The organism is Sphaerisporangium sp. NPDC049457 (assembly GCF_055586705.1).
Genome location: NZ_JBVJHR010000014.1, coordinates 197,350 through 255,020, shown reverse-complemented (window position 1 = coordinate 255,020; position 57,671 = coordinate 197,350). Strand labels below are relative to the sequence as shown.

37 protein-coding genes (1 of these 37 running past the window's edge) are annotated in these 57,671 nt (G+C 72.3%); 15 read left to right on the top strand and 22 right to left on the bottom strand.

Features of this window, described 5'->3' with window-relative positions; translation table 11 throughout:
* From ACZ6QO_RS23050 to ACZ6QO_RS23035, 4 genes are all read right to left on the bottom strand, one after another.
* Nucleotides 1–864, bottom strand: the 5' portion of a protein-coding gene (locus tag ACZ6QO_RS23050) for an exo-beta-N-acetylmuramidase NamZ family protein (RefSeq protein WP_465853640.1). The gene continues 411 nt to the left of window position 1, outside the view; 864 of the gene's 1,275 nt are visible here — the first part of the coding sequence; the start codon lies at nucleotides 862–864; its stop codon lies off the left edge, out of view.
* Nucleotides 865–889: 25 nt separating this feature from the next.
* Nucleotides 890–2,722, bottom strand: coding sequence for a glycoside hydrolase family 3 protein (locus tag ACZ6QO_RS23045; protein WP_465853639.1), 1,833 nt, complete (start codon nucleotides 2,720–2,722; stop codon nucleotides 890–892).
* Nucleotides 2,723–2,939: 217 nt separating this feature from the next.
* On the bottom strand, nucleotides 2,940–4,046 hold the full coding sequence (locus tag ACZ6QO_RS23040) for a Gfo/Idh/MocA family protein (RefSeq protein ID WP_465853638.1): 1,107 nt from the start codon (nucleotides 4,044–4,046) through the stop codon (nucleotides 2,940–2,942).
* Nucleotides 4,031–4,735 carry a ThuA domain-containing protein gene (locus ACZ6QO_RS23035; RefSeq protein WP_465853637.1) on the bottom strand — a complete coding sequence of 235 codons (705 nt, stop codon included), beginning with the start codon at nucleotides 4,733–4,735 and terminating at the stop codon, nucleotides 4,031–4,033. The genes ACZ6QO_RS23040 and ACZ6QO_RS23035 overlap by 16 nt, the downstream gene beginning before the upstream one ends.
* Before the next feature lie 228 nt (nucleotides 4,736–4,963).
* On the opposite strand from ACZ6QO_RS23035, the gene ACZ6QO_RS23030 reads away from it, so the two are divergent.
* A complete protein-coding gene (locus ACZ6QO_RS23030; protein ID WP_465853636.1) occupies nucleotides 4,964–8,137 on the top strand; it encodes an amidohydrolase family protein in 3,174 nt (1,057 codons plus the stop codon).
* A gap of 49 nt (nucleotides 8,138–8,186) precedes the next feature.
* Here the strand turns inward: ACZ6QO_RS23030 and ACZ6QO_RS23025 are convergent, their stop codons facing one another.
* Entirely contained in the window at nucleotides 8,187–8,663 is a 477-nt protein-coding gene (locus tag ACZ6QO_RS23025; RefSeq protein ID WP_465853635.1) for a DUF5709 domain-containing protein, read from the bottom strand.
* Between the two features lie 169 nt (nucleotides 8,664–8,832).
* On the bottom strand, nucleotides 8,833–10,743 hold the full coding sequence (locus ACZ6QO_RS23020) for a Xaa-Pro dipeptidyl-peptidase (RefSeq protein WP_465853665.1): 1,911 nt from the start codon (nucleotides 10,741–10,743) through the stop codon (nucleotides 8,833–8,835).
* A 668-nt stretch (nucleotides 10,744–11,411) separates the two neighbouring features.
* Between ACZ6QO_RS23020 and ACZ6QO_RS23015 the strand changes: the two genes are divergently transcribed.
* Entirely contained in the window at nucleotides 11,412–12,089 is a 678-nt protein-coding gene (locus ACZ6QO_RS23015; RefSeq protein ID WP_465853634.1) for an AAA family ATPase, read from the top strand.
* Nucleotides 12,090–12,125: 36 nt separating this feature from the next.
* On the opposite strand, the gene ACZ6QO_RS23010 is transcribed toward ACZ6QO_RS23015, so the two are convergent.
* Entirely contained in the window at nucleotides 12,126–12,908 is a 783-nt protein-coding gene (locus ACZ6QO_RS23010; RefSeq protein ID WP_465853633.1) for an SDR family oxidoreductase, read from the bottom strand.
* Nucleotides 12,909–13,003: 95 nt separating this feature from the next.
* Entirely contained in the window at nucleotides 13,004–13,732 is a 729-nt protein-coding gene (locus tag ACZ6QO_RS23005; RefSeq protein WP_465853632.1) for a TetR/AcrR family transcriptional regulator, read from the bottom strand.
* Nucleotides 13,733–13,843: 111 nt separating this feature from the next.
* Between ACZ6QO_RS23005 and ACZ6QO_RS23000 the strand changes: the two genes are divergently transcribed.
* Complete coding sequence (locus ACZ6QO_RS23000; RefSeq protein WP_465853631.1) at nucleotides 13,844–14,185, top strand: nuclear transport factor 2 family protein; 342 nt, start codon at nucleotides 13,844–13,846, stop codon at nucleotides 14,183–14,185.
* A gap of 7 nt (nucleotides 14,186–14,192) precedes the next feature.
* On the opposite strand, the gene ACZ6QO_RS22995 is transcribed toward ACZ6QO_RS23000, so the two are convergent.
* The 3 genes from ACZ6QO_RS22995 to ACZ6QO_RS22985 form a co-directional block, all read right to left on the bottom strand.
* Nucleotides 14,193–15,443, bottom strand: a complete 1,251-nt coding sequence (locus tag ACZ6QO_RS22995; RefSeq protein ID WP_465853630.1) for a hypothetical protein — start codon at nucleotides 15,441–15,443, stop codon at nucleotides 14,193–14,195.
* A 770-nt stretch (nucleotides 15,444–16,213) separates the two neighbouring features.
* Nucleotides 16,214–16,750, bottom strand: coding sequence for a hypothetical protein (locus ACZ6QO_RS22990; RefSeq protein WP_465853629.1), 537 nt, complete (start codon nucleotides 16,748–16,750; stop codon nucleotides 16,214–16,216).
* Nucleotides 16,751–17,056: 306 nt separating this feature from the next.
* Complete coding sequence (locus tag ACZ6QO_RS22985) at nucleotides 17,057–20,581, bottom strand: S8 family serine peptidase (RefSeq protein WP_465853628.1); 3,525 nt, start codon at nucleotides 20,579–20,581, stop codon at nucleotides 17,057–17,059.
* A 448-nt stretch (nucleotides 20,582–21,029) separates the two neighbouring features.
* On the opposite strand from ACZ6QO_RS22985, the gene ACZ6QO_RS22980 reads away from it, so the two are divergent.
* Nucleotides 21,030–21,455, top strand: coding sequence for a YchJ family protein (locus ACZ6QO_RS22980; protein ID WP_465853627.1), 426 nt, complete (start codon nucleotides 21,030–21,032; stop codon nucleotides 21,453–21,455).
* A gap of 102 nt (nucleotides 21,456–21,557) precedes the next feature.
* Here the strand turns inward: ACZ6QO_RS22980 and ACZ6QO_RS22975 are convergent, their stop codons facing one another.
* The gene (locus ACZ6QO_RS22975) at nucleotides 21,558–22,028 is read right to left on the bottom strand and encodes a MarR family winged helix-turn-helix transcriptional regulator (protein ID WP_465853626.1); all 471 of its coding nucleotides are present in this window, start codon (nucleotides 22,026–22,028) and stop codon (nucleotides 21,558–21,560) included.
* Nucleotides 22,029–22,110: 82 nt separating this feature from the next.
* Here ACZ6QO_RS22975 and ACZ6QO_RS22970 point away from each other — a divergent pair, with 82 nt between their 5' ends.
* Nucleotides 22,111–22,758, top strand: coding sequence for an FMN-dependent NADH-azoreductase (locus tag ACZ6QO_RS22970; RefSeq protein ID WP_465853625.1), 648 nt, complete (start codon nucleotides 22,111–22,113; stop codon nucleotides 22,756–22,758).
* Nucleotides 22,759–22,939: 181 nt separating this feature from the next.
* On the opposite strand, the gene ACZ6QO_RS22965 is transcribed toward ACZ6QO_RS22970, so the two are convergent.
* Nucleotides 22,940–24,271 (bottom strand): 6-phospho-beta-glucosidase, encoded by a 1,332-nt coding sequence (locus tag ACZ6QO_RS22965; RefSeq protein ID WP_465853624.1) that lies wholly within the window; start codon nucleotides 24,269–24,271, stop codon nucleotides 22,940–22,942.
* Nucleotides 24,272–24,483: 212 nt separating this feature from the next.
* On the opposite strand from ACZ6QO_RS22965, the gene ACZ6QO_RS22960 reads away from it, so the two are divergent.
* Nucleotides 24,484–25,587: a Gfo/Idh/MocA family protein gene (locus tag ACZ6QO_RS22960; RefSeq protein WP_465853623.1), complete on the top strand. Its 1,104-nt coding sequence runs from the start codon at nucleotides 24,484–24,486 to the stop codon at nucleotides 25,585–25,587.
* Nucleotides 25,588–26,455: 868 nt separating this feature from the next.
* Here ACZ6QO_RS22960 and ACZ6QO_RS22955 read toward each other — a convergent pair.
* Nucleotides 26,456–27,919: a S1 family peptidase gene (locus ACZ6QO_RS22955; protein WP_465853622.1), complete on the bottom strand. Its 1,464-nt coding sequence runs from the start codon at nucleotides 27,917–27,919 to the stop codon at nucleotides 26,456–26,458.
* A 369-nt stretch (nucleotides 27,920–28,288) separates the two neighbouring features.
* Between ACZ6QO_RS22955 and ACZ6QO_RS22950 the strand changes: the two genes are divergently transcribed.
* From ACZ6QO_RS22950 to ACZ6QO_RS22935, 4 genes are all read left to right on the top strand, one after another.
* Entirely contained in the window at nucleotides 28,289–29,350 is a 1,062-nt protein-coding gene (locus ACZ6QO_RS22950; RefSeq protein WP_465853621.1) for a Dyp-type peroxidase, read from the top strand.
* Nucleotides 29,350–30,165 carry a family 1 encapsulin nanocompartment shell protein gene (locus ACZ6QO_RS22945; protein ID WP_465853620.1) on the top strand — a complete coding sequence of 272 codons (816 nt, stop codon included), beginning with the start codon at nucleotides 29,350–29,352 and terminating at the stop codon, nucleotides 30,163–30,165. Before ACZ6QO_RS22950 ends, ACZ6QO_RS22945 begins: the two co-directional genes overlap by 1 nt.
* A 674-nt stretch (nucleotides 30,166–30,839) precedes the next feature.
* Nucleotides 30,840–31,241, top strand: coding sequence for a peptidase inhibitor family I36 protein (locus tag ACZ6QO_RS22940; RefSeq protein ID WP_465853619.1), 402 nt, complete (start codon nucleotides 30,840–30,842; stop codon nucleotides 31,239–31,241).
* A 186-nt stretch (nucleotides 31,242–31,427) separates the two neighbouring features.
* Entirely contained in the window at nucleotides 31,428–31,886 is a 459-nt protein-coding gene (locus tag ACZ6QO_RS22935) for an ester cyclase (protein ID WP_465853618.1), read from the top strand.
* A gap of 57 nt (nucleotides 31,887–31,943) precedes the next feature.
* Here the strand turns inward: ACZ6QO_RS22935 and ACZ6QO_RS22930 are convergent, their stop codons facing one another.
* The 5 genes from ACZ6QO_RS22930 to ACZ6QO_RS22910 are packed head-to-tail and all read right to left on the bottom strand — an operon-like array spanning nucleotide 31,944 to nucleotide 37,392.
* Nucleotides 31,944–32,819 (bottom strand): Gfo/Idh/MocA family protein, encoded by an 876-nt coding sequence (locus ACZ6QO_RS22930; RefSeq protein WP_465853617.1) that lies wholly within the window; start codon nucleotides 32,817–32,819, stop codon nucleotides 31,944–31,946.
* A gap of 22 nt (nucleotides 32,820–32,841) precedes the next feature.
* Nucleotides 32,842–34,062, bottom strand: coding sequence for an ROK family protein (locus ACZ6QO_RS22925; RefSeq protein WP_465853616.1), 1,221 nt, complete (start codon nucleotides 34,060–34,062; stop codon nucleotides 32,842–32,844).
* A gap of 20 nt (nucleotides 34,063–34,082) precedes the next feature.
* The gene (locus ACZ6QO_RS22920; protein WP_465853615.1) at nucleotides 34,083–34,949 is read right to left on the bottom strand and encodes a carbohydrate ABC transporter permease; all 867 of its coding nucleotides are present in this window, start codon (nucleotides 34,947–34,949) and stop codon (nucleotides 34,083–34,085) included.
* Nucleotides 34,946–35,962 (bottom strand): carbohydrate ABC transporter permease, encoded by a 1,017-nt coding sequence (locus ACZ6QO_RS22915; RefSeq protein WP_465853614.1) that lies wholly within the window; start codon nucleotides 35,960–35,962, stop codon nucleotides 34,946–34,948. Before ACZ6QO_RS22915 ends, ACZ6QO_RS22920 begins: the two co-directional genes overlap by 4 nt.
* Nucleotides 35,963–35,997: 35 nt before the next feature.
* Nucleotides 35,998–37,392: an ABC transporter substrate-binding protein gene (locus ACZ6QO_RS22910; protein WP_465853613.1), complete on the bottom strand. Its 1,395-nt coding sequence runs from the start codon at nucleotides 37,390–37,392 to the stop codon at nucleotides 35,998–36,000.
* A 156-nt stretch (nucleotides 37,393–37,548) separates the two neighbouring features.
* On the opposite strand from ACZ6QO_RS22910, the gene ACZ6QO_RS22905 reads away from it, so the two are divergent.
* From ACZ6QO_RS22905 to ACZ6QO_RS22890, 4 genes are read left to right on the top strand one after another with little or no spacing between them, the layout of a single operon-like run.
* Complete coding sequence (locus tag ACZ6QO_RS22905) at nucleotides 37,549–38,595, top strand: zinc-dependent alcohol dehydrogenase (RefSeq protein WP_465853612.1); 1,047 nt, start codon at nucleotides 37,549–37,551, stop codon at nucleotides 38,593–38,595.
* A 7-nt stretch (nucleotides 38,596–38,602) separates the two neighbouring features.
* Complete coding sequence (locus ACZ6QO_RS22900) at nucleotides 38,603–39,418, top strand: TIM barrel protein (RefSeq protein WP_465853611.1); 816 nt, start codon at nucleotides 38,603–38,605, stop codon at nucleotides 39,416–39,418.
* Nucleotides 39,415–40,779, top strand: coding sequence for an MGH1-like glycoside hydrolase domain-containing protein (locus ACZ6QO_RS22895; protein ID WP_465853610.1), 1,365 nt, complete (start codon nucleotides 39,415–39,417; stop codon nucleotides 40,777–40,779). Before ACZ6QO_RS22900 ends, ACZ6QO_RS22895 begins: the two co-directional genes overlap by 4 nt.
* Nucleotides 40,780–40,837: 58 nt before the next feature.
* On the top strand, nucleotides 40,838–42,811 hold the full coding sequence (locus ACZ6QO_RS22890) for an amylo-alpha-1,6-glucosidase (RefSeq protein ID WP_465853609.1): 1,974 nt from the start codon (nucleotides 40,838–40,840) through the stop codon (nucleotides 42,809–42,811).
* 118 nt (nucleotides 42,812–42,929) lie between these two features.
* Here the strand turns inward: ACZ6QO_RS22890 and ACZ6QO_RS22885 are convergent, their stop codons facing one another.
* A complete protein-coding gene (locus tag ACZ6QO_RS22885; protein ID WP_465853608.1) occupies nucleotides 42,930–46,667 on the bottom strand; it encodes a S8 family serine peptidase in 3,738 nt (1,245 codons plus the stop codon).
* A 195-nt stretch (nucleotides 46,668–46,862) separates the two neighbouring features.
* Between ACZ6QO_RS22885 and ACZ6QO_RS22880 the strand changes: the two genes are divergently transcribed.
* On the top strand, nucleotides 46,863–47,870 hold the full coding sequence (locus tag ACZ6QO_RS22880) for a MaoC family dehydratase (RefSeq protein WP_465853607.1): 1,008 nt from the start codon (nucleotides 46,863–46,865) through the stop codon (nucleotides 47,868–47,870).
* Between the two features lie 291 nt (nucleotides 47,871–48,161).
* Here the strand turns inward: ACZ6QO_RS22880 and ACZ6QO_RS22875 are convergent, their stop codons facing one another.
* Nucleotides 48,162–54,593, bottom strand: a complete 6,432-nt coding sequence (locus tag ACZ6QO_RS22875; RefSeq protein ID WP_465853606.1) for an RHS repeat domain-containing protein — start codon at nucleotides 54,591–54,593, stop codon at nucleotides 48,162–48,164.
* Between the two features lie 106 nt (nucleotides 54,594–54,699).
* Nucleotides 54,700–57,671, bottom strand: a 2,972-nt coding sequence (locus tag ACZ6QO_RS22870; protein ID WP_465853605.1) for a LamG-like jellyroll fold domain-containing protein, incomplete at its 5' end; no start/stop codon positions are given.

Below are 57,671 nucleotides of genomic sequence, written 5' to 3'. Positions count from 1 at the left end.
GAAGGGCCGGGTGGTGCCGCGCCCCTCCGACAGATCCGTGCCCTCGAACATGCAGGTGCCCGGGTAGGCGAACGCGGTGTCGACGGTCGGCATGTTCGGCGACGGCAGGACCCAGGGCAGCCCGGTCTCCTCGTAGGCCATGTCGCGCCGCCAGCCGCGCATCCGCACGACCGCGAGATCGACCGGCCGGTCCAGGAACTCGGCGTTGAACAGCCCGGCCAGCTCGCCGACGGTCATGCCGTGCGCCTGCGAGATCGCCTCCCGGCCGACGAACGTGGCGAACTCCGGCGTCATGACCGGCCCGCGGGCCCGGCGGCCGGTGATCGGGTTGGGCCGGTCGAGGACGACGAACCGCTTGCCGGCCAGCGCCGCGGCCTCCATCGAGTCGAACAGCGTCCAGATGTAGGTGTAGAAGCGGGCGCCGGCGTCCTGGACGTCGAACATGACGGTGTCCACGCCCGACCTGGTGAAGACGTCCGCCAGCGCCTGGCCGGTCTTGAGGTAGGTGTCGTAGACCGGCAGCCCGGTCTGCTCGTCCACGTAGAAGCCCTCCGAGCCGCCGGCCTGGGCCGTGCCGCGGAACCCGTGCTCGGGGCCGAACACCGCGACGAGGTCGGCCTTGTCGCCGGCGGCCATCACGTCGACCTCGTGGCGGAGGTCCGGCAGGATGCCGGTGGGGTTGGTCACGATGCCGGCCTTCTGGCCACGCACGAGCTCGTAGTCGTCGGCCATCAGCACCTGGACGCCCGTCCGGAGCCCGCCGGGCCGCGGACGCCGGCCGGGCGAACCGACGCCCATGCCCGTCCCGGCCATGGTGACGGCCGCGGTGGACAGCAGGGCGCGCCGGGAGAGGTGGTGACCCATCAGGTGTCGCTCCGTTCTGGAGGGGTCAGTAGCGCAGGCCGTGCCCGTAGGGGTACAGGACGGAGCCGTCGGCGGCCGGGATCGTCACCGGCAGCCTGCCCGTGGGAGCGCTGCGGCCGAACAGCACCCGCGCGGCGGCCTCCATCGCCGGCTTCTCCCACGAGTACGTCGCGAGGAACGCCGGAGCGCCGGGGAAGTCCGCGATGTCGTACGGGTTCCGGACGGCGACGACGATGACGGGTTTGCCGGTGGCCAGCAGCGCGCCGACCAGGTCGCGCTGGGCGGCCGAGGTCCTGGAGTTCACCGTGGTGACGACGACGGCGTCGCTGTCACCGGCTCTGGCGGCCGCCGCCTCGACGGTGGCCCGGTTCGGCGCCGCGCCCGTCTCGAACAGCTCGGTGGTGACCCCGAGATCGCCGATCGCCTCGGCGAGCCGCTCGGCCGGCGGGATCTTGACGGACGGCGGCGTGACGTTGCGGTAGCCGGTCACCAGCACCCGCCGCCCGGCCTTCGCCAGCGGCAGCAGGCGGCCGTCGTTGCGCACGAGCGTCACGCTGTGGCCGGCGACCGACCGGGCGAGCGCCTTGTGCGCCGGGGTGCCGAGGCGGCCGAGCACCTTGCCCTCGTCGACCTGCCGATCACTTGTGAAGTAGCCGCGCCGCTTCTTCAAGCGTAGGACGCGGTAGACGGACTCGTCGATGCGCGCCTCGGTCAGCTCGCCCGAGCGGACCGCGTTCAGCACGGCGTCGTAGGCGACGTCGAGGGAGACCGTGCTCGACGGGTCGTCGACGATCATGAGCATGTCGACTCCGGCCTTGAGCGCGAGCACCGGGACGCGGTCGTCGCCGTACTTGTCGCGCACGCCCTGCATGGACAGCGAGTCGGTGACCACGACGCCGTCGTAGCCGAGCTCGCCGCGCAGCAGCCCGGTCATGATCTCGGGGTCGAGCGTCGCGGGGTCGCAGCCCTGCTGCGTCGCCACGTCGCAGTCGCTCTGCAGGTACGGCATGACGACGTGCGCCGTCATGATCATGTCGGCGCCCGCGGCGATGCCGGCCCGGAAGGGCGGCGCGTCGATCCGCCGCCACTGCTCCTTGGTGTGGAAGATCCACGGCACGCTGTTGTGGCTGTCGTTGACCGTGTCGCCGTGGCCGGGGAAGTGCTTCAGGGTCGCCGAGACGCCGCCCTGCTGCAGGCCGAGGACGGAGGCCGCCGTGAGTTTCGACACCAGCCCGGTGTCCTCGCCGAACGAGCGGACGCCGATCACCGGGTTTCCCGGGTTCACGTTGACGTCGGCGACGGGCGCGTAGTCCTGGCCGATGCCCAGTGCGGCCAGCTCACGGCCGGTGGCCAGCCCCGCGGCGAGCGCCTCGCCGGCGCTGCGGGTCGCGCCGAGCGCCATCTGCCCGGGGAAGGCGGTGAACGGCTCGTCCAGCCGGTAGACGGCGCCGTGCTCCTGGTCGGTGGCGATCAGCAGCGGGATCTTCGCGGGCTGCGCCAGCGCCGCCCGCTGCAGGTCGTTGGACAGCCCCGCCGTCCTGACCGGGTCGTCCAGGTTGCCCGCCCACCGGAAGTAGAGGATCGCGCCGAGCTTGTACCTGGCGATGAGGTCGTCGCCGTTGCTGACGTCCGGGCCGTACATCGCCTGGTTCGCCGCCACGGCGGCCGGGTCGGCGGTGTCCCCGCTCTGCCCGTAGACGTCCGCCACGAAGAGCTGGCCGACCTTCTCCTCAAGGGTCATCCCCGCGATCTTGCCGAGGATCCAGGAGTCCTTCCCGCGGTCGGCGTGGGCGGCCGGCGCCGCCCCCGCTCCGAGGACCATCGCCGCCGTCAGAGCCAGTAACCGCAGGCACCGCATCCGTCCTCCATCCCTCGCATGTAGGTAAATTTCATGCAAGGTCGCTTTGCCGGGAAGTTTCTTACGTCCACGCTGGATGGTCAACGCCTTCCGCGCGGAAACTTCCGGGCCGCGAGCGGCCCCCGTGACGGCGCGCGTGTCGCGAAGGATCGCGCGAGGCGCCGCCACGGGGGCTTTCCCGGTCTACGGATGCCGGCGCCGCCCGCGCCGGGGGCGGCTACCGGGGCACGCCGTCGGCCTCCGGCCGGTGCGACGCCACGGCGGGGGGCCGTTCACAGGTGCTGGCGACGGTCACCGCCGTCCCCGACTGCGCCGAGGACAGCAGCGACTCCATGACGTCGAGCACGTGGTAGCCCAGCTCCCCGCTCGCGCGGGACTGGCGGCCCGCCGGGGTCGTGGCGAGGTCCGCCAGGCCCACGCCGCGCCCGGCCTCGGCGTAGCCGGCCGTGTCGGTGACCGTCTCCCAGCCGTCCCCGCCCACCTTGGCCAGCAGGACGGGGCCGTCGAAGTGGTTGGGGTCCGGGACGACGAGCGAGCCCCGTTCGCCGTGCACCTCGATCCTCGGCGTGGTGGTGGCCGCGCCCTCGAAGCTCATCACCAGCGTGGACAGCGCCCCCGAATCGTGGACCAGCACGCCGGTGACGTGGGTGTCGACGGTGACCGGGATCTCCTCGCCGGCGCGGGGGCCCGAGCCGATGGTCCGCTTGGCCCGCGTGCGGCTCGCGGCGCCGATGACCGTCGTCACCGGCCCGAGCAGCGTGATGAGGCTGCTGATGTAGTACGGGCCCATGTCCAGCAGCGGGCCGCCGCCGGGCGCGTAGTAGAAGTCGGGGTTAGGGTGCCAGCGTTCGTGACCTGGAGTCATCATGGTCGCGGTCGCGGCGACCGGCCTGCCGATCAGGCCGTCGTCGATCGCCTTGCGCGCGGTCTGCGTGCCGGTGCCGAGCACCGTGTCCGGCGCGCAGCCGACCCGCACCCCGGCCGCGGCGGCCGCGTTCAGCACCCGCGCGGCGTCGGCGGTGGTCGCGGCGAGGGGCTTCTCGCAGTAGACGGCCTTGCCGGCGGCGATGGCCTGCAACGCGACCTCGGCGTGCGCGGCGGGGATGGTGAGGTTCAGCACCACCTCGACGCGCGGATCGGCCATCAGCTCGGCCACGCTGAGCACCTCGACGTCCGGGTACGCACGCACGGCCTCCCTGGCCCGCTCCAGGTCCAGGTCGGCCACGGCGACGAGCCGCAGCTCGGGCAGCCGTTCGATCGTCTGGCGGTACTGGGCGAAGATGACACCGCACCCGACGACGCCGACGTTCATCGGCTGGCCCACAGCATTCCCCTTTCGATGATGGTGCGCACGTTGTCGTCGCCCAGGACGTCGACGCTGTGGCCCGGGGTCGCGACGAAGACCTTTCCGCTGCCCCACGCGCGGGTCCAGATCGCCGGCGAGGTGACCTCCCGGTGCCAGGGGTCCCAGGGCCGGACCTTCTGCGTCGTGGTGGCGAGCACGTCGATGTACTCGTCGGTCAGCACCCAGTACTGCTCGGTGACCAGGTCGAAGTCCGAGATGCCCGCGGTGATGGGGTGGGATCCGGCCTCCGGCAGCATGGTGACGGTGTACGGGACGAAGTTGTCGGCCTGCGAGCCGTCCCGCTCGGCGGGGTCCTTGCCGGGATGGCAGGCGAACTGCCCGCCGATGAGGTGCAGGTAGTCGGAGGAGTTGCGGAAGGAGTCCGCGATGCCGCCGTGCCAGCCCGCCAGTCCCGTGCCGGCCTGTACCGCGGCGGTGAGGCCGCGCAGTTCCTCCGGTTCGATCGTGCCCATGGTGTAGCACTGCACGATGAGGTCGACACCGGACATGAACCCGGGGTCGGCGTACGGCGCCGGTGAGTCCGCCCGGTGTACTTCGAACCCGTGCTTCTCAAGGAACGGGATGAAGAGCTCGGTGGCCGCCACGGGGGCGTGCCCTTCCCAGCCGCCCCGAACCACCAGAGCCCTACGGTCGTGATCGCCTGTCATCTTCCACCTATCGCTCTACGGCAAACGAATCCAATCGTCACACTTAACACAGATAGTCACTAGTGCCCTATTCGGTAAATCCGCGACATTCCCGGCGCTGGACGGGTTCCACGGGCCCGGCCTGAGCCGCTGCCGGGCCTGAATCCGAGGGGACCGCTGGCTTCGCCCCATGACGCGGGGGATCATTGCGTTCTGCCGACGATGTGCAACGTAGGAGGAGAAGTCGCGATGTCACCCGCTCCCACCTCCCCGGACGCGCCCGTCTCCATCACCGGGTCACCCGCACGCCCCTCCCGCCGGGCGGTGCTGGCCGGCGCGGGAGCCGCCCTCGCCGCCACCGTCATCCCCGCACCGGCCGTGCGCGCCCGAACCGGCGGCGCACGCGAGAGCGGCACCACCTCTGTCCGGTCCGGCACCGACTTCGCCGTCGCGCTCTCACCCGACGGCCGCACGCTCGCCCTCGACATGCTCGGCGTTCTGTGGGTCTGCTCCGCCTCCGGCGGCACCGCCCGCCGGCTCACCAGCGACCTGTACGACATCGCCCAGCCCGACTGGTCCCCGGACGGCTCCACGATCGTGTTCCAGTCCTACCGCGACGGCGTCTTCGACCTGTGGACGATCCGGCCCGACGGGTCGGCGATCAAGCGGCTCACCAGCGGGCCGTACGACCACCGCGAGCCCCGGTTCAGCCCGGACGGGCGCACCATCGCCTACTCCTCCGACGCAGGCGGCGGCTACGGCGTCCACCTGCTCGACGTCGCCACCGGCGCGTCCCGCGCCCTGGCCGACAGCTCCGCCGAGGAGTACGAGCCGGCCTGGTCGCCCGACGGAAGCAAGATCGCGTTCGTTGTCGCCGACACCCGGGTGGACGTCGTGGAGGTGGCGACCGGCGCCCGCGCCACCGCGGTCACCGTCCCCGCCGGCCAGGTCGTCCACCAGCCGTCGTGGCTGCCGAACGGCACCGACATCGCCTACCACCTCTTCCACGGCGGCGTGAACGAGCTGGCGAGCACCGCGGGCGCTCTGGTGACCGGCGAGGAGGTCTTCCCGTTCAGGGCCGGGTTCACCGCGGACGGCCGCTACTTCTACACCTCCGCCGGCGCCATCAGGACGCGCCGCCTCGGCTCCGCCTCCGCCGGCACGGTCGGCTTCACCGCCGCGCTCACCGCGACGACCCCGAAGTACGAAAAGAGCGTCCGGGTGTTCGACCAGCCGGGGGCGTTCCCCGTCGTGGGCATCGGCAGCCCGGCGGTGTCCCCGGACGGCTCGGCCATCGCGTTCCGCGCCCTCAACGACATCTACCTGATGCGCGGGGGGAACAAGCCGGTCCCGCTGTTCCGCGACCGGTGGTGGAAGGCCGACCCCGACTTCTCCCCGGACGGGCGGCGGCTGGCGTTCGTCACCGACCGCACCGGCACCCTCAACATCTGGGTACGCGACCTCGCCACCGGGACCGACCGGCAGCTGACCCGGCTGACCGAGTCGGCCGCCCTGTCGGTCCGGTGGTCACCGGACGGGAAGGAGATCGCCTACCTGGACCAGGACGGCGCGCTGTGGGTCCTGGACGTCGCCACGGGGGACGTCCAGAAGGTCTTCGACGCGACCTTCGAACCCGGCCGGCCGACATGGTCGCCGGACGGCGGGACGATCGCGCTGGCGGCGGTCGTGCCGTACTCGCGGCGCTACCGCGAGGGCCTGTCCAAGATCCTGCTCGTGGACCGGGCGACCGGCGCCGGCGCCTACGTCGACCCGACACCGCACCGGTCCCTGCAGACCCGCGGCGACGACGGCCCCGTCTGGTCGCCGGACGGCACCATGCTGGCCTTCGCCATGGAGTCGCTCGTGTGGGTCCTGCCCGTGGACCGGACCGGACGGCCCACCGGCCCGGCCCGGCAGGTCACCCGGGAGCTGTCGGACGCCCCGGTCTGGGCCGGCGACTCCGCCACCCTCCTGTACCTGAACGGGGGGCGGCTGAAGACCGTCCGCGTCGACGGCAGGGCCGGCCGGTCCATCCCGGTCCGGATGTCCTGGCGCAACGACCCGGGCCCCGGCCAGGTCGTCGTGCACGCCGGGCGCATGTGGGACGGCCTCTCGGCGACCGTGGCCCGCGACGTCGACATCATCGTGCGCGGCCAGCGCATCGTGGCGGTCGAGCCGCACCGGGACGGGCGGCCCGGCACCCTCGTCGACGCCGGCGACAGGTTCGTCATGCCCGGCCTCATCGACATCCACCACCACCGTGAGATGCAGGGCTACGCCTACGGGGCCCGGCAGGGGCCGCTGTGGCTCGCCCTCGGCATCACGACGACCCGCTCACCCGGCTCGCCCGCTTACCACATGGCCGAGGAGCGCGAGTCGGTCCAGTCGGGCGCCCGGCTCGCGCCGCGCTACCTCGCAACCGGCGAGGCCGTCGACGGGCCGCGCATCTACTACAACTTCATGCGCCCGACGTTCTCCCACCAGCAGCTCGGGCTCGAACTCGAACGGGCCGCCGCCCTCGGCTACGACCTGGTGAAGTGCTACGTGCGGCTGCCCGTCGTCTGGCACAAGGAGGTCATCGCCTGGGCGCACCGCCACGGCAAGCAGGTCACGTCCCACTACCACTACCCGGCGATCGCGATGGGCGGGGACGGGACCGAGCACGTCGGCGCCACCAACCGGTTCGGCTACTCGCGCACCGTCACCAACGTCGGCTCCGCCTACTCCGACGTCATCTCCATGTTCAACGCCTCGAAGATGGCGAGGACGCCCACCCTGTTCGGCTCCGCCACCCTCTACAAGGAGGACACCTCGCTGGTCGACGACGAACGGGTCCGCCGGCTCTACCCGAACTGGCGGATGGCGAAGCTCCAGGCGACCGTCACCACCGCGCGCACCACCGATCAGACGGCGGCCCGGGCCAACCTGGCCAACCAGGTCGCGCAGCTCGTGGCGATGATCCGCGGCGGCGGCGTCGTCACCGCGGGCACCGACGCGCCGATCGACCACCTGGCGATCAGCCTGCACATGAACCTGCGTGCCATGGTGAAGTACGGCCTGACCCCGCTGGAGACGCTGACCTCCGCGACCAGCACGTCAGGGACCTACCTCGGCCTGCCGCTGGGGCGCATCGGCAAGGGCATGTACGCCGACCTGGCCATCGTCGACGGAGATCCGCTGTCGCGGATCGAGGACGCCGCGAACGTCACCGCCGTTGTCGTCGGCGGCAGGCACCACACGGTCGAGCGGCTGCTCGCGCCGTACCCGTCGTCCACGACCACCGACCACGCCGCGCCCGCCGCGACGGCGCTCCGCGGCGAGGTCAGGGCGCGTGTCCCCGCGCACCCGAGCACCGCGGGCTTCTGGTGGAACCACCCCGCCGAGCTGGAGAGGGCCCGCGTCTCCTGCGGCCACGACCACTGAGGCGACGGGTGCGGCCGGCGGCGGGACAGGCCCTGGCGGAGGGCGACGCTCAGCGCAGCGGGCCGTCACCGGGCCCGTCGGGGTCCTCGACCAGGTGCATCGCGGCCTCCTCCGCGCCGGCGCCGCCGCCGTCGACGCCGGCGTCCCACGCCACGAGGTCCGGCTCATCGTCCTCGCCGAAGCCCTGGTCGTCGGCGACGAGCCGGCCGGCCCGCGGCTCCCGGTCGTACCCCCGCCTGATCAGCTCGTCCTCGTCGTCGTCGGCGTCCTCGGCGTAGGGGTCGACGTCCGGCTCCTCCTCGGCGAGAAGCTGGTCGAGGGACTCCCCGGCCCGCTCCTCGGCCGGCGTCGTGCCGAAGCGGTTCGCCCCGGACCAGCGGTCCGCCGCCGCCACGCCCGTGTCGAGGGGATCGGCGACCAGGTCGTCGTCGAGAGTGTCGGACGCGTCGAGCACGCCGTCGTCCTCCACCATGTTCCACTCGTCGACGCCGCCCAGATCGGCGTCCTGCCTGTCGTCCTGGCTCATGACCCTCCTGCTCATCGTCGTGCGCCCGGTGGGGGCCGGGACATGTTCGCAAGGCCCCCGCGCGGCCGGCCGATGGGCCGCCGCTCGCCGGACGGCGTCCGGCGAGCACCGCTACGGGCCGTCGACGAAGCGTACAGCCGGTCCGCCAGGCCCTCCCAACGGCTCCCGCTCAGCCGTTCACCAAGGTGAACGCGTTCCCACCGCCCGCGAGCGGGAGCGTGACCGTGCTCTTCGTCGTGTCGAGGTACAGGGTCGTGCCGGGGGCGGGCCGGATGGTGTAGTCGTGGTCGCTCGACAGCAGCACGACGCCGATCCGGTGGCCCGGCGCGAAGACGTAGTCATGCGGCTGCATGTCGAAGTCGAGGCGGTACGGGGTGCTGGGCTTGACCGGCCGGCTCCTCCACAGGGAGTCGCGGTTCTGCGGGTCCGCCCAGCCGCGAGTGATGATCTTGGCCTTGCCGCTCTGGTCGTAGTCGGCCAGGAGCGCCGTGACGTTCGCGGCCGGCCGGCCGAAGGAGATGCGCAGCGAGACCCGCGGGGTCCCGCTGAGCCTTACCGGGCCGGTCAGCGTCGCAGACGTGTAGGCCAGGCGGTTGGGGGAGGCCACCGCGTCGGCGAGGGTCTGCGCCGTCTTCGACGCGTCGTCGACGATGGTCTCGGTCACCGGTGCGCCCCGGCGGGGGCGGCCGGGGGTGAGGACGCCCGCGGCGCCGTTCGTGCCGGGGGCCAGGTGCAGCTCGGTGTCCGCGGCGGACGGGTCGGGCCACTCCGGGTACTGCACGAGGGTCCTGTCCTCGCGCTGCACCAGGGCCCGGGGGTCGTTCTCCACGCCGTTCCGCTGACCCCACAGATAGCGGGTGAACCAGCGGTTCAGGACGTCGACGCCGGGCGAGCCGCCGTGCCCGCCCTGGTGCAGGTAGATCTTGTGCGGCACCCCGCGCGCCTTCAGCGCCTGGTACCACTGCGCGGCGTGCTTGGTCTTGACGTTCCAGTCGTTGAGCCCGTGCGCGACCAGCACCGCGGCGTGGACCCTGCCGACGTCGCGCGTGTAGTCGCGCTCGTCCCAGAAGGCGCTGAAGTCGCCGGTGACCCGGTCCTGCGCCTTCGCGAGCCCGTCGATGACGCCGCGGCAGATCTGCCGGTCGGCGCGGGTGTAGACGTACTCGGCGAGCACGTCGGCGTCCTCGCCCTGGTAGCCGCCGGGGGCGACGACGGCGCCGTTCGCGCGGTAGTAGTCGTACCAGCTCGAGATCGCCGAGATCGGCACGATGGCCTCCAGGCCGCCGACGCCCGTGCTCGCGACCGCGTTGGGCAGGGTGCCGTTGTACGAGGTGCCGATCATGCCGACCTTGCCGGTCGTCCAGGTGGCCCGCACCTCAGCGCCGGCGGCGTCGAAGGCCCTGGCGCGGCCGTTCAGCCAGTCGACGACGGACTTCGCGCCGATGGTCTCGTTGCGCCCGCCGGTGGTGGGGCAGCCGTCGGACCCGCCGCTGCCCAGAGACTCGGCGTGCACCACCGCGAAGCCGCGAGGCAGCCAGTTGGCCTCGTGGCTGGTGCTGATCGCGGGGCGCGGGCCGGAGTCCGCGCTGCGCGCGGCGGCCCCGTCGGGGTCCGCGGCGGTGAGCCGCTCGTCGGTCGCCGGGTCCAGCAGCCGCCCGCCGCGGTCCCGCCGGTCCTTGCCCGGGGGCCGTGCCTCGTAGAGCTCGTGGTCGACGTCGTGGTTCGCCACGTCGTTGCCGCCGGCGTAGTAGGGGCTCGCCTCGTACACGACAGGGGACTTCAGACCGGCCGTCTCGGTCTCCCTGAGCCGGGTGACCTCGGCGTGCACCCGGTCTTTCCTGCCGTCGCCGTCGCTGTCGACCGTCGTCTCGACCCATACCTCCTGGCGGAGCCAGTCGTTCGGGTTCGCCGAGAACACCGGCTGGGACAGGCCGTCTGTGAAGACGGGCCCGACGGGGACGTCCGCGGCGGCGGAGGGCGAGTTCACGGCGAACCCGGTGAGGGCCGTGACGACCGCGAGACCCAGCGCCGCTGCACCGCGGCGCGCTGTCGCGGGACGAAGGACGGCGGGCGGGGTCAAAGAACCTGTCACCTGGCGCGGCACGGACATCGGCGGACCTTTCCCCAACGATGAGACGGCTCGGGACCGCGGAACAGGTCTCGAGCGAAAGTAAAGGGACCGTCAAGGCGAACCCGCTCGATGCTATGGGGTAAGGCGTCAAATGTCACTAGATGGACGTTATTTCTCTATCGCGGCATTTATTGAGGAATGTCGGGATCGGCGGGCTGTGCGGGTGCCTGGTGACCCCCGTCCGACCGTTAGCGGCCCGGCTCCCCGCCTCGCCGATCCCGATCCCTGGCGCATTTCTGCGCCCCGGCGTCCGCCGCCGGGCGCGTGGCGTGAACCCCGGGCGCGCGATGACGGAACCGCCTCGCCCGGCGGCGGACCGTGACGATCGCCGAGGGTTTCATGCCGGGGCCGCCGGCTTTTTTCGAAGCGCTTCGAAGTTCTATGGCACGAAACCGGAATCGATGTCGAGTATCCCGGCGAACGCCGTTCGCGAGCGCTCTGCCGGCCGGGCGGACACCCCGCCCGGCCGGCGAGCCGTTCCGGTGATCCGCCCGGCAGGCCGTGGTAGAGCCGGAACTCCCCGGCCGGCCCGCGCGTTGGTCAGGGCGACGGGCCCTGGTGGACCGGTGATCTCCGTTCGCTTCCTCTCGGGCTCTCGATCGGAGGGCGAGAGGTCGATGATCCCTGACCAGAGTTTCCCGTTACCGCAGGGCGAGCCGCCTCAGGCCGGGCACGCGGCGCGACAGGGCGTGCGGGCCGTGGTTTCGGCCGAGCGGCTGCGCTATCCCCCCGGCTCGCTGGTGCTGCTCGCGGGGCTGCCCGGCGCCGGCAAGAGCACCCTGCTGGCGCGCCTGTACGGGCTGGACGGCGCCGAGATCGCGCCGCTGCCCGCGGGCGACGTGCGGGTGATCGACTCCCGCCAGTCGCGCAACTGGTGGTCGCGCTTCCTCGGGCCGGTCCCCCCTCGGGTGCGCACCCCGCTGGTGCACGCCACCCATGTGCTGCGCATCGCCCGTGCCGTCTCGCGCGGTCACGCGGTCGTCGCGCACACCAGGGGCACCTGGCCGCACATCCTGTACGGGTTCGCCTGGCTCGCCCGGCGCCGTGGCGCCGCGACACACATGATCTTGCTGGACACCCCGCCGGAGACCGCTCGTGCCGGGCAGTACGCGCGCGGGCGGGTCGTCACCGAGAGCACCTTCGCCCGGCACTGCCGCCGCTGGGAGGACCTGGTGGAACGTGCCCGCGCCGGCGGCCTGCCCCCGGCGGCGACCGTCACCCTGCTCGACCGCGACGCCGCCGACCGGCTGCGCGAGATCCGCTTCGACGCCGCGCCCGGCGGCGACGCCTCCTGAACCCCGCGACGGCCGTCCGATCGGTGGACGGCCGTCTCAGTGGACGGCGGGGATGGAACCGCCGTCGATGACGTACTCGGCGCCGGTGATCCAGGAAGCGCGCTCGGAGGCGAGGAAGGCGACCAGCTCGGCGACCTCCTCCGGCCGTCCCGGCCGTCCCATCGGGACGCCGCCCAGCGACCGCATGATCTCAGCTCGTGCCGACTCAAGATCGCCTCCGGTGGCGGCCATCATGGACTCCATGAGGTGCCGGGCGCCGTCGGTCTCCACGAACCCCGGCAGGACGGCGTTGACGCGCACGCCGTGCGGCGCGAGCTCGGCCGCCAGGCCCTTGCTGTAGCCGGTCAGCGCGGCCTTCGCCGTGGCGTAGGGCAGGGGAGCGGTGGTCGGCATGATGCGCGCGATCGAGGTGACGTGCACGATGGACCCGGAGCCCTGCTCCACCAGCGAAGGGATGAACGCCCGGTCCATGCGCACGGCGGCGAGCAGGTTCAGCTCGATGGTGCCGAGCCAGTCGGCGTCGCCGATCGACGCGGCCGGGCCCGGCTCGCCGACGTGACCGCCGGCATTGTGCACGACGATGTCGACGCCGCCGAAGCGGCCGAGCACCTCGTCCGCCACCTGGTTCGCGCCGTCGGCGCCGCCGATGTCGGCCTTGATGAACAGCTCGGCCGGGGTGGCCGCGGCGGAGCGGGCCGTGGTGGCGACCCGGGCGCCGAGAGCGGTCAGGTGGGCGACGATCGCGGCGCCGATGCCCTTGGTGCCGCCGGTGACCAGAGCGCGCTTGCCGCACAGGGAGCCGCTGAGAGGTGTGTCCATGGTGCCGTCCTCGAATCACGATGAAGGGATGCTACATACGCTATATAGCGACTGTAGCATCCCTGGTCGGCGAGGTCGGCACGGGTGCGCGAGGTTCAGGTCAGGCGTCGCAGCCACTCTTGGAGCATGAGCTTCTCGGTGGGGGTCATCGAGGCGGTGTCGTCCTTGTCGAGCGCCGCGGACAGCGCGGCGGCGAGGGGGCTCACGCCGGTGGCGGGCTCGCCGGCGCCGGCGGCGGTCGCGGGGGTGATGAGCGAGTCCACGATCGTGTCGCGCACCTGGCGTGACATCGTGAGATCTCGCCTGTCGCCGGGCTGGGCGATGAGGCTGAGCGTGACGCCGGCGTTGGCCGCGGCGATGCGCCGGGCCGCCTCCGCCGGGCCGGTCTTCAGCCGTCCCTGCCGCGCGACCTCGGTGAGCAGGTCGACGAGCATGGCCTCGGCGCTGGAGGTCAGGGCGCACGGCGTGCCGGGCTCGATCTGCCCGTACAGCAGGACGTAGAACGACGGGTGCTCAAGCCCGTACTGGACGTGCTTGTCCCACCCGTCGCGGATGGCCTCGACCGGATCGGCCGGCCCGTCCCCGCCGGCGTCGGGCCGCTGGACGTACTGGGTGAAGCCGTAGTTCACCACGGCGTCGATCAGGCCCTGCTTGCTGCCGAAATGGTGGTAGAGCGTGGGCGCCTGGACGCCCGCGCGCTCGCAGATGGCCCGGGTCGAGACCTGCCTGTCCTTGGACTCGTTCATCAACTGCCCGGCGGCCAGCAACAGCCGATCGCGAGCGCTCGCGCCCACCTTGCTTCGGGAATCCGCACGAGGAGCCATGTATCGATTGTAGCGCCACGGCGGCGCGTGCATCGGTGTGGCGTGCCGTCCGGCCGACGTCTGCTATAAACGTTAGGTATCGAATATAGCGCCTATGAAGGAGGCAGTGGGATGGACGCGGTGGAGCACTACTTCCGGGTCGCGGAGAAGCAGGACCACGAGGGGGTGGCCGCCTGCTTCACCGAGGACGGCGTCGTCGTCGACGAGGGGCACACCTACCGCGGCAGGCCCGAGATCCAGGGCTGGCGCGAGGCGACGGCCGGCAGGTGGACCTACACGGTGACCGTCCTCGGCACCGAGCACATCGGCGGGGACGAGCACGAGGAGTACGAGGAGTACAGGGCGCACACGCTCGTCCGCGGCGACTTCCCCGGGGGAGAGGTGGAACTGACCCACCGCTTCACGCTCAGGGACGGCCTGATCGCCCGCCTGCACATCGGCGATCAGCCCTGATCGAAATTCAGGACAGGAAGGGGGCCGCTGAGACCAGGAGAGTGAGGGCGATCATCGCCAGGGCGATGCGCTGACGGGGGCGGCGGTGCTGGTCGGGGCCCTTCATGGCCGCGGCCGCGGCGGCCGTGGTCAGCGCGGCCAGCGCGATGGCGATCGTGAGCAGCAGACCGCGGCCACTGGCCTCCTCGGAGAGATCCACCTGCCGGCGTTGCTCCTCGCCCATCCGCCGCCAGGCCGCCTCGTCCGACCGCAGAGCGGCGGCGATGACCGGGTCGACGCCGCCGGCCGGGCCGGGAAGCCGTCCCATCACGCCGGCGACGCGTTCCAGGCGGGCGGCGATGCCGCGTTCGGCCGTCGCGAGGGCCCGCTGTCTGCCGGCCTCCTTGCGCTCGACGGCGTTGAGCGAGGCGAGTTTCCGCGCGTCCGCCTGCATGCTCGCCCGCAGGACCGCCACCTCGCTGGTCGTGGTGAACGCCATGCGCTGGCCGCTGACGATGATGCTCGCCGCCAGGCGGGTGGCCTGCCGCGCGGCGATGGCCTGGGCCCGCTGCTCCTCACCCGCGGTGATCAGCTGCGCCGACGGCAGGATGACGAGCAGCGCCCAGGCCAGCACCCCTGCCGAGGCCGCGGCCCTGCGGCCGGCGGGCTCCAGCAGCGGCTGCGGGAACAGGTCGATCGCGCCTTCCGCGCTCCGCGGGACGTCCAGGCGGGGATGCCGCGCGAACGCGGTCAGCAGTGCCAGCAGGCCGAGCGCGATGCCTACGAGGGCGAGACCGCGGCCGCGTCCGGCGTACCGGTCGGCCTGCCCGAGGGGGATGTCCGGATCGAGGTCGCGAAGATTCGCATGGGCGGCGCGGACGTCCGCGAGCCTGTGCAGCAGGTCGTATCCGCCGTCGTCGAGCGCGTACTTACGGGTGGCGAGGCCGCCGCTCCCCGCCTGCCCTTGGCGCAGGGCGAACGCGACGTCGGCGGCGATCGCGTGCTCCGCCCACGCCGAGCCGCCCTGCGCCATCGCCGGGACCAGGCCCGCCGCCCTGGCCTCCAACGCGGCCAGTTCGAAGGCACCTGGCGCCTCATCGCCGTAGACGGCGCGCGCGTCCTCCTCGGCGGCGCCCATCCGGACCGTCTCCTGCCGGGCGGACTCCTGCCAGCGCCCGCCGGCCTCGCTGAAGCTCCACGCCGCGAGCCCCGTGGTGACCGCGAGGGCGACCACCACGACGATCTGCACGCGGCTGCGCAGGGTGAAGCGAGGGCGCACCGCCGGCCGATGCCGGCGGACCACGCGCGATCTGCCGTGCCGCGCCCGCGCGGAGCCGCCGACGCCCCCCGGCCTGCCCTCCGGCGCCCTCGGCCGCTTCGCGGCCTGTCCCTCCCGGTCCAGGGGCGGGGGCGATGCTTGTCGCGTTGGCTTCGAAGGGGGCGGGGGCGGTGCTTCCGGGTTCGGCGGCGCGGCGGGCGGCACGCGTGGTTCCTCGGTCAGGGCAGGAGGAGGAACGGGGAGCGCCGGCGGGACGTGTGCCGGCTCGGTCGGGGTGAGATGAGGAACCGGGGGCGGCGGTGGGATGGGTGGTTCCTCGGTCGGAGTGGGGGGAGGGACCGGGGGCGGTGGCGGGATGTGTGCCGGCTCGGTCGGAGTGGGAGTGAGGGACGGCGGGGGGCTCGGTTTTCGGGCCGGGGGCCGCCGGGGCGGTGCCTGATCGGCCTCGGCCGGGGCCGTGGGGTCCGGGGACGGCGCCTGCTCGGGGGACGGTGCCTGCTCGGTGGGGGATGTCGGTTCCGGTGGCGGCGCGAGGAGGGGCGGATCCGGCTGCGGCGCAGGGTCCTCTTGGACGCGTGTGCCGGGTTCCGGTGTGGGGGTGTTCTGGGCGAATGTGCTGGGCTGCGGTCCAGGGGCCTTTTGGGCGCTCGTGCCGGGCGGCGGTGTGCGGTCGTGACGGGCGCGCGTGCCCGGGTCCGGTCGGGTCGTGTTCTCGGCTTTCTCGTTGTCGGGCTTTTCGTCCGGTGCGTCCTCCGGAGGGGTGGCGCCTGTCACGGCTGCCTCTTGAAGGTCAGCTTCAGGCCGGTGGCGTCGACGAGGCGCAGGGTCGTACGGGTGAGCCGCATCGTGTACCGCAGCGGTGTCAGCGGCTCCTTGCGGTTGGTGTAGTTCTTGTGCGGCGAGTTGGGGTCTCTGCGCGTCGAGGTGACCTTGCTCGGCGTGAGGGTCAACCGGTGCCCTCGGACGCGCGCCTTGCCCTCCGAGTAGCGGAAGAACTCGACGGTGCCGGCCGCGGTGGGATAGCTCAGCAGCCATGCCTGCTTGTAGCGCCCGGTGCGGGAGAAGCCGAAGGCGAGGGTCGCGTCGCCGCTCGCGGCCTCCCATTTGCCCACCAGGTTCTTGGGAATGGGCGGCTTGGCCGCGGCCTGTGCGGCCGTCGTCCCGCTGGCGGTGCGGTGCGCCCAGATCACCGTGGTGACGGCCGCCCGCGCGCTGTCCGCCGTGCGGGCGCTTCCGGCGGCGGCGTCGGTCGCGCCGGTGGCCCCGCTCCCGCCTCCGATGACCGTCGAGATGGCGACAAACGCCACCAATGCTGGATAAATCATGAATTGTCTAATCTTGGGGCTTATTGTGGTCGCCTCGCCGATCATTCCGCCGCCACGTCCCCTTCTGGTTTCTCGTGACTTCTCCGGCATCATCGAACCGCGCTCCGCGGGGCTGATGACGAATACAGAATGCGCCACGACGAATACCCCGTCCAGCGGAATGTCGCCATAGGTATTACTATTGCGGCACGCTCCGTCCTGCCGGTCGCGCCGGGTTTCTCCAGGTGAACGGGCACCGGCCCGCCGCGAACGCGACGGGCCGGTGAGTGGAAAGGAGACGGGTCGTGCTTACTGAGCCGTCTTGTCGGGGCGTTCGGTGATGCGGATGGCGTTGACGATCGGTTCGCCGACCCGCCCGGTGAACTTCACGTTCAGCTGGCCGTCGGTGACCTTCACCGTGTACTGGCGGCTGAGCGCGGTGTTCTGGCCGGCCGTCCGGGCGATGTCGAGCGCCTGGACCGCGAGCCCGCCCTCGGCGTAGACGTCGAAGACCCGCTTGCCCGGCTGCTTCTGCCGGGTCTCGGCGAAGCCCAGCTCGACGGTGTAGACGCCGTCGGGCACGTTGTCGAACCGGTACTCGTGCATCCCTTCGCGGGCGGAGGCGAACAGGCGCTGCTCGGTGGTGCCGCCGATCGTGGTGCTCGTCGTGGACGCCTTGCCCGCGCCCACGTAGCCGTAGCCGCCGTGGGTGTACTTGCGGTCGGCGGCCCAGGTGTCACCGGCGGCGTCGACCGCCTGCTTGTCGCCGCCGGCCTCGATGGCGACCTGGAGCTTCGGCACCACGACGGACACGACGATCGGGAACGCCGGCTCGCGGCCGCTCGCCGAGCGGACCAGCAGCACGCCGGTGCGGACGGTGCCGGATTGCACGCCCGCGCTGGACGCGGTGATCTGGAGCGTCACGGACTTGCCGGCCTGGATCTCCCCGCTCGCCGGGGTGACGCCCAGCCAGGTCTGCGCCGGGTCGGACTCCACGGTGTAGCTCGTGTCGGCGCCCAGGTTGGACAGCTCGACCGTGCTCTTCCTGGTCGCGCCGGCCGGCATGACCAGGGTGACCTGGCCGGTCGACGCGGTCACCCGGCCGGTGGTCAGTGCGGTGTCGAGCGTGCTGCGCCGCCCGGCCTCCACGGTGACCTGCTTGGTGAGGGTGCCGTAGTGGTCGGCCGAGACCTCCACCTGGTGGTCTCCCGCGGGGACCTCGCCGAGGAAGGTGCCGTCGGCTCCGGTGGTGAAGGAGCCCGCGTCGCCCACCTTGACCGTCGCGCCCGCCAGGGGCTCGCCGTCGTTGGCGTCGGTGACGGTGCCGGCGACCAGCCCGTGCCGCCGGGCGGCGATGGTCAGGCTCTGGTCGTCGCGGAGTGCCGGGATGTCGGAGGAGTACTGGAAGGCGTCGGTGCCGTCCCCGTTCTCGATGCCGACCGTGGCCTTCTCGCCGGCCGCGTAGGTGCTGTCGATCCCGCGGTAGCGGAACCCGATGGAGCCGTCCTCGCCGAGCAGCGCCTCGAACGAGATGAGCGCGTCGACGCCGTAGAACCGCGCTTTGCGCCATTCGACGACGAAGGTCCGGTTCGGCGCGGTGCCGATGGTGGCCGTGTAGAGCCCGGCCCCCTCGTCGAAGATGCCGAGGTCGGTCCAGTACGGGTAGATGGCCGCGTGCGGCCCGCCGGCGGAGGGCAGGGATTCGTGGGTCGGGAACGCGTAGTGGTTGCCGCCGAAGGTCATGAAGCCGTTGGTGCTGACGATGCCGCTGGTGTAGGTCTTGCCGTAGAACGGGAAGGCGAACGGCAGCGCCAGCGTCTGGGTCTCGTCGTCCCAGGCGAGCGGCTCCAGGTGGGTGCCCTCGACGTAGGCGTCGGAGCCGCTCCTGCAGGTGTGGCCGAAGGCGTCGACGTGGCTGTCCAGCTCGATGTCCTTGGCCATGTCACCGGTCACCGTGACGGGCACGGTAGCCTTCTCGGCGCACAGTGAGGTCGCGGTGACCCGCAGGTCGTAGGTCTGGTGCGGCAGCCGCAGCTCGTAGCGGCCGTTCGCGTCGGTGACCGTGGTGGCCGGGGTGCCGGCCGCGGTCACGGTGGCGCCCGCCTCGGGAAGGTTCACGCTGGTGACCGTTCCGGTCACCGTGCTCATGTCCTGGGGCGTCAGCGACAGGTTCTCGGTGACGGTCTGGTCGGTGGAGACGGTGACGGTCGCGGTGGCGTCGTCGTAGGCGAACTTCTTCACGGTGAGCCGGTACTCGCCGCTGAGCAGGCGGGGCAGCGTGTACGTGCCGTCCTGCGCGGTGGGGACCGAGCGGGTCAGCGGCCCGGAGACGCTCACGGTCGCGCCCGCCACGGGGGAGCCGCCGGAGGTGACCTTGCCGGTCAGCGTGCCGAGCTCGCCGGCCGGGCTGGCCTTGACCGCCGCGTAGGCGTCGAGCCTGCCCTCGCCGAAGACGAAGTTGTCCGCGGCGGTGCCGCCGCACCCCTGGTCGTCGACGTCGTTCGCCGTCCCGTCGAGCAGCGCCCGCGTGTTGTCGATGTCGCCCCGCAGGAAGGGGGAGGCCGACCACATCAGCGCGACCGTCGCGGCGACGTGCGGGCTGGCCATCGAGGTGCCGGACTTCAGGCCGTAGCCGTCGCCGGGCAGCGCGGAGCGGATGTTGACGCCGGGCGCCGCGATGTTCGGCTTGATCTCGCCGTTCTCGCCGGGGCCGCGGGAGGAGAAGTACGCGATGTTGCCGTCGGCGTCGAAGGCGCCGGCGCTGTAGCCGGCGACGTAGCCGCCGGGCGAGCCGGTGGTGCCGCACGCCGGGCCCTCGTTGCCGTTGGAGAACGCGGGGAAGATGCCGGCGGCGACCCACGCCGACACCATCTCCGTGTACCAGAGGTTGATGCCCGCGCCGCCCCAGGAGTTGTTGACGATGTCGGGCGCGAGGTCGGGCCGCGGGTTCTGGTCGTTCAGGTCGGTGGGCGCGAGGATCCACTGCCCGGCGGCGAGCAGCGTGTAGTCGGGGCACCCGCCGACGAGGAGGCACGCCTTCGCGGCGATCCACTTGGCGCCGGGGGCGACGCCGATGTTGTTGGCCCCGCCGTCCCCGCCGACCATGGTGCCGACGGTGTGGGTGCCGTGGCCGCGGTCGTCGCACGGGGCGGCGGCCGGGCACGCGCCGGACGGGTCGAACCAGTTGTAGGCGTGGTCGACGGTGCCGTCGGGCTTGGTGCCGCGGTACTGGGAGACCAGCGCGGGGTGGTTCCACTGCACGCCGGTGTCGATGCTGGCGATGGTGATGCCCTCGCCGTGGTCGCCGAGCTCGTCCCACACCTTGGGGGCGTTGACGCGGTCGACGTTCCACTCGACGGAGGAGGCCTTGGCCTCGGCCTTGCCCGGCAGCGGGTCGGGCAGCGGGACGACCTTGGACGGCTCGATCGACGCGACCTCGGGCAGCTTCGCGATCTCGGCCGCCAGGCCGGCGTCGCCGGTCACCTTGACCGTGTTGACGATCCAGAACGGGGTGAAGTCGGCGTGCGCGGACTTGAGGAGCTTGCGCAGCCCGGCCTGGGAGGCCGCGGCGGTCTCCGTCTTGAGCCGGTAGACCTGCTTGCCCTTGTCGGCCTTGGTCTTGGCGGCGCGCGCGGCGCGCAGGTCGGCGGCGTCCTTCAGGCGCACCCAGAAGGTGGCCTTGTCGTCCTTGGACAGATCAGCCCGGACCGCTTGATCGATCTTGTCGGATGCGGGAGCGGTCTGCGCGGCGCTGTATGCCACGCTCTGCGGGGCCAGCAGGGCGAGTGCGGTTGTCCCGATCAGGGCCGCTCGCCAGAGGCGGGGTATGGACACACGATCTCCTTCACGGGCCCGTGGGGGACCCGTGGGGGGCGGTAAAGGGATGATGTGGGATCTTGCGCACCCACAGGGAGCATCGTGGATGTATCTTGACTTTCTCTGCAAGAGTCGGACAAAAGGTGTTAACCCAGATTTAGCAGGCATCTGGCCAGGATTGCGGCGGCGCGGGGGCTGCGCGGGGGCGTGCGGCGCCGGTGAGCTGCGATGACGCCCGTCCATTCCACGGGTGGCCGTCCGGCTCGGCGAAGCCCGCGTGGGCGTGACGTATTCCCGCCAATGGCGCACTACGACACGCGGCGCGGCCTCCCGGAGCCGTTCGGTTTCCGTGGCGGCGCGCCTCCCGGAGCCGTTCACCTCCGCTCACTTCCGCGGCGGCGCGGGCTCTCGAAGCCGTACACTTCCGCGGCGGCACGAGCGGCGCGGTCCCGATAGTCTCGCAAGGGTGAACGGTGGCTCCCGCCCTCGCCGTACGCCGCCGCGCGCAGGCGCCGAGCGGCCCTGTCCGTGCGGCCTGCCCGCCGCCTACGCCGAGTGCTGCGGCCGGTACCACGCAGGCCGGGCCGCGCCGACGGCCGAGGCGCTCATGCGCTCGCGCTACGCCGCCTTCGCCGTCGAGGACGAGGCCTACCTGCTGCGCACGTGGCACCCTGCCACCCGGCCGGCGCGCGTCGAGTTCGAGCGGGGCATGCGGTGGACCGGCCTGGAGATCGAGGAGGTCTCCGGCGGAAGCCCCGTCCACACCGACGGCACCGTCACCTTCCACGCCCGCTACACCTACGGCGGCCGCCCCGGCGAACTGCGGGAGAAGAGCCGCTTCGTCCGTCACCAGGGCGCCTGGGCCTACCTCGACGCCGTTCACACCGCCTGACACCCCGCGCCGACCGGCCCGCCCGTATCGGGGCGGACAAATCGTGCGGCCGCGGGCGTCGGCGTGCGCAGGCGCCGACGGGCCCGGGTGCGGCGGGCGTGATCAGTCGTCGGCGACGGCGGCGGAACAGCTGATCTCGGCGCCGGTGGCGGCCTTCTGCAGCAGCGCGTAGAGGTGCTCGCGCTCCCGCGGGTCGAGCGCGGCGAACACCTCGTCCTCCGCCATGGCGAGCGCGCACTCGGCCCTGTTGAGCATCTGCGCGCCGGTGTCGGTCAGCTCGACGATGTGGCGGCGGCGGTCCTCGGGTGAGCGCCGCCTGGCGATGAGCTCGGACGCTTCGAGCTCGTTGAGCAACCCGACGATGTTCGTCCCGTCCATCTCGAGCGTGGACGCGAGCGCCTGTTGCGAACAGTCGCCCTGCCCGCGCAGCACCGTCAGGGCCACGAGGTGGCGCGGGCGCAGGCCGAAGGGGGTGAGGACCGTCTCGGCGCGGAGCCGCATGCGGCGCGCCAGGTGATCGAGCAGCGCTCCCGAGCGATGCGTCGGCTCGTTCACGCCCGGCGGGGAGGTCATGACCGAATCCTAGCCGACTTGACGTACAGCCGATGGGCGACTAATCATTTGTCTCGCACCAACGATTTGTGGAGGCAAAGCAATGGCTCATCTTCTGCACCTGGACGCCAGCATCCGGGGCGAGCACTCCGTCAGCCGCAAGCTCACCGCGCGGGCCGTCGCCGCCTGGCGCGCCGCCCACTCCGACGGCACCGTCACCTACCGGGACCTGGGCCGCCATCCGCTGCCGCACTTCGACGAGGCCGGAGGGCTCGCGCGGATAGTGCCGCCCGAGCAGCACACCTCCGCGCAGGCCGCCTCCTGGGCGCTCAGCGAGACGCTGATCGAAGAGGTGCGCCAGGCCGACACGATCGTGCTCGGGCTCCCGCTGTACAACTACGGGCCGCCGAGCTCGGTCAAGGCCTGGGTGGACCACCTGATCGCCCCCGGACTGTCGTACGACGCCGCCACGGGGGCCGGACTGCTCGGCGGCAGGGACTTCGTGGTCATCGCCTCCCGCGGCGGCGGCTACGGGGCGGGCACGCCCCGGGAAGGCTGGGACCACGCGCAGACCTGGCTTCCGCACGGCGTCTCGCTCACGGGCCTGGAGCCGCGGTTCATCACCGCCGAGCTCACCCTCGCCGAGGCGCAGCCCGCGATGGCCGAGTTGATCCCGCTGGCCGTCAAGAGCCTCGCCGCCGCGGAGGAGGCCATCGACGGCCTGTGGGCGCCGGTGGCCGCCCACGCGTGACCCACCCGGAGGTCAGGGGGCGCGGCGGGCCGGGTTCGCCCGCGGTGGGGTTCGGCGGGCCGGGTTCGCCCACGGCGAGGATGCCGAGCAGGGTCGGCGCCGCCGCGGCACCCCATCCGCGCCTCGACGGGCTCGCGGTCGTTGTGCGCGCGGTCGTCGGGCGCGTGGTGTTCCCGGTGCTTCAGCGGAGGTAGCCGAGCTGCGGGAGCTGTTGTTCGTACCGCTCCAGCAGCCGGGCCGCGAGCGTGACCGAGTCGACGAGAGGGTGGACCGCCAGAGCGCGCAGCGCGGCCAGGCGCGAACCGGTGACGGCCGCCTCGATGACCGCGCGCTCGGCCGCCTTGACGCTGGTGACCAGGCCCTGGGCGTGGTCGGGGAGCGGGTCGACGGCCATCGGCCGGGCCCCGTTGGCGTCCACGAAGCAGGGCACCTCGACCACGGCGTCCGCGTCGAGGGCGTCGATGGAGCCGCGGTTGCGGACGTTGAGGATGAGCGTGGCCCGCTCGTCCAGGGCGATCGCCCGCATGAGCGCGAGCGCGACCCGCTCGTAGCCACCGGAGTCCAGGTCGCAGGACGCCCGCTCACCGGCGCCGGCCGCCTCGCGGTTCTCCGCCATGTAGGTGGTCTCGCGTTCCAGCCTGGTGCTCTCCCACAGGGCCAGCGCCGAGCCGCCGGTCTCACCGTAGAAGCGCCGCTGCTGGTCGATGAGCAGGGCCCCGCGCGTGCGCCCGGCGGCGCGCGCGGCCTCCACGGCCTCACGGTGGAAGTAGTAGTAGTGCAGGTACTCGTTGGGGATGGCGCCGATCGTGCGCAGCCACTCGGCGCCGAACAGCTTGCCCTCCTCGAAGGAGGTCAGGGCCCCCTCGTCGGCGAGCAGGCCGGGCAGCAGGTCGCGGCCGCCCACGCGCACGGCGCGCAGCCAGCCGAGGTGGTTGAGGCCGGCGTAGTCGAGCCGGACGGCCGCGGGGTCCACGCCGAGCGCGTGCGCCACCCGGCGGCCGAGCCCGACCGGCGAGTCGCAGATGCCGATGACGCGGTCGCCGAGGTGGCGGGACATCGCCTCGGTGACCGTGCCGGCCGGGTTGGTGAAGTTGATGACCCAGGCGTCCGGCGCCAGGGCGGCGACCCTGCGGGCGATGTGGCCCGCCACCGGCAGCGTGCGCAGACCGTAGGCGATGCCGCCCGCCCCCACCGTCTCCTGGCCGAGCACGCCCTCGGCGAGAGCGACCCTCTCGTCCACGGCGCGCCCTTCGAGCCCGCCGACGCGGATCGCGGAGAAGACGAAGTCGGCGCCGGTGATCGCCTCGTCGAGGTCGGTGGTGGCCTCGACCTGCGGGGCGCCGGGCACGTCCCGCGCCTGCTCGGCGAGCACCCGGCCGATCGCCGCGATGCGGGAGTCGTCCAGGTCGTGCAGGGTGACGTGCGTGACCCGGCCCTCACCCTGGTCCTGCAGCAGAGCCCGGTAGACCAGCGGCACCCTGAAGCCCCCGCCGCCGAGAATGGTCAGCCTCATACCTCGATCACCCCTGCCCCCGCTCCACGCGACGCGGCGCCGGTCGCCGGCTCCTCGGTCACATCCATAGGCCGACTCAATCATTTCCGGCCGGATCCCTGCCAATAGAGTGCTCGCAGGATGCGCGCCCGGACGCCGCCGCGGCCGTGACGACGTCCGCGCGACCCTCCCCGGCCGGCGGGCGGACCGCGCGTTCCTCAAGAAGGAGGACTGTGAGGCTCAAGGTGGCGGTGGCCGGGCTCGGCGCGATCGCCCAGACGGTGCACCTGCCGTTGCTGGAGCGGCGCGGCGACCTGTTCGAGGTGGTGGCCGTGTGCGATCTGTCGGCCTCGCTCACCGCGCGGATGGCCGACCGGTACGGTGTGCCCAGGCGCTACACCGACGTGACCGCGATGCTCGACGCCGGCGGCTTCGACGCGGTCGTGGTGCTGACCTCCGGCTCGCACGGGCGGGTCGTCGCCGACGCGCTGCGCCGGGGCCACGCCGTGCTGTGCGAGAAGCCCCTCGCCTACACCCGCGCGGAGATCGACGAGATCGCCGTGCTCGAAGACCCAGAACGGCCCCGCCTGATGGTCGGCTACATGAAGCAGTACGACCCGGCCGTCCAGCGGATGGCGGGCCGGCTCAGCGGCGTGCGCGCCGTCCAGATCACCGTCCTGCATCCGGGGGACGGCTCGCAGCTCGCCTTCGCCCGGCTTCCCGCGCCGCCCGCCGACGTGCCCGCCGAGGTGGCCGCCCGGCTCCGCGCGCAGGACGACGAGCTGGTCCGCGCCGCGATCGGCGACGCCGGGCCCGAGGCGCGGTGGCTCTACCGGACCATCCTCAACAGCATCTGCCACGACCTGTCGCTGCTGCGGCTGCTCGCCGGCGGGCCCGGCGGCGTCGACCACGTGACGACCTGGCCGGGGCCGGGCGGACGGTCGGCCGAGCTGTCGGGGCCGTTGCGGGCCGGCGGCAGGTACGCCGTCCACTGGCACTACCTGGAGGACTACCCCGCCTACCGGGAGACCGTGGCCGTGCACCACGCCACAGGCACCTTCGAGGTGGTGTTCCCCACGCCGTACCTGCTGGGCGCGGCCGCCCGGCTGACCGACGTGAGCGCCCAGGGCCGCCTGTCCTTCCAGGACGTCACCCCGTCCTTCGAACGGGAGCTCGTCGCCTTCCACGAGATGGTCACCCTCGGCGCGCCGCCCCTCACCGGTGTGCGGGGCGCCCTGGAGGACGTCATGACCGCCCAGCAGGCGGTGAACAGGCTCCTCTCCCGCGACGACGTGCCCCCCGCCGGCGAGTCCCGCGCCGAGGCGGAGGTCGTCTAGTTCCTGCCGCAGCGTCGGCAGGCGTTCGAACACCTCGGCGTACTCCTCATCACGTGCGGCGTTGAACTCCGCGATGACCGACCGTTCATGCGCCGCGTCGGTGAAGCCATAGGCAGAACGCGGGCGCTGCCGCCCTGGTGGTGTATGCGGTCGGACGAGTCGTCGCACTTCGCATGCACCACGTCCTCTCGCGTCCGTGCCTGTCATCTAGTGCTCAGCAGGCTTGATCACGACTCTTGAGGTGCATCCGCTTGCGTCCCGGATGGCGGACCCACCTCCGATGCTTGGGCAGCAACGGCTCGATGACCGCCCATGAATCCGGTCACGTCTATCAGGACTCGCGGGCGGCGGATCCGATGATCATGACATCTTGCTCTCGTCTGTCAGGAAGGCATCCGGGGGGGATGGTCACACCCGTGGGTGGGTGAGTCTTCCACGACGCACCTCCGCCGCTGAGCACCATCCGATCCCCTGCGATAAAGGTGCCAGACCCCGGGATCTGAACTCCGCGTTCGCCCTCCACGGTTACCGGCTCGGCATCCTGCGGCCAGACGGGAACAGCCTCAGTGTTATCGTTGAAGGCGACTCTCAGGCATTTGCTCTGCCCGTCATATTTGAGAGTTATGCGAGCTTCCACTTGATGTGTAGCTCGGTAGGTGTGCGAGAAAATGATCGGATCCCGTCCGTGCACGCTCACCTCGTCTGCGCTTGCGGTGCATGAGGCGACAGCAATGAGAACTGCCGAGATCAAGCAGATGCCGATGGTACGTCGCAGGGTAACTCACCTCTTCGGGGGGCCGCGTGCCGGTTGTGGAATGCGGTGAAACTGCCGCTGTGCCGGCACGCTGGTGTCGCCTTGCTGTACTGATTACCTCGTCCAGATCTGCCAGCTGGAACCCATGCCTCCAGCGTCATTCAGCCTGTCGGCGGCTACAGCCCAAGAGGCGGTGTCGCAGATCGTGCAGTTCGTCCCACCGGAGTGAATGCCCCAGGCACGGTTGCCATAGTACCACGGCCCTCCGCTATCTCCGCCTTCGGAGATATCATCCGTTTCGATATTTCCGCGATACGTCTTTCCATCACCATAATCCACCGTGACGTTGACATCGGTGATGTCATCACACGCGGCACCTGTCGTTCTTCCGAAATGACAGACCGGCTGGCCGATAACTGGCGAAGTTCCGACATCGTCGGCGTAGCGGGGAAGATTCCAGTCGTAGAAGAACGTGCGGGTTCTCGTCATCCCGCCACCCTCATAACGTGCGAGGTCGTAGTCGCTTGCGCGGAAGAACCGTGAGATGGTGGTTGTCCGTGTGTCGTAGCTGGGGTGGTTTTTGTACGTGTAGTACGTGACGACATCGGCGCAATGGCGCGCGGTCGCACTGGCTGTGGTTCCTGTCGATGCGTTCCTGATGTTGAACCCGTTAGTGCAGTTGCCACTGCCGTTCAGGAGGCCGCCACCACGAAGGTAGTCGTCTTCTTTGCGAATTCCGAGCCCAGGGTCAACGGTCACGACAACGTTAATGTTGGGGTTGTTCGGCTTGTCCAGTTCGGATGCGACAGAGTCACGCAGAGAGTCGCTGGTGCCAAGGATGCCCATCGTCTCGGGCCGAGGTTTAAGGTTCAGGGAGATGCGGCCCGTCTCGGCGTTGTACCTGCCGACCCACATGGCAATGTCGCCACGCCCCTTCAAGTGAGCTTCGGCAGCGTCGAGGGTGGCCTGTGATTCGAGTTCGGAGAATCCCCTGTCGCTGAACAGGTTTACTTCGGCGGGGAGCGAGCGGGCAAGCGTAACGGCGTCGGCGGGAACGGCGCTCTTGAATCCGATCTTTACGCTTCGCCCCTCGTTGGTGATCGCCAGATCGGCCAGATCGTTCGGGAATCGCTGCTTGAGCTGGTGTGCGACCGCATTGACGGCTGGTGTCCAGCTGTAGCGTTCTATGGCCTCGGCGAAGGTGATGCCTTTGTGTTTGGCGATGCGCTGGAGGTCGATGAGTTCAGCGTACGGGATACCGTCGATCTTGATGTCCGGGTCGGGGACCGGCCCGTCCGGCTGAGGAGGTTGGTGGGCGGAACGCTTGTTGATCGCGTCGTCGGCGTAGCGCCTGAGCGCTTCTTCGAAGCCGATACTTTTCGCCTCTGCGCTCTGCTGAATGCTCTGCAGCGTGGTTCGTGTAGGCCGCGGTTGAGAATCGGCTGTTAGCGTGAGCGCAAGCTTGCCCTTGCTGGTTGGCTCAGGATCCTTCTGATCTGCGCCAGCCGTTCCCGGCAGGGCTCCGGCTAACGCTACGAGAGTGGCGGTGATGACAACGGCTCTGCTCGTGCCTCTCATAAGCCCTCCTTCCTCGTTTCTCCGAGAAGGGGAACGGATCCCCGCCCCAGTGTGCTGTCCGATATTTAATAGTCTGTCTGGTGTTGATCGCTTGGGGAATTTAACTTCTTCGTTCCATGTATGTCAAGATCTCTAGTTTGTGACCGAAATAGGAATTAGGTCGTGGATCAATTAAGGGTTGATCGTTGAATCCTTCGTGAATGTGTTCCTTGAACGGCTTGTGCCCGATGAGTCGGTGGTCGCGGTGTGGCGGGCCACGGGAACGAGGGGTGCGCGCGGTCTGTGGGTGAGACCACCCCGCAGTGGGCACCTGGGGGTGCGGCTGACAGGCTGGGTCTTCCGAGGCGCGAGCATGGGAGGGCGTTGGAGATGACGCAGCAGGTGCCCGCCGGGTCGCCCGGCAGGCCGGCGGTGCCGCAGCCGGTGTTGAGCCCGCTCACGACGGCGGCGATCTTCCTGGTGGTGACGGTCGCGCCGGGCGGCGAGCCGGTCGCCAGGGAACTGCTGACCGACCTGCCCGCGCTGCAGCGGTCGGTCGGGTTCCGCGCCCCCGAGGGCCGGCTGAGCGTCGTCGCGGGCATCGGCTCGCAGGCGTGGGACCGGCTGTTCTCCGGGCCGCGCCCGGCCGAGCTGCACGAGTTCCGCGAGCTGAACGGCCCCGAGCACCACGCCGTGTCCACGCCGGGCGACCTGCTGTTCCACGTCCGCGCCATGCGGCTCGACCTGTGCTTCGAGCTGGCCTCCCAGATCATGGAGCGGCTGCGCGGCGCGGTCGTGGTCCGCGACGAGGTGCAGGGCTTCAAGTACTTCGACGTGCGCGACCTGCTCGGCTTCGTCGACGGCACGGAGAACCCGGTGGGCCCGACGGCGGAGGAGGCCGTGCTGATCGGCGGGGAGGACCCGGAGTTCGCCGGCGGCAGCTACGTGATCGTGCAGAAGTACCTGCACGACCTCCAGGCGTGGAACGCCCTGCCGGTGGACGAGCAGGAGAAGGTGATCGGGCGGACGAAGCTGTCCAACATCGAACTGGAGGACGCCGTCAAGCCGGACGACTCGCACGTCGCCCTCACCACGATCACCGACCCGGACGGCACCGAGCGGCGCATCCTGCGCGACAACATGCCGTTCGGCAACGTCGGCAAGGGCGAGTTCGGCACCTACTTCATCGGGTACGCCCGTACGCCCGAGGTGACCGAGAAGATGCTGGAGAACATGTTCCTGGGAGACCCGCCGGCCAGGCATGACAGGATCCTGGACTTCTCCACGGCGGTGACCGGCACGCTGTTCTTCGTGCCGACCGTCGACTTCCTCGACGACCTTCCAGACCCCCCGGGCGCCGGCGTCGTGACACAGGCCGGCACCGGATCCGAGGTACGGGCCCGCGACGACGGGTCCCTGGGCATCGGCGATCTCAAGAGGAGCACGTCCTGATGAACAACTTGCACCGCGAACTGGCGCCCATCTCCGGCGCGGCGTGGGCCGACCTCGAGGAGGAGGCGCGGCGCACGTTCCAACGCCACGTGGCCGGCCGGCGGGTCGTCGACGTCCCCGAGCCGGCCGGGCTGGAGCTGGCCGCGGTCTCCACCGGGCACCTGGACTCCATCGAGCCGCCCGCCACGGGGGTCGTCGCCCGTACCCGCAGGTCCCAGCCGATCCTGGAGCTGCGGGTGCCGTTCACGGTCGACCGCCGCCAGGTGGACGACGTCGAGCGGGGCGCCAAGGACGCCGACTGGCAGCCGGTCAAGGACGCCGCGAAGCGCATCGCGTTCGCCGAGGACCGCGCGGTCTTCCAGGGGTACGCCGCGGCGGGCATCGCCGGCATCCGCGACAGTTCCTCCAACCCGGCGCTCACGCTGCCGGACGAGGTGGGCGACTACCCCGACGTGGTCAGCCGGGCCATCTCCGCGCTGCGCCTGGCGGGCGTCGGCGGCCCGTACGACCTGGCGCTGAGCGCCGACGCCTACACCGCCGTGAGCGAGACCGCGGTGCACGGCTACCCGGTGATCGAGCACATCGCCCGCCTGCTGGACGGGAAGATCATCTGGGCGCCCGCCATCGACGGCGCGTTCCTGCTGTCCAGCCGCGGCGGTGACTTCGAGCTGTGCGTCGGCCAGGACCTGTCCATCGGCTACCTGTCCCACGACGCCGACACCATCGAGCTGTACTTCCAGGAGACGCTGACCTTCCTGGTGCACACCGCCGAGGCGGCGGTCGCGCTCACCCCGGCGTCCCCGGTCATCGCCTGAGATCCATTCTCCGCCGCCCGGCCGCCGGGAGGTAGCACCGCCCTCCCGGTGCGATTTTCGGCGGCGGAGGGACGCGTCCGGGCGCTCGAGGAGGGCTTCCGGTCGCCGGGGCGGACTTCATGTCCGGCGCGCAATTCCGCAATTCCCCGCGAATGGCCGCTTGTCCGGGGTGTTGCGGACGTGCTCAATCATGTGTTACTTTTCTGCGCGTTCGACTGCTCGGTAAGTGATTCCTGATTCTCCACCATTCGACTGCGTACGGGGACGCCGTGAGTGTGAGAAAGGCACTGTTCAGAGCCACGAAGCTGGCGCCCAGGCGAGCCATGGGCCATCTGGACCGCTTTACATCGAACCGTCGCGGAGCACGGCGCAGCCGCTCATCGTGCCATCGCGCCTGCCCTCCCGATATCCCGTCCGAACCATAACCGTAGTCGCGTCCGCGCCGGTCACTGGCCGGTGAGGCGTACTTACGCGTGTCCCGCCGGGCGGGACGCACGCGGTTCCCCCTCGCATTCCGGCGCCTGTCGCGCCGGTACTCGTGCCGCCGGTTCCGTATGGCGGAAAGCGTTTACCGAGCAAAGTCGCGCATGCGCGTCCGCGTTATGCGCCGGGTGGCGGAAATCCATTGGCGCCGCCGCCGTCAGAGTTTCATCGAGCATAAAAGGAGAGAGAAAATGAACGCATCCAGGACCAACCTCAAGGGCAGGTTCGCGGTCGCGGCGTCGCTGGCGGCGGCCGCGGCGCTCGCCGGCGGCCTCACCGCCGGCCCCGCCGCCGCCTCGACGTCCTCGGCGCTCGCCGGGACGTGCGAGTTCAGCCGCACCCTCTGCTTATTCGAGGACGCCGGGTACGGCGGCGCGCGGTTCACCGCGCAGGCGCTGACTCCTCCCGCGGGCGTCTGTGTCGACCTCGTGGCACACGGCTGGGGCTCTGGACGGGCCCACTCGGCGATCAACACCGCCACTCAGATCGCCACGCTGTGGACCAACACCGACTGCACCGGCACCCCCTTGCCGGTGTACCCGGGCAGCTACCCGAGCTTCACCTTCAACGCGGGCAGCGTCTTCGTGTACTGATCCTCAGAGGGCATCGCACCGCGGGGAGGGCCACGAGCGGCGGCCCTCCCCGCGGGCACGCCGCGCGCCGCGCCCGCCGGCGGCATCGTTCCTTGGCGGACACGTGACGCTCGCGCGGGCGAGGCTTGGCCTGGCGCTCGGTAATCTGGTCCCCACGGCAGCGGACCTGCGGAGGAGCGCTTTGCCATGTCTGAATTCTGGGACGTCAAGCACCGTCTGTGCGACGCGGTCAACGCTCATGACATGGAGCGGGTGCTCGAGTGCTACAGCCCGGACGCCGTCTACGTGGCGCCCGCGGGCATAGTCGAAGGACACGAACAGATCGCCTGGCTCTACGAGCAGTACTTCAAGGCATTCGAAGACTTCCACCTGACGCCGTGGTTCGAGGTGGCCGACGCCGACACTCCCGCGGTGACCGAATGGACGGTCACCGGCACCCACACCGGCCCTCTGCTGCTGCCCGACGGGCGCGAGGTGGAGGCGACCGGCCGCCGGGTCATCTTCCGCGCCACCTGTTCGACCTTCGTGGAGCACGGCAAGATCGTCGCGCACCGCGAGTACTTCGACCAGCTCGAACTGTACAGCCAGCTCGGCTTCGGCCTCGTGCAGCTGGACCCTTCCCTGCGCTTCGCGGACGCCGGCTAGCGCGCTCCCACGACATCTCGGCGGGCCGGGCGCCGTAGGGCGGCGCCGGCATCGCCATCAGCGTGGGGTGGCGGCCTCGATGAGCTCCTGGAGGCGCAGCCCGCGCGCGGCGTCCAGCTCGCCGGAACGGCCCGCGCGGACGGCGGCGGCGAACTCGGCGCGCAGGACGGGCCAGCTCTCGTCGTGGTCGATGGCGGAGGTGTCGTAGAGCAGCGACCCCGCCGGGCCGAACAGCTCGACCTGCGTGCGCGCCCCGGCCAGCGGCACGCTGCCCGACAACGTCGCCTGGCTGACGGCTCCGCCGGCGTGCTCGCAGGTCAGCTCCACCCACCGGCGCGGGTCGCCGGTGCCCCTGATGGCGGTGATCGGCCCGATCGCGGCGTCCAGCAGGTCCAGCAGGTGCGGGCCGAGGTCGAGCAGGGCCCCCTCCTGGAGCCGCCAGCCGGTGGCGAACTCCCCGCCGAGGAAGGCGCCGTGCAGGTAGCACGAGCGGGCGCCGGTCGTCTCGAAGCCGGCCGCACGGCGCAGGAAATCACGCGTGGCCGGGTGGTAACGCTTGGTCAGCACCATCTGCGACACCACGCCGGCGGCGGCGACGGCGTCGGCCACCGCGCGGGCCGTGGCGAGGTCGGGCCCGAGCGGCTTCTCCAGCAGCAGCGCCTTGCCCGCCTTGGCCGCGCGTACGGCGAGCTCGCCCTGCACGGCGGGCGGGACGGCGAACGCGACGGCCTCGCAGCGGTCGAACAGCTCCTCCGGCGTGCCGGCGACGGCGGCGCCGTACGGCGCGGCGACCTCGCGGGCCGCCTCCGGGCGGCGCGCCCAGACGGCGGCGAGCCGCGTCTCGGGGCCGGCGGCCAGCATGCGGGCGTGCATGGCGCGGGCCCATGGCCCGGCGCCGATCAGTCCGACCTCGATGGGGGTGGTGGTGCTCACAGGGTCTCTCCGGGCGTGGTGCTCACAGATCTTCTCCCGCCGGAGGGCGGGACGGGCGGGCCGCCGCCAGGCGGGCGTCGGCCTGGTCGGGGGCGTACAGGTGCTCGACCACCATCGCGGTGGCCCCGGCGAGCGCGGCCCGCTCGCCCAGCCGGGAGGTGACGACCTGCAGGTTGCGCGTGGCGCGGGGCAGGGCGCGCTGGTACAGCAGCTCGCGGACCCCGGTGACGAAGTGGGTCTCGGCCAGGTCTCCGGCGATCATCAGGACGCCGGGGTTGAGCAGGGTGACGACGGTGGCGAGCACTTCGCCGCAGCGCCTGCCGGCCTCGCGGGCCAGCCGCACCGCGTCGGGGGCGCCGGCGTCGAGGTGGGCGCGGACGCCGGCGGCCGACTCGGTGGGCACGCCGAGCGCGGTGAGCTGCGCGGCAAGGGCCCGGCCGCTGGCGACGGCGGCCAGGCAGCCGTAGGAGCCGCACATGCAGCGGGCGTCCTGCTGGTCGTGCAGGCGGATGTGGCCGAGGTCGCCGGCGCCGCCGTCGATGCCGCGGAAGGCCGCGCCGTCGATGACGACGCCCGCGCCGATGCCGGTGGAGACCTTGACCAGGACGAACGCGGAGCAGTCGGCGAAGGAGGCGCGCTGCTCGCCGAGCGCCATCAGGTTGGCGTCGTTGTCGACCATGACGGGGACGGCGGTGTCCACTCCGGCGTGCCGGTTCACGTACTCCTGCGTGCGCTCGGGCACCGGGTAGCCGTCCCAGCCCGGCATGATCGGCGGCCGGACCACCCGTCCCGTCGAGGAGTCGACCGGCCCGGGCAGCGACAGGCCGACCCCGCACACCGCCTCAGGGGCGACGCCGGCCGTGGCCAGCAGGCCGGCGAACCAGGAGGCCAGCCGGTCGAGCACCGGCTCGGGGCCGTCCTCGACCAGCAGGACCCCCTCGTGCTCGGCCAGGACCTCGCCGGCCAGGTCGAGGACGGCGGCGCGCGCGTGCGTGGTGTCCAGGTCGGCGGCCAGGACGACGGCGTGCCCGGTGTCGAACTCCAGCCGGACGGAGGGACGCCCCCCGGTGGACGGGCCGCCGGTGACCTCGCGCAGCCAGCCCGCGGCGAACAGCTGGTCCAGCCGCTGGCCGACGGTGGAGCGGGACAGGCCGGTGACGCGCTGGAGCTCGGTGCGGGTGTTGGCCTGCCCGGTGCGGATCAGTTCCAGCAGGTGACCGGCCGTGCTCCAGGGCGTCGCCATCCGGTGCGTGTCTCCTCGACTCAGCTCTTGTCGGCGCCGCTGGTGAGCCCTTCGGTGAGAAGGCGTTCGACGGCGTAGAAAACAAGTACCACGGGAATGGTGAGGACCACAGATCCGGCCATGAGCACGGTCTTGGAGACCTCGACGCCGTTGGCGAGCTGCTGCAGGCCCAGCGACACCGTCCACTTGTCGGGGTCGGCGGCGAGGAACAGCAGCGCGAACAGGAACTCGTTCCAGGCGATCATGAAGACGTACAGGCCGGTGGCCATCAGCGACGGCGCCGAAAGCGGCAGCACGACGCGGCGCAGGATCTGCGGGCGCGAGCAGCCGTCCAGCGTCGCCGCCTCCTCGATGCTGCGCGGGATGGTGACGAAGTAGTTCTTCAGCATGTAGATGGAGACCGGGACGGTCTGGGCGATGTACACGATGGCGAGCCCCACCAGGCTGCCCTGCAGGCCGATGCGCGCGAACATCACGAACAGCGGCACCGCGAGCAGCGTGGCGGGGAACAGGTACACGGCCAGGAACACCGCGCTGACCTGCCGTCCGCCGAAGAACTTCAGCCGGCTGACGGCGTAGGCGCCGGGCACGGACGCCAGCAGCGTCAGCGCGACCGTGGCCAGGGCGACGAGCGCGGAGTTGCCGAGCATCCGCAGGAAGCCCTGCCCGCCGTCCTCCGCCGAGCGGAGGACCTCCTGGTAGGTGGCGGTGGTCAGCTCGGAGAGGCCCACCCAGAGCCTGCCGGGGGCCAGCAGCAGCTGGTCGATGGGCTTCAGCGACAGCAGCAGCATGTAGTAGAAGGGGAACAGGGTGATCGCCGCGAGGAAGGCGATGACCACCCATCGCAGCACCCCGAAGACCCGCTCCTCGACCTGGGCGCGGCTCATGACTCCTCCTCCTGGACCTTCCTGGCGAAGAACGTGAAGTAGACGCCGAGCAGGGCGGCGAGGATCAGGGCGAGCACCAGGGCCTGCGCGGCCGCCGCGCCGACGTCGTAGCGGGCGGTGAGGAAGTTGTAGACCCGCACGGCCACGACGTCGGTGCCGGAGCCGCCGCCGGTGAGCAGGTAGACGTCGTCGAACTTGTTGAACGTCATGATGAACCGCAGCACCGTCAGCAGCGCCACCACCGGCATCAGCTGCGGGAGCAGGATGTGGCGGAACCGCTGGGTGAGCGTGGCGCCGTCCACCGTGGCGGCCTCCTCCAGCCCGGCGGGCACGGCCTGCAGCCGGGCCAGCAGGAACAGGAAGGCGAACGGGAAGTAGCGCCAGATCTCGAAGGCGATGACGGTGAGCAGGGCGAGCGGCACCTGTACGTCCCATCCGAGGATGGAGACCTCATGGGCGCGGGTGGACAGGAAGGCGACCGGCCTGTCCCAGCCGAGCAGCTTGGCGCCCCACTCGTTGACGATGCCGAACTGCGGGCTGAGCGCGATCTCCCAGACGAACGTGACGGCCACCACGGGCGCGACGTAGGGCAGCAGCATCGACCCGCGCAGCAGGGCCCGGCCGCGGAAGGGCCGGCGCAGGGCGAGCGCCGCGACCAGCCCGAGGAGGATCGAACCGGCGGTGCCGCCGACGGTGTACACCAGCGTGGTCAACAGCGAGGACCAGAAGCCCGGCGAGGTCAGGACCTCGGTGAAGTTCTTCCACGTCCAGCCGGACAGCAGGCCCATGGTCTGGATGTCGACCAGCCGCGCCCGCTGGAAGGCCAGCAGCACGGTCCAGGCGATCGGCAGGATGACGACGACCAGGACGACCAGCGCCGTGGGGGACACGAAGGCGAGGCCGGTCCGGTTCTCGCGCTGGGCCAGGGTGAGGGTCCTGCCCGCGCGGGCCGGCGGCGGCCCGGGGCTGGCCGTGGGGGAGGGGCGCCGCTCGGCGCCTCGTACGGTGCTCATCGTGGGTTCCTCTGGGGACGGGGCCGGGGGGCGGCTCACTGGAGGGACTTCCGCAGGGCCGCGACCTCCTCGGCGGCCTGCCTCGCGGCCTCGCCGGGGGAGATCTGGCCGGAGGTCATGGCGCCGACCGCCTTGGGCAGCGGCAGCTCGCCGAGCGTCGCGCCGACCAGCGCGCCCTCGCCCTGGGTGATGCCCCAGCGGCGCATGTCGCCGACGCCGGAGGCGAGCGCGTCGAGCAGGTCGGCGGAGTAGACCGACTGCATGGGCTTCCTGGTGTCGACGCCGACGTCGCTGGCGCGCCAGGCCTTGCGGTACTTGTCCGGTTCCCCGGTCGTGCCGTCGCGGACCGGGATCTTGCCTTCGGCGGCCATGCCGAACCAGCCCTCGTACCCGGTGCTCATCATGTACTGGACGAACTTCTTCGCGGGCGCGGTCTCGGCGGTCTTGCCGATCACCCATGAGGCGATCTCGCCGAACTGCGCGGGCTCGGCGGCGTCCGGCCCCTTCAGGGCGGTGACGATGCCGCTGTTGGCGGCCAGGAACCCCGGGTCATCGGCGCACTCGGCGCAGCTCGGCAGGGCGTCGGCGCGCAGGCCCGCCAGTTCGTCCAGCAGGAAGGTCGACCAGACGATCATGGCGGAGCGCCCGGCGAAGTAGGTGGCGCGGGTGGAGTCCACGGTCTGGGTGCCGGCGGCCCCGTAGTCGGCGGCGAGCTTGTCGTAGGTGTCGAAGGCGCGCGCGCACCGCGGGTCGCCGAGGCCGACCGCGCCGCCGGAGCCGACCAGTTCGCAGTCGTTGGCGAGCGCCAGGTCCTCGAAGCTCTGCTGGGTGAAGACGTCGCTGGGGTCGGTGGCCAGGGACATGCCGCTGACGCCGCCGGCGTTCAGCGTCCTGGCGGCGGCGAGCATCGCCTCGTAGGTGTCCGGGGGAGCAAGGCCCGCCTTGGCGAACAGGTCCTTGCGGTAGACGAGGATCTGCAGCCAGGCGTCGCTCGGGACGGCGAGGCGGGTGGCGCCGTCGGCGGTCAGCTTCAGGGCGTTGCCGTTGAAGGTGGCCGGGCCGAGGGCCTCGACGACCCTCCCGGTGGCGGCGGTGTCGAGCAGCCCGTTGGTGTACATCTGCCACGCCGCAGCCAGCGGGACGCCGCCGATGACGTCGGGCAGCGTCCCGGCGGCGGCCGCGGACATGATCAGCTGGGAGAGCTGGCCCTCGTCGACGCCGACCAGCCGGACATGTACCCCGGTCTCCTTCTCGAAGGCGGCGACGACCTTCTTGGTCGCCTCCATGCGCGGGGTGAGGTTCTCCAGGCTCCAGACCGTGATCGTGCCGTCCGGGGCGCTCCTGCCCTGTGCGGCGCAGCCGGACGCCAGCCCGGCTCCCACCATGACGGCCAGGACCGCCGTCAGTGCCCTCCACCTACGGGACCACATGTGTATGAACCGTCCTCACTGCCGCCTCATGTTTCGTGTGTGTTGCATCAGAGCACCACTTTTGTCGGTTGACAAGACCTAACTCTGGGATATGTTCGACATAACCCCGGCCAAAATGATCAATCCATCGTAAAAACCACCCCCACGGAGTCTCCTGTGGAACGCGTCGTCCAGTTCACCGGCCCCCGCCAGGTGGAGGTCGTCCCCGCCGAACCGGTCCCTCTGCCGCCCGGTCACCTCCGCGTCCGCACGCGGTACTCCGGCATCTCGGCGGGCACCGAGCTCACCGCCTACCGGGGCACCAACCCCTACCTGACCCGCACGTGGGACCCAGAGGCGCGCCTGTTCCGCGACGGAGGGCCGGGCATCGCCTACCCCGTGGCCGGGTGGGGATACTCCGAGGTCGGCGAGGTCGTCGAGGTCTCGCCCGAACTCGCGGGCGTGCCCGAGATGCCCGAGCCCGGCGACCTGGTCTGGGGCATCTGGGGGCACCGCAGCGAGGGCGTCGTCCCGGCCGAGCGCATGGCCGGCCACCGGCTGCCCGACGGGCTGGCGCCGCTCGCCGGGGCCTTCGCCCGGGTGGGCGCGATCGCCTACAACGCCGTCCTCGCCGGCGACCTGCACCTCGGCGAGGACGTCGCCGTCTTCGGCCAGGGCGTGATCGGCCTGCTCGTCACCCGGCTGGCCGGGCTCAGCGGCGCCCGGGTCACCGCCGTCGACGCGCTGGACGCCCGGCTCGCCACCGCGGTCCGGTACGGCGCCGCCCGCACCCTCAACGCGCGCACCGACGCCGTCGCCGAACGCGTCCGCGAGGCCACCGGCGGGCGGGGCGCCGACGTCGCCATCGAGATCAGCGGCGCCTACCCGGCACTGCACGAGGCCGTGCGCTCGGTGAGCGTCGGCGGCCGCGTCGTCGCCTCGGGCTTCTACCAGGGTGACGGCGCCGGGCTGCGGCTCGGCGACGAGTTCCACCACAACCGCGTCCAGCTCGTCAGCTCCCAGATCGGCGGCGTGCCGCCGCAGCTCGCCGGCCGCTGGAGCGTCGAGCGGCTCCAGCGCACCTTCCTCCGGCTCGTCGCCGACGGGCTGGTCGACGTCGCCTCCCTGGTGAGCCACGTCATCCCGGCCGCCGACGCGGCGAAGGCCTACGTCCTGCTGGATGAGCGTCCCGCCGACGCCCTCCAGGTCGTGCTGGAGTTCTGAGAGGGCGATGACGCAGATGACCACGTTCAAGATCGCCTGCCAGGAGCAGCTGCTCCCCGGTGACACGCTGCAGCGCAAGTGGGACTTCGCGCTCGACGCCGGCTACGACGGCATCGAGCTGCGCGCCAAGGGGGGCTTCCACTTCCGTGACCGGCTGCCCGAGCTGCGCCGGGCCCTCGCCGACGGCGTCGTGATGCCCACCGTGTGCGTCGACATGCCGCACTTCTTCGGCGCCTTCGACGACGACCTGCGCCGCGACGCCGTCGAGCAGATGAAGTCCCAGCTTTCTGTCATCGCCGAGCTGGGCGGGCTCGGCGCCCAGACCCCCGCCTCCTACGGCATGTTCTCGCGCCGGCTGCCCCCGTTCGAGCCGCCGCGCGACGAGCGGCGGGACCGCGAGGTGCTGCTGGAAGGGCTCGCCGAGATGGGGGAGCACGCGCGCAAGGAGGGCGTCACCCTGTTCCTCGAACCGCTCAACCGCTACGAGGACCACATGGTCAACCGGCTTGAGCAGGCCGCCGGCCTGATCCGCGAGGTCGGCCTGGACTCGGTCCGCATCGGCGTCGACAGCTACCACATGAACATCGAGGAGTCCGACCCCGCGGCCGCCATCCTCGCCGCCGCGCCGCTCATCGGCCACGCCCAGGTCAGCGACTCCAACCGCTTCCAGCCCGGAGCGGGCCACCTCGACTGGCCCGCCTGGCTCGGCGCGCTGGACGCCATCGGCTACGCCGGGTACCTGGCCGTCGAGTGCCGGCTCACCGGGGACCCGGTGGAGGCCGTCCGCTCCATCCCCTCCTTCATCGCCCGAGCCGCCGGATGATCACCTATCCCGAGACGGCCGCCACCGCCCCGGGCGCCGGCCGGCGGGCACGCCTGCGCCGGGCCGCCGCCCACGTCCTGCTCACCAACTGGACCGGGGCGGCGACCGTCCCCTCGCGCGCCCTCTACCCCCACCAGTGGAGCTGGGACTCCGCCTTCGTCGCCCTCGGGCTGCGGCACATCTCCCCGCGCCGGGCCCAGCGCGAGCTGGAGACCATGCTCGCCGCGCAGTGGGGCGACGGCCGCGTCCCGCACATCGCGTTCAACCCGGCCGTGCCGGCCGGCGCCTACTTCCCCGGACCGGACTTCTGGCGCTCCGCCGCGGCGGGCCGCGACGCCGGCGCCCCGCCCGCCGCCCAGACCTCCGGCATCGTCCAGCCGCCCGTCCACGCCCTGGCCGCCTGGCAGGTCCACCTGGCCGACCCCGCCGAGTCGCGGCGCCGCGGCTTCCTGCCGCGCCTGTACCCGCGGCTGGCCGCCTGGCACCGCTACCTGGCCGGCGCCCGCGACCTGGCCGGCGGCGGGCTGGCCGCCGTCGTCCACCCCTGGGAGCCGGGCCTGGACAACAGCCCGGTCTGGGACGCGGCCCTGGCCAGGGTCGAACCCGCGCCGCCGGGCTCGTTCACCAGGACCGACCTCGCCCACAGCCCCGCGGCCGACCGGCCCACCGACCTGGACTACGCCCGCTACGTCCGCCTGGCCACCTCCTACCGCGACCACGCCTACGACGACGCCCGCGCCCCGCACGCCTTCGCCGTCGAGGACCCGTGCTTCAACGCCCTGCTCATCGCCTCCGAGCACGCGCTCGCCTCGATCGCCCTGGCCGTCGGCGCGGACGCGGGCCCGCACAGGCGGCGGGCCGACGCGGCCACCGCCGCCCTGGCCGACCGCCTCTGGGACCCGGCCGGGGGCGTCTTCCTCGCCCGCGACCTGGTGAGCGGAGCGCCCATTCCCGGGTACAGCGTGTCCGGGCTGGTGCCGCTGGCCGTCCCCGGGCTGCCCGCGGACATCGCGGCGGCCCTGGTGCGCACCCTGCACGGCCCCCGCTTCCGGCTCGGGCGGGTGCGCCTGGTGCCGAGCTACGACCTGACGGCCGCGGAGTTCGACGCCAACCGCTACTGGCGCGGGCCGAGCTGGTTCAACATGGCCTGGCTGATCCACCGCGGCCTGGTGCGGCACGGCGAGGCCGAGGCGGCCGGGCGGCTGCGCGAGCAGGCGCTGACCGAGGCCGGCCGTTCCGGGTTCGCCGAGTACCTGGAGCCGTACACGGGGGAGGGGCGCGGCATCCGGCACTTCAGCTGGACCGCGGCCCTGGCGCTGGACCTGCTCCAGGACGCCGGCGGGCAGGACCCGTCCCGATGACCGGCCGTCGCTCCCGCCGCGTCCTCGCGGCCGGCGCCCGCGAGGAAGGGGGTGCCCGATGACCGGCCGGCGCCTGCTGGTCGGCGACGGCACCTTCGCCGCCCTGACCGCCGAGGGGAACATCGACGGCGCCCGCGGCCCGGCGACCGACGGACTTTTCGTCCGCGACGCCCGCCACCTGAGCCGGTGGCGGCTGACCACCGGGGGCGCGTCCCCCGGCCTGCTGACCGCGACGGACGACGGCTGCGTGCTGGCCCCGACCGGCACCCGGGACGCGCCGCCGGCCTACACCGTCTTCCGCCGCCAGGCGGTGGCCGAGAGCGCGTTCGCCGAGCACGTCCAGGTGGTCGCCAACCGGGGCGAACCCACCGCCGTGACGGTCGAGATCCACGTGGACGCCGACTTCGCCGACCAGTTCGAGCTGCGCGCCGACCACCGCTCCTACGACAAGCCGGGCGCCCGCCACACCGTCCACCAGACCCCGGACGGCGTCGCCTTCCACTACCGGCGCGACCATACCGGCGACGCAGGCGAGGGCCGGGGATGGTGGTCGAGGACGCTGGTCACCGCCTCGCCCGCGCCGGACGGCGTCCGCCCGGCGGGGGACGGCGGCACCGGCCGCGTCCTGTCCTGGCGGTTCACGCTGCCCGCCCACGGCGCGGCCGAGCTCGCGCTCACCGTGCTGGCCGTCCCGCACGGCGCCCCCGAGCCGCCCGGCCCGGGTTCGCCCGCCGACGTGCGCGCCCGGCAGCGGGCCCGCGCCGAGGCGTTCGTCCACGTCGAGCCCGCGCCCGGCTCGCTCACCTCCTGGGACGGGCTGGCCCGCGCCTGTGAGCAGGGCCTGGCCGACCTGGACCGGCTGCGCATCCCCGCCGCCGGCCTCGAGGGCGAACGGCTGCTGGTGCCCGCGGCCGGCATCCCCTGGTTCCTCGCCCTCTTCGGCCGCGACGCGCTGCTCACCTCGCTGTTCGCCCTGCCCTACCGGCCCGGGCTCGCCGGTCACACCCTGCTCGCGCTGGCCGCCGCGCAGGGGACGCGGGACGACCCCGCACGCCTGGAGCGGCCAGGGCGCGTCGTGCACGAGGTGCGCCACGGCGAGCTCGCGCACTTCCGGCAGGTGCCCTACGGCCGCTACTACGGCAGCGTCGACGCCACCCCGCTGTTCCTGGTGCTGCTGGAGGCGCACGCCACGGCCACCGGCGACACCGGGCTCGCCCGCCGCCTGGAGCCGCACGCGCGCGCGGCGGTCGCGTGGATGTTCGGCGACGGCGGCCTCGGCGAGCACGGCTACCTGCGCTACACCTCCGACGCGGCGCGCGGCGGGCTGGCCAACCAGAACTGGAAGGACTCGCCCGGCGCGATCTGCTTCGCCGACGGACGCCAGGCCGAGGGCGCGCTGGCCGTGTGCGAGGTGCAGGGGTACGCCTACGACGCCCTGACGCGCACGGCGCGGCTGGCCCGCGACGTGTGGCGGGACCCGGCCGAGGCCGATCGCCTGGAGGAGGCCGCCGCGGACCTCAGGGCCCGCTTCCGCCGCGACTTCTGGATGACCGGTCCCGCGTTCCCCGCGCTCGCCCTGGACGGCGACGGCCGGCAGGTCGACGCGCTCGCCTCCGACGCCGGGCACCTGCTGTGGTCGGGCATCCTCGACCCCGAGCAGGAGCGGGTGGTGGGACGGCGGCTCCTCGCGCCGGACTTCTTCTCCGGCTTCGGCGTCCGCACCCTCGCCGCGGGCCAGGCCCCCTACCACCCGCTGTCCTACCATCGAGGCGGCATCTGGCCGCACGACAACGCGGTCATCGCGCTCGGGCTGGCCCGCGCCGGGCTCGCCGAGCAGGCCGCCGCCGTCGCGCGCGGCCTGGTCGAGGCGGCCGCCCCGCACGGGTGGCGGCTGCCGGAGGTCATGGCCGGGTACGGCCGGGCGGAGCACCCCGGCCCGGTGCCCTACCCGCACTCCTCCTCCCCGCAGGCGTGGGCCGCGGCGGCTCCGCTCGCGCTGCTCACCGCCCTGCACGGTGCGCCCGGCGCCTGAGCGGCGTGAAGGGGGCGGCCACCCCCGGCGGCGGGAGTGGTCGCCGGCGGGGGTGGCCGCGGGGAAGGGCCGTCGGACGGATCGGAGCCGGGAGGGTGAGGCCCTCCCGGCCCGGCTCCTACTTCAGGCCGAAGGCACGGTCGATCGTCTGCGCGACGGTGTTGCCCGCGGCGTCGGCGGCGGTGGCGCGCAGGGTGGCGTACGACGCCGTGGCCGGGGCGTCGAGCCCGGCGCGCCAGCCGTTCCCGTCCTTGCGGAGGCCGGTCTCGCGCCAGGTGGCGCCGTCGTCGTAGGACACCTCCAGCGTGACGGCGCGGATGGCCGCCGCCCCCGCCACGCCGTCCAGGTGGGACGGGGTGACGGTCAGCGAGGCGTGGCGGCGCGCCCTGCCCGAGACGTCGGTGTCGACGGCGTAGTCCAGCTGGATCAGCGGCAGCCGGGTGATCTCACCGGGCTCGCCCTCGGCGGAGGTGAAGCCCCACTCGGTGCGCGTCGAGGTGGAGTACGGGTTCGCCCACCCGCCGCGGGAGTTCTCCGACACCAGACGGTACGGCAGCCGCTCCGGCCGCAGGCCGGGGACGGCGAGCTGGTCGTAGGGCCGCTCGCCGAGCAGGGTGTCGCCCTGGTACAGCTTCAGCCCGTTGGACACCATCCCGTTGAGGTAGGTGGCGCCGGCGTGGCCCGAGCCCGAGTCGCCCCAGCCGGGCACCACGAAGTGCAGGGTGCCGTCCAGCCGCAGCGGCGCGGTCTCGGACGCGAGGCGCGGCCGGTGGACGGGGCCGAACCAGTGCGCGCCGGTGGTGGTCCTCGCCCGGTAGCTCACGTAGCCGGTGGAGGCCTGCTGCACCTCGCGCACGATCATGGCCTGCTCGTACCACTGAGTGCCGGCCGTGACCCAGTCGGTGCGGTCGCCGACGGCCGGCGTCGTCCAGCCGCCGAAGTTGCTCGCGGGGCTGTGGCCGAACCGCCAGACGTCGGCGCGGTCCTCGATCGCCTTGCTCTGCCGGTGGTTGCGGAAGGAGACCTCCACGCGGGCCAGTTCGTCCTGGCGGGGACGGTAGACGGGCTCGTCGGGGACGGCGCCCTGGAAGCGGTGGACCAGGTCGTAGACGTACTCGGTGACCGGGTTGGAGGTGACCTCCAGCGTCGTGCGGCGGCCGCTCTGGATGCGGGAGATCAGCTTCTCGCCCTCGTCCCTGCTGAGCGACGCCACCGTCAGCGGCGCCGGGTTGGACGGCGCGTAGACACCGTCGTTCCACGGCACGATGCGGCCGTCGCCGTCGTTGACGACCAGCAGCAGCTTGGCGCCCGCCGCGGCGGCGGCCGCCGCCTGCTCCTCACGGCCGACCGTGCCGTTGTTCCTGACCACGACGGCCGCGCCGTTCGCGGGCCTGGACCGGTAGGCGGCCGCGCCGCCGTCGCCGGCGAACACCGCGGAAAGGGTGTGGCGGCCCTTGGGCAGCGGCGTCGCGCCGCGCTGCACGATCAGGTCGTCGAAGGCGCCGTCGGCGGTGGCGACCGTCAGCGGCGGCTGCTCCAGCCGCCAGTGGCCGCCCACCTCCAGCTCGCCCTCGCGCACCTTGGCGCCGGTCGGGAGGGTCCAGACGCTGTCGTAGGAGCTGTCCGGCCACCGGCTGGAGGCGCTGTAGTCGTCGTCGGCGATGCCCCGGTAGATGTCGAGGCGCATGCCGCTGAGCGTGCTCTCCTTGGGGGCGACGGCGGTGAGCCGGCGCGCCTTGCGCGCGTCGAAGACGGCGGTGCGGTCGCGGTCGAGCCGGATGCCGGTGACGGTGAGCAGGCCGAGACCCTTGGTGTGCGGGCCGTTCGCGCCTTCCAGGTCGGCGTCCAGCCACCCGGTGTAGTCGCCGGCCGGGATGCGCAGATCCACGGTGCCGGTCTCGTCGATGTAGACCGGGGCGAAGAACCGCTTGGCGGTGAGGATCAGGCCGCCGCTCAGCGGCCGGCCGGAGCGGTCCTTGGCGGTGAGGGTGAGCGTGTGGCGCTCGCCCTCCTTGGTGACGCCGATCAGGGTGCGGGCGCGCATCGCGCCGGCGGCGTCGGTGGCCTCCACCGTGCCCGAGACCGGGGCGTCGGCCGGCACCTCGTCCAGGTGCGCCGTCACCGTCACCGTGCCGGCGCCGTGCGCGGGGACGGTGATCCGCGAGTCCGACAGCGTGAACGCGGCCTGCGGGGCGCCGGTGAAGCGGGCGGCGAGGTCGAGGGTGACCGGCGCGTCCCCGATGTTGGTGTAGGTCACCTCCTTGCCGCTGGTGGCGCCGGGCGCGGCCGGGTAGGCGTGGAAGCCGGCGAACGCGCTCGCCGTGGCGAACACGGTCGCGGAAGTGGTGGCGGCGATGTCCACCCGTCCGGCGCCGGCCGCGGACACGGCGAGGTCGGGGGTGGGCTCGGTGGTGCTGACCAGGGCGTCCTTCAGGCGCGGGCCGCTCCAGTCGGGGTGCTGGGCGGCCAGCAGCGCGGCCGCCCCCGCGACGTGCGGCGTGGCCATGGAGGTGCCGCTCATCGTCTGGTAGAAGCCCTCGCCCTCGGTCGCGTACTGCGAGCGCGCCGCGAGGATGTCGACCCCGGGGCCGGTGAGCTCCGGCTTGAGCCCGCCGTCGCCGGGGCGCGGGCCCCGGCTGGAGAAGGCGGCGAGCGCGTCGGAGGCGTCCACCGCGCCGACGGCCAGCGCGGCGTCCGCCACGGCCGGGGAGGAGACGGTGTAGTCGCCGCCCGCGTTGCCCGCGGCGATGACGAACAGCGAACCGGTCTCGGCGCTCAGCGCGTTGACGGCCATGCTGAGCGGGTCGGTGCCGTCGGACGGGCCGCCGCCGAGGCTCATGCTGATGACCTTGGCGTGCCGCTCGCGGGCGGCCCATTCCATGCCGGCCATCACCCACGACTCCTGGCCGCCGCCGGAGTCGTCCAGCACCTTGCCGACGAGCAGCCGGGCGCCGGGGGCCACGCCCTTCTCCGCGCCGCCGGACGCGGCGCCGGTGCCGGCGATGGTGGAGGCGACGTGCGTGCCGTGGCCCTGGCCGTCCTCGACGGTCTGCTCGGGCACGAAGCTCCGGCTGTCGGCCACCTGCCCGGCGAGGTCGGGGTGGCCGGCGTCGATGCCGGTGTCCAGGACGGCGACCTCGACGCCCTCGCCGGTGTTGCCGGCGTCCCACACCTTGGGGGCGCCGATCTGGGCGGTGCTGGCGGTGAGGTCGGCCCGCACCTTGCCGTCGAGCCACACCTTGGCGATGCCGCCCGCCAGGGAACCCTGGCCGCCGGCGCGCTGGGAGGGGGAGGGGAGGGTCGCGCCCTTGGTGAGCGCGGCCCAGAACGCGGCGGAGCGGTCGGCGTCCACCGCCGCGCCCTGGACGCTGGTCAGGGAGCGCACCTGGCGCGCGCCCTGGGGCAGCGCGGTGGTGCGCGAGCGGGCGGCGGCGTCGGTGTAGGAGACGATCAGCGGCAGGCGGGTGCTGTGCGCGTCGTCGTAGCCGTCGGCCAGCAGCCGGGTGACGTTGAACAGGTCGCGGTCCAGCAGGCCGGCGGCCAGATACCGCAGCGCGGAGCGCGGGTAGACGTAGGTCTGACCCTTCTCGGCGTGGGTGACGACGTCGGCCGGGCGGCCGTCCGGGCCGAGCACGGTGCGGGTCTCGGCGCCGTCGGACGCGGTGCCGACGGTCACCTTGTCACCGGTGATCAGCGTGACCGTGCGTCCGGCGGCGGCGCGGGCCGCGGCGGCCGGCTCCGGCGCGGCGCCGGGAGCCGTGGCGGTGGAGGCGTCGGCCGGTGGGACGGCCGCGAGCGCCGCGAGCGCGGCGGCCAGCGCCACCAGCCCGCGTCCCCGTGAGGGAGGGAATGACAAGGGAACCCCAAAGCTAAGAGGGCAGCGAGATCACTAGATTGTGGACAGGCGCCCGAGCTTTCGGCCCTGTTCCTCTTTGGCGCATTTGTGCCATGTCGCATATGCGAAGCCGCCTGCCGGACGCCCGCCGGGACGCCGGGGCGCGCTCGGCGGCGGAGGTGATCTTGGCGGTTAGGGTGGGCCGCGGGAGGCGTGATGGCGACGATCAGCGAAGGTCCCTACTTCGAGGAACTGGCCGTGGGCCGGGTGTTCGCGGACGCGCCGGGGGTGACGCTCACCGACGGCATGGCGGCGGCGCACCGGGCGATCGTGGGCGACCGCCTGAGACTGCCGCTCGACGCGCACCTGTGCCGGGAGGTCACCGGCGGGGGGACGCCGGCCCACCCCGCGCTGGTCTGGGACGTGGCGATCGGCCAGTCCACGCTGGTCACCCACCACGTCAAGGCCAACCTGTTCTACCGGGGCCTGGTCCTGCGCCGGATGCCGCTGATCGGCGACACGCTGCGCACCTCCACCGAGGTGGTCGCGCTGCGCCAGAACACGCCGAGGCCGGGACGCCGCCCGACCGGCCTGGCGGCGCTGCGCGTCACGACGGCCGACCAGGACGGGCGCCCGGTGCTCGGCTTCTGGCGGTGCGCGATGATCCCGCTGCGCGACCCCGGGGCGCGCACCGGCCATGACGCCGACCTGGACCGGGTCGGCGCGCCGGCCGGGGACGCCGGCCTGGCGAACGCCGCGGCCGGCCTGCTGGAGGGCTGGCGGCTTGACCGGTTCAGGGAGCTGGTGGGCGGCCGGCACTTCGCGGACGTGGCCGAGGGCGACCGCTGGGAGGTCGGCGGGGGAGACGTGGTGTCCGGCGCGCCGGAGCTGGCCCGGTTGACGGTCAACGTGGCGCAGGTGCACCACGACGCGCGGGCGGCGGGCGGGTCGCGGCTGGTCTATGGCGGGCACACGATCGGCCTGGCGCTGTCCCAGGCCGTCCGCGCGCTGCCGAACCTCGTCACGGTCGTGGCCTGGCACGGCTGCGACCACCTCGGCCCCGTGCACGAGGGCGACACGCTGTACAGCGAGATCGGCGTCGAACGCCGCCAGGAGCTTCCGGGCGGCGGCGGGCTGGTCCACCTGCGCTCACTTGTCACAACGGCCGCCGGGGCCGGGCGAAGTGACGTACTGGACTGGCGGTTCGTCGCCGTCATGGCCTGAGCGTCGCGGCCGCCCGCCCACCGCGCCCGCCCCGGCCCCCCGAGGCAGGGGCCGATCGAGCCCGGCGGCACCCAGGCCCACTTCTCGGTGCCCGGCGGGCACTGGCGCACGAAGACGTGGACGCCGCCCGGGAGCGCCGCCGGACGACCGACGGCGCCGCCCCGCAGGACAGGGAGCGCCGCCGGTCACGCCTCACAACGGCCCGGGGCGCCGCGCAGGAGATCACCCCGGGCCGTCTTCAGGTTCTCGTCCCCGCGTCCCAGGGCAGCGTCTGCGGCCTTGGGACCGTCGTCACGGGGCGTGGTACTCCAGAGGTTCCCACTTCAGGTAGCCGCCCCACCACAGGTTGGCCTCCTGCTCGAAGCCGTTGAGCACCGCCGGGTCGCCGCTCTTGGCCTTCGAGTACGCCGAGGCGAAACCGTAATCCCGCACGAAGTCGCTGGCCGACAGGTACCGCGCCCACTGCTTGGAGTGCACGGCCTCGTGCTTCTCCAGGTTCGGGCCCTGCTCGTCCGCCACCGTTCGGCCGGCGACCTTCTGGAGATTCTTGATCTCGTTCCGGCGGTCCTTCTCCGTGTCCAACTGCTTCAGATACCTGGTCTTCGATAGGGGGTAGAACATGACGTCCCCGATCGTCATCGGCTGGTCGCCTCCGGGAGATCCGCCGAAGCAGACGTACTGGAGGGCGCGGCGTTCACAACTCTGCGCGCCGGGGTTGGCGAAGTAGTAGTCAACGGCCATCTGGTTGGCGCCGTTGGCGTTGTTCCTCCAGTGGAACGGGCGCGCCGCCACCGCCAGCGGCAGGATGACACCCCCGCCCCCGCAGTGGCACCCGCCGGGCGGCGCCTTCGGCGCCGGGCCGGGGGACGGGGACGGCTTGCCCTTGCCCTTGCCCTTGTTCTTGCCCAGGTGGACCTTGCCCGTCTTCGGGTCGTACCCGAGCTGGGCCTGCACCTTCTTCGAGCAGTACTTGATGTCGTAGGAGCAGGAGTTGCGGGGGAGCCCGACGTCCTCGCCGGTCGGGTCGCTGAACGTCGCCGGGTTGGCGTTGCCGTAGGAGTAGCCGTTCAGCGACTGGCTCTGGTCGGTGTTCAGCACCGGGTCCACGCTCAGGAACCTGCCGATGAGCGGGTCGTACATGCGGGCCCCTACGGAGGTGAGCCCGGTGGCCGCGTCGGCGGGCTTGCCGAGGAATCCCTTGTCGTCGGGCCAGGCGCCGCCGACCGTCGTGCCGCGCGGCGCACCGAACGGGGTCGTGAAGCGCTTGCTGACGGCCTGGGTGTTCGCCTCGACCGCCAGCGAGGAGGTGCCGTGGGCGTCGCCGGCGAGGAAGGACACCGTGTCGGTCCCCGTCTCCGTGGAGCGCGCCGCGATCACCTGGGTGTCGGCCGAGTAGAAGCGGCTGCCCCAGGTCTTGACGGTGGTCCCCGTCTTCTTGGCGTGGATCTCGGTGGCGCCGAGGTAGAGCACGCTTTCGCCGTCGCCCACCGCGCGGCGGATCAGCAGCGCCCCGTCGGCGTCGTACAGGTAGTCGGTCCTCTTGGTCCCCTGGGTCAGGGTGGCGATGCGGCCCTGCGCGTCCCAGGTCAAAACCTGGCCGTTGCGGCCGGTCGTGTTGCCGGACTTGTCGTAGCCGTAGGTGGGGGTCACACCGGTGCACGACCCGGTGGTCGTGAGCGCCGTGAGGGCGTGCCGCCTGACCGTGTCGCCGTAGCAGTAGGTCGAGGTGGTGGCGGATCCGCCGTTGTACCGCGTCTCGGTGGCCCGCAGGCCGGCGGTGTTGTAGGTGTAGGCGGTGCGGTACGGGGCCGCGCCCCCGAGGGTCTTGCTCGTGCAGTCGTCGGTGGCCGGGGTCCACGCCTCGGTCAGGCGGCGCTGTCCGTCGTAGGTGAAGCACTGGATGTCACTCGGGCCGGCGCCGTCCTGGGTGGGGACGTCGGCGATCGAGGTGACGTTGCCCGCGTCGTCGTAGCGGTAGTTGAGGTCCTGGGGTTTGACGGGCGTGGACTGGGTGGTGACGAAGGACCGCGTGAGCCGGTCGGTGCCCTCCTGGTAGGTGTTGGTGATGAAGGTCTTCTTGGCGGTCGTGGCCCCGGACAGCGCGAGGGTGAACTGCTGAGGCTGTCCGAGCGCGTTGTGGCTCGCCGTCTGGAGGTAGTCCTTGCCGCCGGTGACCCTGACGACCTGCCCGGTCGGCGTGTAGGCCAGGCTGACGATCTCCTCGGGCAGCCCCGCGGCGGCCGGTTCCGTGGAGTCCTTCAGCGTGCCGTCCAGGTTGAAGGAGCTGGCGAAGGTGTACACCGCCTTCGCGGCGCCGGAGACCACCATCGGGTCGTTCGGGTCGAGGTCGAGCTCGGTGCTGGTCGCCCGGTACCGCGCGTCGTAGGCGAGCACCTTCCTGGTGTACGCCTTGCCGGAGACCCCGCCGTCGTAGCTGGTCGAGGTGGCCGGCCGCCCCAGGGCCACGGTGTCGTAGGTCCAGGCGGCGAGCTTGCCGGCGTCCGTGCGCGACCCCGACCACAGCCCGGTCCTGCGGCCGATCTCGTCGTAGGAGTACAGCAGCACCGAGCCGTTCGCGCCGGTGACCTTGTCGACCTGGTCCAGCGCGGTGTAGCCGATGGTGCCCGCGCCCTTGTCGGGGTCGTTGACACCGGTCTGCCGGCCGAACAGGTCGTAGGTGGAGGACCAGGTGGCGCCGTCGGGGCCGGTGACGGTCCGCTGCAGGTCGCCGGGGGTGTAGGTGAAGGCGGTGTCCGCGTGCCCGCCGGCCGTCATGGCGCCGTACTGGGTGTCGGCGGGCGAGGGAGAGTCGTACTCGCGCCGTTCGACGGTGCGGCCCAGTGCGTCGGTGATGGTGCGGGTCGCCTTGCCGCCGGTCACGGCGCTGGTGGCTGTGGAGTCACCGGTGTAGGAGGTGGTCGTCGTCCACTTCGGCACGCCGTAGCTGCGGAAGGTGGCGGCGATCTCCCGTCCGGCGCCGTCGAAGACGAGGTCGGTCTGCTTGGGCGCCTCGCCGTACTCCTCACGGGTGTAGGTGGCGTTGGGCGTCTGCGCGGAGTCGAAGATGTCGGCGTAGGTCTCGAAGGCCAGGCCGCGCGAGTCGTAGCGGGTGTCGGTCAGCAGCCTGCCGCCGTTCGGCGTGGGCCGCTGGGTCTGCATGGGCCGCAGCAGCGAGTCGAAGATCTCGTACGACCAGCTCGCCGTGGTGGACGACTTGATGATGGAGGTGCCGATCGCGGGCGCCTTGCCCCGTTCGAAGACATAGGAGTAGGACGTGCTGGGCGTCTCGCCGCCGCCCCGGCTGCGGTCGGGCAGCCATACGGCGGTCAGCCGGCCGAGCCCGTCGTAGGTCTGCTCGGTCTTGGCGTTGTTCGGGTCGTAGGTGCGCGCCGGCAGGCCGCGCATGCCGTCGAGGAAGGTGGTGACCTTCTGCTGCTTGGCGTCGGTGACCACCGTCTTGGTGGGGACGCCGGCGCCGGTCGGCGTGTAGGCGGTGGTGGTGGCGTTGCCGGCCGCGTCGGTGACGGTCAGCGGCCGGCCCAGCGTGTCGAAGGTGGTCTTGGCGGTGCGCTGCCAGCCGGTCGGCGGCCGGTCGTTGCCGGTGACCGCCGCCGGGTAGCCGGTGGCCCGCCCCGTCCAGGTCTCCTCGCCCTTGACCGGCTTCTGGCCGGCGGACCAGCCCGTCGTGGCGGCGTTGTCGTAGACCGTGGCGGTGTCGGAGATCACGTCGCCGGCCGTGGTGGTGCCGGTGGGCAGCGACAGGTCGGCCTCCTTGACCGAGCATGGGCGCCCGACCTGACGGGTGCGGGAGACCAGGGAGTTGATGCCCTTGGTGTCGTCGCGGGCGTACCAGGTGCGGGTGCACGTCTCGTCGCCGCTCTTGGCGGTGTCGCCGGTCTCGTCCTGCGTGACGGGCATGCCGTAGGCGTCGTAGGTGGTGGCCGTGGTGACGGTGCGCCAGGTCTTCGGCACGGTCAGATAGGTGTGCTCCGAGGTCTTCCCCGTGCGCACGTAGTACGCCTCGGTGTCGGCGTACGACTTGTGCTGGGTCGCGGTGCGCGCGGACCAGGGGTCGCCGACCGACACCTGCACCGGGTCGGCCCCGTTGTAGGTGATCTCCTCTCGGGTGAAGCCCGCGTACTGCTCGGAGTCGGTGAGGTCGGGCACGTCCAGACCCGCCACGTCGAGCCCGGGGACGGAGACGGCGCGCCGCCTGTCGGGGTCGAGGACCCTGGGGGAGACGGTCTTGAGCAGCCGGTCGCCGTTCATGCCCTGCAGGAACACCGAGACGCTCTTCGTGCGGGTGCCGTCGGTGTCGCCGACGTATCTGGTGACCTTCCGGTAGCCGCGCCAGATCGACCAGGTGCGCTCGTCGGCCGGGGTGAACGGGCTGTCGTTGTAGTGCCAGGCCGGCTGCTCGTACTCGTAGGCGTACTCGGTGAGCGGGTTGTGCCCGGCCGGGTCGGCGGTGTTCACCGCGAGCACCCGGTACTTGCGGAACCAGTCGATGGACGCGTCCGTCGCGCCGTTGATGTGCCAGAACTGCGGGTAGCAGGACAGCGTGTTGTCGTCCTCGGCCGCGGGCATCAGCGTGCCGCGCACGCATTCCGGTTCGTTGTAGGTGACCCGCGTGACCGCGCCGGTCTCCGAGGTCACCGTCTCGATGCGCGGCCTGGTCAGCGGCAGGATGTTCCCGCCGCCCGGCTGGGTGCCGCCCGCGACCCGGTTGGGGCGCATGAGGTAGGTGAAGGAGACCGGGTCGAGCCTCACCGGCGACTCCGGGGCCGACCCGGTGCGCACGATCGACATCAGGGACAGCGTCTGGTCGGAGGTGTCGCCGATGTCGCCGCCGTCCAGGTATTGCTGGGTGAACGCCCAGGAGTCGACCGGTTTGTACGCGGTGCCCGACAGCACGGACGTCTCGATCTTCACCAGCCGCTTGCGTGAGAAGAACGCCGGGCCCAGCGCGTGGCAGTCGTCCTTGCTCGCGTCCTTGGCGCAGATGGCGTCGAAGGGCACGTCGGGCCAGTTCTTCGCGGTGCTCTCGGTCAGGCTGCCGCAGTCGGCGGCGGTGCAGCGCTCGGCGTAGGAGAAGGCCACCTTGTCCGGCGCGGTGGCCGTGAAGAGCGTGTCGGACCGCTGGCCGTAGAGGATCTTGTCCAGGTATCCGCCGCGCGTGTACATGGTCGTCGCGGTGTCGGCCTTGTTCTTGCGGTAGTAGTTGGTCTCCGCCGTGTACCAGTACGACATGGCGTTGCCGTGGGTGTCCTCGGCGTAGTCGAGGTTCCATCGCCAGGCCTGGGTGAGCGAGCGGCCGGCGAAGGCGTCACCCTTGGTGTAGCCGGGTTCGCCGGCGTCGTCGCCGTACACCGGCACCGTCCACACCGAGCCGGTGCGCTCGGTGCCCGCGCCGGTCAGCTTGTTCAGGCCGAAGACGTACTTGGTGCCCTCGCCGGTGATGACGGTCCAGTACTCGCCGTTGTCGTCGCCGTTGTCGGCGCCCGTGGAGTGGGTGACGGTGGAGGCGTCGTCGTTCTTCAGGCGCCACTTGCCGCTGGTGTCGTCCTTGACCAGCTCGGTGGACTTGCCGTTGAGGACGAGGGAGGCGTTGTCGTACTTCCAGCACAGGTCGTCCTGGTCGTCGTGACCGTCGTCGTCACAGGAACCGTACTGGCGGTCGATGTAGGAGGTGGCGGCCAGCTCGAACCCCTCGCCGACCGAGGTGCCCTGGTTGTTGCTGGTGGCGGTGCGCCCGTCCACGCCGCCCGAGTCGTAGGACAGGTCGAGGGCCGGCGCGGGTCCCGCCGCGGGCTCCACCGGCGCGATCGGATAGGACCAGGTGAACGAACCCGAGCCGCCGCCCGCCTCCCAGGTGGACGACGCGGCCAGCGGTGTCGCCCCGTAGTCGCCGCTGCCGTCGGGGGACTCGCCGCCCGTGCCCGCGGTGGTGGCGGTCACGGCCAGCACCGTGGCGGAGGTCCCGAGCGTGACCGGCGCGGACAGGGTCCGCGCGGTGCGGGCGTTGACCGAGTCCAGCGGGGACGGCGTGCGGCACTCCGCCGCACCCGGCGTGGTCAGCGCGCAGGCGGGGAGCCGGACCAGGCGCAGACGGCCGCTCCAGCCGCCGCCGTACATCGCGGCGAACGAGGCGTAGTCCACGCTCAGGGTCGCGCCGCCGGGGACCGGCGCGGAGACGGCCATGAGCACGCCGTCCACGCCGGCGGCCTCGGCGGCCGCCCGGTCGAGCACCTCCATGCGGGCCGCGGGGGCCCCGGTGGCGCGGGACGCGGCGCTCTGGGAGCCGCTCGGCCGAGATGCGGCGGCCGGGAGTCCGGCCGTCGTGCCGGGCGAGGCGGGGGCCGGGGTGCCGGAGTCCTGGCCGGCCGCCGGCGTCAGGGTGACCGGCAGCCCGCCCACGCTGACGCTCCCGGCGCCCGCCGCGATGTCCGCCGCGCCCGCCTTCGGCCACGCGGCCCTGCGCTCCCGGGTGGCCCGGTCGGCCGCGGCGTCGTTGCGCGCCTTGGACGCGGCGGCCTGCTGCCTGGCCTCCGCCGCGCCGCGGGCGTCCATGGCCCGCACCTTGCTGGACCGTTGTTCCGGCACTGGGGGGGCGCCGGGCACGGCGGCCGCCGTCGCGGGCGCCGTGAACGTCACCCCCAGGGCCAATGTCATCGCCGCCGCCACCGTGGTGGCCACGGCGGCGCGCAGTCGGGACCGACGCATGATCCGACCTCCTCGGGAGGATGAAAGAGAACCCGCTGATCAACCGGGAATAAAGGACACGCGGGGACCGGGGTGCGGTGCCCCGCGTGTCGTCGGTCGCCGACCGTCAGTCGCCGACGATGGCGTCGATCTGGTCGGAGTCGGACATGGCTCCGGCCCAGAGCCGCAGATCGGTGATCTTCGCCGGCAGGTAGTGGCCCCAGGCGGTCGCGCTGAAGCCCTTGCCCACCGCGAAGTCGCCCGATCCGGCGGCCGCGGTGTAAGGCATGTCGAGGTCGTTCTGCTCGTGGCCGACGTAGAGCCGCACCACCGGCCCGCTCTGGGCCAGGGCGTCGTAGACACCGGTCAGCCGCACCGGGCTCGACAGGCTCGCCGTTTCGTCCGAGCTCACCCAGTTCTTCGTGCCGTCCTTGTTGACCCGGCCGAAGCGCCAGAAGCCGACCGGGACGATGATCTCGTTGCCGTCGTCGTCGAGCTGCGTCTCCTTGCCGGACAGCTCGAACCAGACGCCCCACGAGGCCCCGTCGGCGGTGCGCTGCCCGGCCACCTGGCCGATCGCGCCGACCGGCATCGCGAGCACCTTGTCCCGGTCGAGCTCGGCCTTCACCGTCACGGTGAAGGATCCGGTGTCGTCGACGACCGAGCCCGGAGTGGTGGCCGCGCCGTCCACGCCGTCCAGCACCAGGCCCTCACCGTCCAGCGCGGCGCCTCCGGCCAGCGTCAGCGCCCGCCCGTAACCGGAGGTCGCGTCGGTCAGCGCCGTGCCGGTGACGCCCGCCGGGTCCCAGCCGGCCACCAGCTCCACGTCGTTGCGCCCCGACGCCGCCGACTCCGAGCGCGCCTCCGCGGCGACCTCCTCGGGGGTGAGGACGCGCTGCCAGGCCGCGGCCTCGTCGATGGAGCCGGGGAAGTAGTACTGGTCGAGGTTGGCCCACTGGTAGCGGCCGATGGTGAACGGGCCGGTGGCCGACCACGCGCTGGGCGCGGTGGTGGCACCCTGCCACAGGCCGTTGAGGTAGAAGTTCACCTGCTGCGTCGCCGGGTCGTAGGTGCCGGTCAGGTGGCTCCAGGCGTTCACCTGGGCCGAGTTGTTCTTCGCGCAGACGGCGTGGTACGCCTTGCCGCCGTCGTACTCGTCCTTGTCCTTGACGCCGAAGCAGTAGGAGACGCGGCTCTTGTCGTACCAGAGGGCGAAGGGGGTGTAGCCGCCCGCGCCGTCCTGCGACAGCACCAGGCCGCTCGCGGTCAGCTTGTCCGGACGCGCCCAGGCGGCGACCGAGTAGGCCGAGCGGGTCTCCAGCACCGGCCCCGCGGTCGCGGCGTACGCCGACGTGCCGTTCATGCTCAGGCCCTTGTCGGTCTTCGGGGTGGCCAGCGGAGCGCCGGCGTCGTCGTACCACAGCTCGCCGCGGCGTCCCCGGCCGTCCCGCGCGGCGCCGCCGTACAGCGTGGCGTCGTGGCGTGTCGGGTCGGTCGCGGAGTCGGCGGCGACGCCGGAGTCCTCGCCGAAGTGCCACCTGCCGACCGGGCCCGCGCCCGCGGCCACCAGGAAGTCGATCACCGCGGTGGCGCCGTACCGGCCCGCGCCGTCCTTGGCGCGCACGTAGAGACTGTAGGTGCCCGAGGTCTGCGGAGTGATCACGCGGGTCACCGTGGAGCCGGCGATGTCCGCCGACCAGGTGGGCGTGGTGGACTGGCGGTACTGGTAGGCCACGTTGGCGTCACCGGACGCCGGGGCGAACGTGAACGTCGCCCCCTGCCCTGGGCCGCCGGCCGCCACGCACGTGGTGGCGCAGGCGCTGTACGGGGCGCCGGGCGTGATCACCGGCGCCTTCGGCGAGGTGGTGTCGATCTTAAAGTAGCAGTAGCCGGTGGTCGAGTCGCTGGAGGGGCCGGACAGGTACTTGGTGAGGCCGCTGTAGTACGAGCGTGTCCACGACTTGTAGCGGTACAGCACTCCCTCAGGCAGCGCCGGGGTGGTGCCGGTGACCTTCGTGTTGTCGCCGACCGACCCGGTGGTCGGCCGCTCCATCGTTGTGAAGACATCCGACCAGGTGCCGTCGGCGTTCCTCTTGGAGACGTTCATCGCGCCTCGCAGCGTCGCCCCGGACTCGCCGCCCGAAGCGGTCTGCGGGGTGGTCGCGAGCTGGGGCGTCGGCGAGGCGACGATGGCGGGCGCCGTCGAGCTCTTCTCGCACACCGTGCCAGAACCGGTGACGATGCCCACGCCGGTCGGGGCGGCGGGCACGCCCGCGTAGTCCACGGCGAGCACGGCGTCGTTGCGGAACCGCTTCCACGCGGAGGTGTCGCTCTCGTTGTGCGCCCGCAGCTCCAGCGTGAGCTTGGAGAACTTGCCCGCCGCGAAGTCCTTCACGGTCGGGGTGAGGTTCTCGTTGGTCTCGTCGGCGTTGTCCTTGAAGATGATCGGCGCGGTCGGCTGGTCGGGGTCGCACAGGGAGCCGCGGCCGGCCGACACGGTGCGGTCGACCATCAGGTCCAGCTCCGTGGGCCTGCTGGACCAGGTGGTGGAGGAGGAGATGTTGTTCGTGCGCTTCAGGTCGACCGTCCGCGGGTCGCACTGGAACGCCCACGGCTCGGTGACGCGGAACTCCGCGCTCAGCACGCTCTTGCCCTTGAGGCTGGCGGGCGAGAACTGGAAGTACAGCCGCTGGGTGTAGCCGGGGCCGCAGTAGTAGCCGTTCCAGCTTCCGCAGTGGCCGACGCCCTTGCCCCGGTCGTCGTCGCCGTTGCCCCAGTTGTACGACTCGTAGCCGTCCGAGCGCAGCAGCGTCCTGTCGCTCTCGCCCCAGGTGACGGTCGGGTCGATGTAGACGGGGTAGGCGGCCTCGTCCTGCTGGCGGAGCAGGCCGAGGTCCGGGACGAGGGTGAGCCGGTCCGCGCCGACCTGGATGGGCAGCTGGGCGTGCCGGGCCCCGGGAGCCGGACCGTCGGCGGCGTCCTGCTCGACGATGGCGGCGTCGTCCTCGGCGGAGGGGGGGGGGGGGGGGGCGGGGGGGGGGGGGGGGCGGCGAGTGGCGCCGGGAGTGATGTTCCCCTTGGAGTCCCCCCCATCTACGG

Coding starts and splice junctions, on each gene's coding strand:
- ACZ6QO_RS22880 (WP_465853607.1), top strand. CDS start 46,863: ATGGCGACGATCAGCGAAGGTCCCTACTTCGAGGAACTGGCCGTGGGC.
- ACZ6QO_RS22940 (WP_465853619.1), top strand. CDS start 30,840: ATGAACGCATCCAGGACCAACCTCAAGGGCAGGTTCGCGGTCGCGGCG.
- ACZ6QO_RS22935 (WP_465853618.1), top strand. CDS start 31,428: ATGTCTGAATTCTGGGACGTCAAGCACCGTCTGTGCGACGCGGTCAAC.
- ACZ6QO_RS22955 (WP_465853622.1), bottom strand. CDS start 27,919: ATGAGAGGCACGAGCAGAGCCGTTGTCATCACCGCCACTCTCGTAGCG.
- ACZ6QO_RS23000 (WP_465853631.1), top strand. CDS start 13,844: ATGGACGCGGTGGAGCACTACTTCCGGGTCGCGGAGAAGCAGGACCAC.
- ACZ6QO_RS22895 (WP_465853610.1), top strand. CDS start 39,415: ATGATCACCTATCCCGAGACGGCCGCCACCGCCCCGGGCGCCGGCCGG.
- ACZ6QO_RS22970 (WP_465853625.1), top strand. CDS start 22,111: ATGGCTCATCTTCTGCACCTGGACGCCAGCATCCGGGGCGAGCACTCC.
- ACZ6QO_RS22900 (WP_465853611.1), top strand. CDS start 38,603: ATGACGCAGATGACCACGTTCAAGATCGCCTGCCAGGAGCAGCTGCTC.
- ACZ6QO_RS22945 (WP_465853620.1), top strand. CDS start 29,350: ATGAACAACTTGCACCGCGAACTGGCGCCCATCTCCGGCGCGGCGTGG.
- ACZ6QO_RS22915 (WP_465853614.1), bottom strand. CDS start 35,962: ATGAGCACCGTACGAGGCGCCGAGCGGCGCCCCTCCCCCACGGCCAGC.
- ACZ6QO_RS23035 (WP_465853637.1), bottom strand. CDS start 4,735: ATGACAGGCGATCACGACCGTAGGGCTCTGGTGGTTCGGGGCGGCTGG.
- ACZ6QO_RS22890 (WP_465853609.1), top strand. CDS start 40,838: ATGACCGGCCGGCGCCTGCTGGTCGGCGACGGCACCTTCGCCGCCCTG.
- ACZ6QO_RS22965 (WP_465853624.1), bottom strand. CDS start 24,271: ATGAGGCTGACCATTCTCGGCGGCGGGGGCTTCAGGGTGCCGCTGGTC.
- ACZ6QO_RS23025 (WP_465853635.1), bottom strand. CDS start 8,663: ATGAGCCAGGACGACAGGCAGGACGCCGATCTGGGCGGCGTCGACGAG.
- ACZ6QO_RS22875 (WP_465853606.1), bottom strand. CDS start 54,593: ATGCGTCGGTCCCGACTGCGCGCCGCCGTGGCCACCACGGTGGCGGCG.
- ACZ6QO_RS22975 (WP_465853626.1), bottom strand. CDS start 22,028: ATGACCTCCCCGCCGGGCGTGAACGAGCCGACGCATCGCTCGGGAGCG.
- ACZ6QO_RS22950 (WP_465853621.1), top strand. CDS start 28,289: ATGACGCAGCAGGTGCCCGCCGGGTCGCCCGGCAGGCCGGCGGTGCCG.
- ACZ6QO_RS22920 (WP_465853615.1), bottom strand. CDS start 34,949: ATGAGCCGCGCCCAGGTCGAGGAGCGGGTCTTCGGGGTGCTGCGATGG.
- ACZ6QO_RS23010 (WP_465853633.1), bottom strand. CDS start 12,908: ATGGACACACCTCTCAGCGGCTCCCTGTGCGGCAAGCGCGCTCTGGTC.
- ACZ6QO_RS23005 (WP_465853632.1), bottom strand. CDS start 13,732: ATGGCTCCTCGTGCGGATTCCCGAAGCAAGGTGGGCGCGAGCGCTCGC.
- ACZ6QO_RS23045 (WP_465853639.1), bottom strand. CDS start 2,722: ATGCGGTGCCTGCGGTTACTGGCTCTGACGGCGGCGATGGTCCTCGGA.
- ACZ6QO_RS23030 (WP_465853636.1), top strand. CDS start 4,964: ATGTCACCCGCTCCCACCTCCCCGGACGCGCCCGTCTCCATCACCGGG.
- ACZ6QO_RS23015 (WP_465853634.1), top strand. CDS start 11,412: ATGATCCCTGACCAGAGTTTCCCGTTACCGCAGGGCGAGCCGCCTCAG.
- ACZ6QO_RS22925 (WP_465853616.1), bottom strand. CDS start 34,062: ATGGCGACGCCCTGGAGCACGGCCGGTCACCTGCTGGAACTGATCCGC.
- ACZ6QO_RS22910 (WP_465853613.1), bottom strand. CDS start 37,392: ATGTGGTCCCGTAGGTGGAGGGCACTGACGGCGGTCCTGGCCGTCATG.